The 56,876-nt window shown below is 70.8% G+C and carries 44 protein-coding genes and 1 pseudogene (1 of these 45 running past the window's edge); 19 read left to right on the forward strand and 26 right to left on the reverse strand.

What is annotated here, in order from left to right; translation table 11 throughout:
• The first annotated feature begins 296 nt into the window (after positions 1 to 296).
• Together ACIBNA_RS19990 and ACIBNA_RS19995 are read left to right on the forward strand one after the other, a co-directional pair.
• On the forward strand, positions 297 to 1,685 hold the full coding sequence (locus tag ACIBNA_RS19990; protein WP_399166497.1) for an OFA family MFS transporter: 1,389 nt from the start codon (positions 297 to 299) through the stop codon (positions 1,683 to 1,685).
• Position 1,686: 1 nt separating this feature from the next.
• A complete protein-coding gene (locus ACIBNA_RS19995; RefSeq protein WP_399166498.1) occupies positions 1,687 to 3,102 on the forward strand; it encodes an OFA family MFS transporter in 1,416 nt (471 codons plus the stop codon).
• A 130-nt stretch (positions 3,103 to 3,232) separates the two neighbouring features.
• Here the strand turns inward: ACIBNA_RS19995 and ACIBNA_RS20000 are convergent, their stop codons facing one another.
• Positions 3,233 to 3,910, reverse strand: coding sequence for a GntR family transcriptional regulator (locus tag ACIBNA_RS20000; protein WP_399166499.1), 678 nt, complete (start codon positions 3,908 to 3,910; stop codon positions 3,233 to 3,235).
• 263 nt (positions 3,911 to 4,173) lie between these two features.
• Between ACIBNA_RS20000 and ACIBNA_RS20005 the strand changes: the two genes are divergently transcribed.
• The 3 genes and pseudogenes from ACIBNA_RS20005 (at position 4,174) to fdhD (ACIBNA_RS20015) (ending at position 6,799) form a co-directional block, all read left to right on the forward strand.
• On the forward strand, positions 4,174 to 5,145 hold the full coding sequence (locus ACIBNA_RS20005; RefSeq protein ID WP_059419750.1) for a 2-dehydropantoate 2-reductase: 972 nt from the start codon (positions 4,174 to 4,176) through the stop codon (positions 5,143 to 5,145).
• Positions 5,085 to 5,942, forward strand: a pseudogene (locus ACIBNA_RS20010) (molybdopterin dinucleotide binding domain-containing protein); the annotation flags it as partial. The gene ACIBNA_RS20005 and the pseudogene ACIBNA_RS20010, both read left to right, overlap by 61 nt.
• A gap of 8 nt (positions 5,943 to 5,950) precedes the next feature.
• The gene (gene fdhD, locus ACIBNA_RS20015; RefSeq protein WP_399166500.1) at positions 5,951 to 6,799 is read left to right on the forward strand and encodes a formate dehydrogenase accessory sulfurtransferase FdhD; all 849 of its coding nucleotides are present in this window, start codon (positions 5,951 to 5,953) and stop codon (positions 6,797 to 6,799) included.
• 92 nt (positions 6,800 to 6,891) lie between these two features.
• Here the strand turns inward: fdhD (ACIBNA_RS20015) and ACIBNA_RS20020 are convergent, their stop codons facing one another.
• From ACIBNA_RS20020 to ACIBNA_RS20095, 16 genes are all read right to left on the reverse strand, one after another.
• Complete coding sequence (locus tag ACIBNA_RS20020) at positions 6,892 to 7,950, reverse strand: sugar phosphate isomerase/epimerase family protein (RefSeq protein ID WP_399166501.1); 1,059 nt, start codon at positions 7,948 to 7,950, stop codon at positions 6,892 to 6,894.
• An 80-nt stretch (positions 7,951 to 8,030) separates the two neighbouring features.
• On the reverse strand, positions 8,031 to 9,449 hold the full coding sequence (locus ACIBNA_RS20025) for a nucleotide pyrophosphatase/phosphodiesterase family protein (protein ID WP_399166502.1): 1,419 nt from the start codon (positions 9,447 to 9,449) through the stop codon (positions 8,031 to 8,033).
• Entirely contained in the window at positions 9,446 to 10,615 is a 1,170-nt protein-coding gene (gene eboE / locus ACIBNA_RS20030) for a metabolite traffic protein EboE (RefSeq protein ID WP_399166503.1), read from the reverse strand. The genes ACIBNA_RS20025 and eboE overlap by 4 nt, the downstream gene beginning before the upstream one ends.
• Before the next feature lie 3 nt (positions 10,616 to 10,618).
• A complete protein-coding gene (locus tag ACIBNA_RS20035; protein WP_399166504.1) occupies positions 10,619 to 11,539 on the reverse strand; it encodes a TatD family hydrolase in 921 nt (306 codons plus the stop codon).
• Positions 11,539 to 12,429: an EboA domain-containing protein gene (locus ACIBNA_RS20040; protein WP_399166505.1), complete on the reverse strand. Its 891-nt coding sequence runs from the start codon at positions 12,427 to 12,429 to the stop codon at positions 11,539 to 11,541. Before ACIBNA_RS20040 ends, ACIBNA_RS20035 begins: the two co-directional genes overlap by 1 nt.
• The gene (locus ACIBNA_RS20045) at positions 12,426 to 13,418 is read right to left on the reverse strand and encodes a sugar phosphate isomerase/epimerase family protein (protein ID WP_399166506.1); all 993 of its coding nucleotides are present in this window, start codon (positions 13,416 to 13,418) and stop codon (positions 12,426 to 12,428) included. The genes ACIBNA_RS20040 and ACIBNA_RS20045 overlap by 4 nt, the downstream gene beginning before the upstream one ends.
• Positions 13,415 to 14,473 carry an SCO3242 family prenyltransferase gene (locus tag ACIBNA_RS20050; RefSeq protein WP_399166507.1) on the reverse strand — a complete coding sequence of 353 codons (1,059 nt, stop codon included), beginning with the start codon at positions 14,471 to 14,473 and terminating at the stop codon, positions 13,415 to 13,417. The genes ACIBNA_RS20045 and ACIBNA_RS20050 overlap by 4 nt, the downstream gene beginning before the upstream one ends.
• Positions 14,470 to 15,681 carry an inositol-3-phosphate synthase gene (locus tag ACIBNA_RS20055; protein ID WP_399166508.1) on the reverse strand — a complete coding sequence of 404 codons (1,212 nt, stop codon included), beginning with the start codon at positions 15,679 to 15,681 and terminating at the stop codon, positions 14,470 to 14,472. Before ACIBNA_RS20055 ends, ACIBNA_RS20050 begins: the two co-directional genes overlap by 4 nt.
• Before the next feature lie 105 nt (positions 15,682 to 15,786).
• On the reverse strand, positions 15,787 to 17,133 hold the full coding sequence (locus ACIBNA_RS20060; protein ID WP_399166509.1) for a ThuA domain-containing protein: 1,347 nt from the start codon (positions 17,131 to 17,133) through the stop codon (positions 15,787 to 15,789).
• Positions 17,134 to 17,148: 15 nt separating this feature from the next.
• Positions 17,149 to 19,695: a PQQ-dependent sugar dehydrogenase gene (locus ACIBNA_RS20065; protein WP_399166510.1), complete on the reverse strand. Its 2,547-nt coding sequence runs from the start codon at positions 19,693 to 19,695 to the stop codon at positions 17,149 to 17,151.
• A gap of 82 nt (positions 19,696 to 19,777) precedes the next feature.
• The gene (locus ACIBNA_RS20070; protein WP_399166511.1) at positions 19,778 to 20,776 is read right to left on the reverse strand and encodes a sugar phosphate isomerase/epimerase family protein; all 999 of its coding nucleotides are present in this window, start codon (positions 20,774 to 20,776) and stop codon (positions 19,778 to 19,780) included.
• Positions 20,777 to 20,790: 14 nt separating this feature from the next.
• Entirely contained in the window at positions 20,791 to 22,002 is a 1,212-nt protein-coding gene (locus ACIBNA_RS20075) for a Gfo/Idh/MocA family protein (RefSeq protein ID WP_399166633.1), read from the reverse strand.
• A 59-nt stretch (positions 22,003 to 22,061) separates the two neighbouring features.
• Complete coding sequence (locus ACIBNA_RS20080; protein WP_399166512.1) at positions 22,062 to 23,108, reverse strand: substrate-binding domain-containing protein; 1,047 nt, start codon at positions 23,106 to 23,108, stop codon at positions 22,062 to 22,064.
• A 17-nt stretch (positions 23,109 to 23,125) separates the two neighbouring features.
• Positions 23,126 to 24,145, reverse strand: coding sequence for an ABC transporter permease (locus ACIBNA_RS20085; RefSeq protein WP_399166513.1), 1,020 nt, complete (start codon positions 24,143 to 24,145; stop codon positions 23,126 to 23,128).
• Complete coding sequence (locus tag ACIBNA_RS20090; protein ID WP_399166514.1) at positions 24,142 to 25,659, reverse strand: sugar ABC transporter ATP-binding protein; 1,518 nt, start codon at positions 25,657 to 25,659, stop codon at positions 24,142 to 24,144. The genes ACIBNA_RS20085 and ACIBNA_RS20090 overlap by 4 nt, the downstream gene beginning before the upstream one ends.
• A 113-nt stretch (positions 25,660 to 25,772) precedes the next feature.
• Positions 25,773 to 26,954, reverse strand: coding sequence for an ROK family transcriptional regulator (locus tag ACIBNA_RS20095; RefSeq protein ID WP_399166515.1), 1,182 nt, complete (start codon positions 26,952 to 26,954; stop codon positions 25,773 to 25,775).
• A 253-nt stretch (positions 26,955 to 27,207) separates the two neighbouring features.
• Here ACIBNA_RS20095 and ACIBNA_RS20100 point away from each other — a divergent pair, with 253 nt between their 5' ends.
• Complete coding sequence (locus ACIBNA_RS20100; protein WP_399166516.1) at positions 27,208 to 27,594, forward strand: PaaI family thioesterase; 387 nt, start codon at positions 27,208 to 27,210, stop codon at positions 27,592 to 27,594.
• Positions 27,595 to 27,597: 3 nt separating this feature from the next.
• On the opposite strand, the gene ACIBNA_RS20105 is transcribed toward ACIBNA_RS20100, so the two are convergent.
• From ACIBNA_RS20105 to ACIBNA_RS20120, 4 genes are all read right to left on the reverse strand, one after another.
• Positions 27,598 to 28,275, reverse strand: coding sequence for a GntR family transcriptional regulator (locus ACIBNA_RS20105; RefSeq protein WP_399166517.1), 678 nt, complete (start codon positions 28,273 to 28,275; stop codon positions 27,598 to 27,600).
• Positions 28,276 to 28,422: 147 nt separating this feature from the next.
• Positions 28,423 to 29,361, reverse strand: coding sequence for a beta-ketoacyl-ACP synthase III (locus ACIBNA_RS20110; protein ID WP_399166518.1), 939 nt, complete (start codon positions 29,359 to 29,361; stop codon positions 28,423 to 28,425).
• Positions 29,362 to 29,551: 190 nt separating this feature from the next.
• Entirely contained in the window at positions 29,552 to 29,692 is a 141-nt protein-coding gene (locus ACIBNA_RS20115; protein WP_274820947.1) for a hypothetical protein, read from the reverse strand.
• Entirely contained in the window at positions 29,661 to 30,995 is a 1,335-nt protein-coding gene (locus ACIBNA_RS20120) for an OFA family MFS transporter (RefSeq protein ID WP_399166519.1), read from the reverse strand. The genes ACIBNA_RS20115 and ACIBNA_RS20120 overlap by 32 nt, the downstream gene beginning before the upstream one ends.
• Before the next feature lie 238 nt (positions 30,996 to 31,233).
• On the opposite strand from ACIBNA_RS20120, the gene ACIBNA_RS20125 reads away from it, so the two are divergent.
• From ACIBNA_RS20125 to fdhD (ACIBNA_RS20145), 5 genes are read left to right on the forward strand one after another with little or no spacing between them, the layout of a single operon-like run.
• Positions 31,234 to 32,205, forward strand: a complete 972-nt coding sequence (locus ACIBNA_RS20125; protein ID WP_399166520.1) for a 2-dehydropantoate 2-reductase — start codon at positions 31,234 to 31,236, stop codon at positions 32,203 to 32,205.
• Positions 32,202 to 34,121 (forward strand): molybdopterin oxidoreductase family protein, encoded by a 1,920-nt coding sequence (locus ACIBNA_RS20130; protein ID WP_399166521.1) that lies wholly within the window; start codon positions 32,202 to 32,204, stop codon positions 34,119 to 34,121. The genes ACIBNA_RS20125 and ACIBNA_RS20130 overlap by 4 nt, the downstream gene beginning before the upstream one ends.
• Positions 34,122 to 34,126: 5 nt before the next feature.
• Positions 34,127 to 35,950 (forward strand): NAD(P)H-dependent oxidoreductase subunit E, encoded by a 1,824-nt coding sequence (locus ACIBNA_RS20135; RefSeq protein WP_399166522.1) that lies wholly within the window; start codon positions 34,127 to 34,129, stop codon positions 35,948 to 35,950.
• Positions 35,947 to 36,807, forward strand: a complete 861-nt coding sequence (locus ACIBNA_RS20140) for a 2Fe-2S iron-sulfur cluster-binding protein (RefSeq protein ID WP_399166523.1) — start codon at positions 35,947 to 35,949, stop codon at positions 36,805 to 36,807. Before ACIBNA_RS20135 ends, ACIBNA_RS20140 begins: the two co-directional genes overlap by 4 nt.
• 7 nt (positions 36,808 to 36,814) lie before the next feature.
• Entirely contained in the window at positions 36,815 to 37,663 is an 849-nt protein-coding gene (gene fdhD / locus ACIBNA_RS20145) for a formate dehydrogenase accessory sulfurtransferase FdhD (RefSeq protein WP_399166524.1), read from the forward strand.
• Between the two features lie 92 nt (positions 37,664 to 37,755).
• On the opposite strand, the gene ACIBNA_RS20150 is transcribed toward fdhD (ACIBNA_RS20145), so the two are convergent.
• Positions 37,756 to 38,193, reverse strand: a complete 438-nt coding sequence (locus ACIBNA_RS20150; protein WP_399166525.1) for a MarR family winged helix-turn-helix transcriptional regulator — start codon at positions 38,191 to 38,193, stop codon at positions 37,756 to 37,758.
• A gap of 104 nt (positions 38,194 to 38,297) precedes the next feature.
• On the opposite strand from ACIBNA_RS20150, the gene ACIBNA_RS20155 reads away from it, so the two are divergent.
• The 3 genes from ACIBNA_RS20155 to ACIBNA_RS20165 all read left to right on the forward strand — a co-directional run bounded on the left by ACIBNA_RS20155 (position 38,298) and on the right by ACIBNA_RS20165 (position 42,492).
• A complete protein-coding gene (locus ACIBNA_RS20155; protein WP_399166526.1) occupies positions 38,298 to 39,215 on the forward strand; it encodes a zinc-binding alcohol dehydrogenase family protein in 918 nt (305 codons plus the stop codon).
• Positions 39,216 to 39,370: 155 nt separating this feature from the next.
• A complete protein-coding gene (locus tag ACIBNA_RS20160; protein WP_399166527.1) occupies positions 39,371 to 41,242 on the forward strand; it encodes an exo-alpha-sialidase in 1,872 nt (623 codons plus the stop codon).
• Positions 41,243 to 41,253: 11 nt separating this feature from the next.
• Positions 41,254 to 42,492 carry a DUF4185 domain-containing protein gene (locus ACIBNA_RS20165; protein WP_399166528.1) on the forward strand — a complete coding sequence of 413 codons (1,239 nt, stop codon included), beginning with the start codon at positions 41,254 to 41,256 and terminating at the stop codon, positions 42,490 to 42,492.
• Here ACIBNA_RS20165 and ACIBNA_RS20170 read toward each other — a convergent pair.
• Positions 42,428 to 43,441, reverse strand: coding sequence for a bile acid:sodium symporter family protein (locus ACIBNA_RS20170; RefSeq protein WP_399166634.1), 1,014 nt, complete (start codon positions 43,439 to 43,441; stop codon positions 42,428 to 42,430). The two genes, ACIBNA_RS20165 and ACIBNA_RS20170, sit on opposite strands and share 65 nt — an antisense overlap.
• Before the next feature lie 161 nt (positions 43,442 to 43,602).
• On the opposite strand from ACIBNA_RS20170, the gene ACIBNA_RS20175 reads away from it, so the two are divergent.
• The 3 genes from ACIBNA_RS20175 to ACIBNA_RS20185 all read left to right on the forward strand — a co-directional run bounded on the left by ACIBNA_RS20175 (position 43,603) and on the right by ACIBNA_RS20185 (position 47,537).
• Positions 43,603 to 44,535 carry a LysR substrate-binding domain-containing protein gene (locus ACIBNA_RS20175; RefSeq protein WP_399166529.1) on the forward strand — a complete coding sequence of 311 codons (933 nt, stop codon included), beginning with the start codon at positions 43,603 to 43,605 and terminating at the stop codon, positions 44,533 to 44,535.
• A 225-nt stretch (positions 44,536 to 44,760) separates the two neighbouring features.
• Complete coding sequence (locus ACIBNA_RS20180) at positions 44,761 to 46,587, forward strand: AMP-dependent synthetase/ligase (RefSeq protein ID WP_399166530.1); 1,827 nt, start codon at positions 44,761 to 44,763, stop codon at positions 46,585 to 46,587.
• Positions 46,588 to 46,745: 158 nt separating this feature from the next.
• Complete coding sequence (locus ACIBNA_RS20185; RefSeq protein ID WP_399166635.1) at positions 46,746 to 47,537, forward strand: aldo/keto reductase; 792 nt, start codon at positions 46,746 to 46,748, stop codon at positions 47,535 to 47,537.
• Between the two features lie 85 nt (positions 47,538 to 47,622).
• Here ACIBNA_RS20185 and ACIBNA_RS20190 read toward each other — a convergent pair whose 3' ends face one another.
• The 3 genes from ACIBNA_RS20190 to ACIBNA_RS20200 form a co-directional block, all read right to left on the reverse strand.
• Positions 47,623 to 48,324 carry an SDR family oxidoreductase gene (locus ACIBNA_RS20190; protein WP_399166531.1) on the reverse strand — a complete coding sequence of 234 codons (702 nt, stop codon included), beginning with the start codon at positions 48,322 to 48,324 and terminating at the stop codon, positions 47,623 to 47,625.
• Between the two features lie 92 nt (positions 48,325 to 48,416).
• Positions 48,417 to 49,334 (reverse strand): class I SAM-dependent methyltransferase, encoded by a 918-nt coding sequence (locus ACIBNA_RS20195; RefSeq protein WP_399166532.1) that lies wholly within the window; start codon positions 49,332 to 49,334, stop codon positions 48,417 to 48,419.
• A 137-nt stretch (positions 49,335 to 49,471) separates the two neighbouring features.
• Positions 49,472 to 51,175 (reverse strand): glycoside hydrolase family 6 protein, encoded by a 1,704-nt coding sequence (locus ACIBNA_RS20200; protein ID WP_399166533.1) that lies wholly within the window; start codon positions 51,173 to 51,175, stop codon positions 49,472 to 49,474.
• 401 nt (positions 51,176 to 51,576) lie between these two features.
• On the opposite strand from ACIBNA_RS20200, the gene ACIBNA_RS20205 reads away from it, so the two are divergent.
• A complete protein-coding gene (locus ACIBNA_RS20205) occupies positions 51,577 to 54,495 on the forward strand; it encodes a glycoside hydrolase family 48 protein (protein ID WP_399166534.1) in 2,919 nt (972 codons plus the stop codon).
• Positions 54,496 to 54,706: 211 nt separating this feature from the next.
• Positions 54,707 to 56,876: the 5' portion of a cellulose binding domain-containing protein gene (locus ACIBNA_RS20210; RefSeq protein ID WP_399166535.1), read on the forward strand. 479 nt of this gene lie beyond the right edge of the window; 2,170 of the gene's 2,649 nt are visible here — the first part of the coding sequence; it begins with the start codon at positions 54,707 to 54,709; the stop codon falls past the right edge of the window.

Raw genomic sequence — 56,876 nt, forward strand, 5'->3', positions numbered from 1 at the left:
CGACTCCCCCGTCGACATCACCACCCCACCCCTCCTCGGCCAGCACACCGAAGAAATCCTCATCGGCGAACTCGGCCTCGGCCACGAAGAACTGCGCCTGCTCAAGTCGAGCGGGGTGATCTGACGTGGTGATCCGGGCCCACGCGTCGGGACTCCTGGGCGGTGGTCCATGAGGTGAATGTGCACGGGGTCGTCCGACGGTGCGCGTCGGCCGGCCCCAGGGACTCGCGCGCGCACGGAAGGCATGGGGCAGGGGGCGCTGGCCAGATCTTTCGACGCAAGGAGTGTTTGACCAGATGACAACCATCGACTACTCGACATCCGTCCCGTACAGGGAGGTGACGGACCAGAACGGCCGCGTGTACCGCATCGGAGAGTCCGATGTCGACATCATGGGCCGCAAACGCAAGTGGATGGTCATCCTGCCGTGGGTCGGCATGATGGGCATCAGCTCGGCCGAGTACGCCTTCGCGTCCGCCGAGGACACACTGCACACGGCACACCACTGGAACAGCGGGCACATCTTCTGGATGCTGGGCGTCTGGGTCTTCTTCCAGGCGGCGGTGGCCTTCCCCGCGGGGAAGCTGCGTGAGAGCGGCAAACTCCCGGCCCGCTGGGCGATGATGCTCGGCGCGCTTGGCACCCTGCTGGGGTATGTATCGCTCGCCTTCGCCCCGCATGTCATCGTCGCCTACATCGGCTTCGGCATGTTCAGCGGCATGGGCGCCGGCATGGTCTACGCGACGTGCGTGAACATGGTCGCCAAGTGGTATCCGGAGCGCAAGGGCGGCAAGACGGGCTTCGTGAACGGCGGTTTCGCCTACGGCTCGGTGCCGTTCGTCTTCCTCTTCACCGGCTACATGGACCTCACCAACTTCCGCTGGGTACTGGTCGGCGTGGGCCTGTTCCTGGCGGCGGTCGTGGCGGGGGCGGGCTACTTCTTCAAGGATCCGCCGAAGAACTGGTGGCCGGCCGAAGTCGACCCGCTCAAGAAGCCGGACGACGCACGCGCCCGGCGCGCGATGGAGAAGAACCCGCCGGCCGTGCACCAGTACACCCCCAAGGAGGCCTGGCAGACCGGCCGCGTGGGCCTCATGTGGTTCTGTCTGCTGTGCACCTCGGGCGTGAACATCTTCGGTATCGCCTTCCAGGTGCCCTTCGGTGACGAGGCGGGCTTCGCGGGCGGCATCGTGGCGACCGCCATGTCCCTGAAGGCGATCGTCAACGGCACCGGCCGCGGCGTCATCGGCTGGCTCTCCGACCGCTACGGCCGCAAGCAGTGCCTGATCTTCGTCTGCGTCGTCCTGGGACTCTCCCAGTACGGCATCCTCCTCTCCGGGAACATCGGCAACCTGCCGCTGTTCCTGCTGTTCTCGTCCATCTCCGGCTTCGGTGGCGGCGCCATCTTCCCGATGTTCGCGGCGATGACCGCCGACTACTTCGGTGAGAACAACAACGCCTCCAACTACGGCCTGGTCTACTCCTCCAAGCTCGTCTCCGGCCTCCTCGGCTCCGGTATGGGCGCCGTGGTCGTGAGCGCCTGGGACTACTCCGGCGCGTTCGTCCTGGCCGGTTCGATCTCCCTCTTCGCAGGCTTCATGGCCATGTTCCTGCACCCCCCGGGACGGCCCAAAGCCAAGGGCATCAGCTCCAACCCGCAACCGCTCGGCGAGGAAACGGCGTGACATGACGGCAGATCCGTACGCAGCAAACAGCTCCGCAGCAAGCAGCTCCTCCCCACCCTCCGACGCCGCACATCGTCCCTACCGAGAAGTCACCGACGCAGGCGGCCGCGTCTACCGCATCGGCGAGAGCGACCGGGACATCCTCGGCCACTCGCGCAAGCTCATGGTGTACCTCCCGTGGCTCACCATGATGGCCATCAGCGTCTTCGAGTACGCGTACGGCTCGGCGGAGGACACCCTGTCCCACGCCCACGGCTGGACGCAGAGCAACACCTTCTGGATCCTCAGCGTCTGGGTCTTCTTCCAGGCCGGCATCGCCTTCCCGGCGGGCTGGCTGCGGGAGAAGGGCATCCTGACCGCCCGCGGGGCCATGTACATCGGCTCGGGCATGTGTCTGGTCGGGTTCCTCGCCCTGTCGCACCTGAGCAACGTATGGCTGGCCATCCTTGGCTTCGGCGTCGTCGGAGGGGTCGGCGCCGGCCTGGTCTACGCGACCTGCATCAACATGGTCGGCAAATGGTTCCCCGAACGCCGGGGCGCCAGGACCGGGTTCGTCAACGGCGGCTTCGCGTACGGATCACTGCCGTTCATCTTCATCTTCAACTACGGCTTCGACACGGCGAACTACCACCGCGTCCTGGACCTCATCGGCTGCTACATCCTGATCGTGGTCGTGGGATGCGCGTTCTTCTTCAAGGACCCGCCGAAGAACTGGTGGCCCGCGGACATCGACCCGCTGACCTACGGCGACACCGGGAAGGGGGCCGACGCCCTCGCCAAGAACCCTCCGGCGGTGAAGCAGTACACACCCAAGGAGGCCATCAGGACCGGCATGCTTCCCCTCATGTGGATCGCCCTCGTCATGACGGCGGGCGTGTCCATCTTCGGGATCTCCTTCCAGGTCGACTACGCCAAGGAGGTCGGCTTCGGCCCGCTGGTGGCGGCCTCCTCGATGGGCGTCATGGCGGTCATCAACGGCATCGGCCGCGGGGTCGTGGGCTGGATGTCCGACAAGTGGGGGCGCAAGTCCACCCTGGTGATGGTCATCGTCGTCCTGGGTCTCGCCCAGTTCGGCGTGATCTGGGCCGGTGACGTCAAGAGCGAAGGGCTGTTCCTGTTCTTCGCGTTCCTCTCCGGCTTCGGCGGCGGCGCGTTCTATCCCCTGTTCGCGGCACTCACCCCGGACTACTTCGGGGAGAACTACAACGCCTCCAACTACGGGCTGGTGTACAGCGGCAAGCTGATCAGCGGCCTGTTCGGCGGTGGCCTCGGCTCCATGGTGGTCGCGGCCTGGGGTTACGACGGCGCGTACGCGCTGGCCGGCGTCACCTCGATGATCGCGGCGGCGATCGCCCTGCTGCTACGGCAGCCAGGACGGACGCGCGGCGGCGCATCAACACCGCAGCCGGTGGCCTGAGCAGCTCGGTTCGGCGCACAGGCGGCCCTTCCCCACGGCACTCGTCGTGGGGAGGGCCGCCTGAGCCGTTGCCTGGTGGCTGGGAGTCGTTCGGTCGGGTGACGGCGTACCGGTTGCTCTCGCCGCGCGGCTACTTCTCGCGCTCGCGGTACATCTTGCGCGTGTGTTCCGTGTGGGCACGCATGACCGCCGTGGCGCGCTCCTCGTCCCGGTCCGCGATCGCCGCGATCAGCTCGCGGTGCTCGATCCAGGACCGGTGGCCGCGCTGACGGGCGACCGGCGTGTAGTACCAGCGCACCCTGCGGTCGACCTGCGCGGCCAGCGCGGCGAGGACCGTGTTGCCCGCGAGTTCCATCACCTTCGCGTGGAGCCGGGCGTTCATCGCGACCGCGCCGTCGACGTCGTCGGCGTCGACGGCCTTCTCGCCCTCGTCGCACAGCTTCTCGAGCGCGGCGACGGCGTCGGCACCCGCGTTGGCGGCGGCGAGGCGGGCGGCCTCGGCCTCCAACAGCGTGCGTACGGAGAGAAGTTGGTCCGCCTCCTCGTCCGTCGGCTCGTGCACGAAGGCACCTTGGGCGGGCCGCAGATCGACCCACCCTTCGGTGCTGAGGCGCTGCAGGGCCTCGCGCACAGGCTGCCGGGAGACACCGAGATGCCCGGCGAGCTCGCTCTCGACGAGATGCTGGCCCGGCTGGAGGGCGCGGGTGGTGATGAGTTCGAGCAGCGCCTCGTAGACACGGTCGCGCAACGGGCCGGGCCGTTCGAGCTTGGGCACCGCGCCCTGTGGCAGTCCCGTCGTCGGCAACATCGCGCTCCCTCCTGGGCAGCGTCGTCGCTGCAGCTGGCAGGCCAATTATGAATTGGTTTTCGCCTACAGTCTACGGCGCACAGGCACGCGCGGACCCAGGACGTGGGCTCACCTTGGACGGGCATACCAGCAGCTCACGGGCCGCGGACGACGACGAGTGCCGTCACGGCTCTTGCTCACTGTCGGTTTCATCCTGTAGACAATATTCAGTCGACAAAGTCGACAGTTCCTCGGTCACCCTCAACCGAACGGAGCTCCCCATCATGAAAGTCGCAGTCCTCGGCGCCGGAGCCATCGGCGCCTACGTCGGCGCCGCGCTCCACCGCGCCGGCGCCGACGTCCACCTGATCGCCCGCGGACCCCACCTCACGGCCATGCGCCACCACGGCGTCCAAGTACTCAGCCCGCGCGGCGACTTCACCGCACACGCCCACGCCACCGACGACCCCACCGACATCGGCCCGGTCGACTACGTCTTCCTGGGCCTCAAAGCCAACTCGTACGCGGCGTGCGGGCCGCTCATCGAGCCTCTGCTGCACGACACCACCGCGGTCATCGCCGCCCAGAACGGCATCCCCTGGTGGTACTTCCACCAACACGGCGGCCCCCACGACGGCCACCCCATCGAAAGCGTGGACCCCGCGGGCGCGGTCAGTGCGGTACTCGCGCCCCAGCGTGCCATCGGGTGTGTGGTCTACGCGGCGACGGAGCTCGAAGGGCCGGGCGTGGTCCGGCACCTGGAAGGCACCCGGTTCTCCATCGGCGAGCCCGATCGAAGCATTTCGGCGCGCTGTCTCGCCTTCAGTGAGGCCATGCAGGCCGGCGGCCTCAAATGCCCGGTCGAACCCGACCTGCGCAACGACATCTGGCTCAAGCTCCTGGGCAACATCTCCTTCAACCCCATCAGCGCCCTCGCCCGCGCCACCATGCGGCAGATGTGCCTGCACGGCGGCACGCGCAAGGTCATCGAAACCATGATGACCGAAACCCTCGCCGTCGCCGAGGCCCTGGGCTGTCAGGTCGGCGTCTCCATCGAACGCCGCCTCGCCGGCGCCGAACGCGTCGGCGACCACCGCACTTCCACCCTCCAGGACCTGGAACGCGGCAAGCCGCTGGAACTCGACGTCCTCCTCGCCGCCGTCATCGAACTCGCCGAGATCACCGGCGTCCAGGTGCCCACCCTGCGCACCGTCCACGCCCTCTCCGACCTCCTCGCCCACCAGGCCGCCGCATGAGCGTACGAGGACCCGACCGTGCGGGATCCGGCGACCGCCGGATCCGGCCGAAGGCCGGTACCGAGGTTCCGCTGGCCCATGCGATCGGCCGGGAGATCATCAGGGCGGGCCTCGCCGACCACGCCTTCATCGAGCGCGCGACGACCGGTTTCGAGGAGTACCAACAGCTCGTCGAGCCCTGGACGCTGTCGCTCGCCGAGAAGGTGACGGGCGTATCGGCCGTCGTCATCAGGGAGTTGGCGCACGGCCACGCACCCGGCGATCAGGGCCGGCCGCGGACGCCGTTCGTCGTGGAGCACCATCACGGCACCGACACCGGACGTGCCTTGTCCAACCTGGCCCTCCTCACCGGAACGACGACCGAGCGGGACCTGCGGACGGCCTTCCGACTCGTCTCGTACGACCCACCCGTGGACCTGACGGACGAGCGGTACCCGATCCGCCTCACCACGGGGCGTCGGCTCGACTCGTACAAGACCGTTGTACAGAAAAATGGTTCCGCGTCACCGCTGCGGCGCGGCACGTGCATCGAGCTGAGCCCGGAGGACGCCGAGCGCTACGGCGTGGTGGTCGGTGAGGAGGTACGGGTCTCCACTCGGCGCGGTTCGGTGACGGCCCCGGTGTGGGTGGACCCGACGTTACGAGCCGGTCTGGCGTTCACGACCATGCGCCTGTCCGACGCGGCGGACCTCAACGCGCCGCCGGTCAAGGCCAGTTGTCCGATCCCGGGGACAGTGGAGTTCGAGGCCGCCGCGGTCCGCATCGAGAAGCTGCCGGTGGCAGCGGTACGGAGCTGAGGCCGGTCATGGGACGAGTCACGGCACGACGCAAGGTGATCCAGATCAGGGACGGGGTGGTCTCCAGCCGCCCGGACACACTCGTCGCCGAGGAACCACTGGAGATCAGGCTCAACGGCAAACCGCTCGCGATCACCATGCGCACTCCCGGCGACGACTTCCCCCTCGCCGCCGGGTTCCTGGTCAGCGAGGGCGTCCTGGCCCACGCGTCCGACCTGCAGAGCATCGTCTACTGTGCGGGGGCGACGGCCGACGGGTCGAACACGTACAACGTGGTGGACGTGCGCACGACACCCGGCGTGGTCATCCCCGACATCACCCTCGAACGCAACGTCTACACCACCTCATCGTGCGGCCTGTGCGGCAAGGCGAGCCTCGACGCCGTCCGCACCACCACCCGCTGGCCCATCTCCGACGCTCCCCCGGTCCGGGTCGAACCCGACCTGCTCGCGCGCCTCCCCGACCGGCTGCGCGCGGCTCAACGGGTCTTCGACCGGACCGGGGGCCTGCACGCCGCCGCCCTGTTCGCCGAGGAGGGCGACCTGCTCGACATACGAGAGGACGTCGGCCGCCACAACGCGGTCGACAAACTGGTCGGCCGCGCCCTGCAGAACGGCGGCCTGCCCCTCTCGCGCACGGTCCTGCTGGTCTCGGGCAGGGCCTCCTTCGAACTGGCGCAGAAGGCCGTGATGGCCGGCATCCCCATCCTGGCGGCAGTCTCGGCACCCTCCTCCCTGGCCGTCGACCTGGCCGCGGAAACCGGCCTGACCCTGATCGGCTTCCTGCGCGGCACCTCCATGAACGTGTACGCGGGCGAGCACCGTCTCACCCTGCGGGCTGCGGCCACCCAGGGCTGACAGCACTCCCCGCGACACGACGGCGGGGGCCCCGACGGCGGGGAGCGCCCCCTGCGCCGTCGGGGTCCTGCCTCAGTCGCGTCCGTGCCCTGTCAGCACTTCTCGCGCAACGAGTGCAGATGCGCGCTCGAACGGCGCGCGAACGTGAAGGACTCGGCCGGGTTGTCGTGCTCGGCCTGCCAGTGGTGGGCCATGCGGTGGCCGCGCAGCCGGGTCACGGCGGAGATGAACCGCTGGTAGTCGATGTCGCCGTCGCCGACGTCGGTCATGCGGTAGCCGTACGGGTTCGACGGGTCGCTCTCCCCGTCCTTCACGTGGAACAGCGGGTAGCGGTCGGGCCGCTTGAGGACGTAGTTCAGCGGCTCGAACGGCGCGGGCGTGCCGTCGGGCCGCTTGGAGAAGCGGAACTGGCCGACGTACGCCCAGTAGATGTCCATCTCCAGGTACACGAGGTCCGGGTCGGTCTGCTCGAGCAGGACGTCGTAGAGGCGGACCTTGGGGTTGTCGGTGGCGAAGGAGAACTCCTCGGAGTGGTTGTGCTGGTAGAACTTCATGCCCCGGGCCTTCGCCGCCGCGCCGTAGGTGTTGAAGTCCTCGGCGGCGCGCTTCCAGGCGTCGACGGTCGAGCCGTAGCGGAACGGGCCGGCGGCCGTGCCGATGTGCTTCAGGCCGAGGGCCTGGGCGTCGTCGAGGACCTTGGTGAGGTTCTGGGCGAAGGTGTAGGCGTTCGGGTCGCTGGAGTAGTAGCCGACGTGGCTGCCGATCGGGTTCAGGCCGTGGTTGCGGGCCAGCCGCTTGAGCTGGGCGAGCGTGATGGGACCGGCCGAGCCCTGGGTGTAGCCGGCGAACTCGACCTCGTCGTAGCCGTACTTCTCCAGTTCGGCGAAGACGGGGCCGAAGCCGAGGGTGGAGACCTTGTCGCGGAGGCTGTAGAGCTGGATGCCGAGGCGGCCGGGCGGCAGGACGGGGCGGCCGCGGCCCTTGGCTCCGGAGGCCGTGCCGGTGGCGGCGGTCGCGTTGCCGGTGGCGGCGGTCGCGGGGGCGGCGGCACCGAGCAGAGCGGCGGCGGTGGCGCCTGCGGCCACGCCGAGCATGCCTCGTCTGCTGAGGCGGTGGGTGAGCTCGGGGTCGGGCTGGGAGAAGCGGCTCATGCGTGGGACTCCTCGTGATCGCGGGGCGTTGTCAGTGGTGAGTGCTTCACTTGTGACCAGTCGGGACTGAGGGTCCGTCCTCAGGTGAGACCGGCGAGCCGGAGCAGCAGTGACTTCACGTCGGTGGCCGCGACGCGGTCGCCGACAGCGCGGGGGGTGGAGCAGATGAGGAGCGGACCGTCGTCGTCGCTCACCGGAAGGCGGCCGTGGCTGCCGCGAATAGGTGAGGGGTCCAGGGGCACGACCGCCATGCGGTAGCGCATGCCGAGTTTCTTGCGCGCCAGCGCGGTGGCCGCCTTGACCTTGACGTAAGGGTCGAGAGGATCCATGAAGAGCTCGACCGGGTCGTAGCCGGGTTTGCGGTGGATCTCGACGAGCTGCGCGAAGTCGGGCGCGCGGGCGTCGTCGAGCCAGTAGTAATACGTGAACCAGGCGTCGGGTTCCGCCACGGCGACGAGTTCGCCCGCGCGCGGGTGGTCGAGGTGGTGGGTCTTCTTGCCCTCGTCGTCGAGGAGTTGCTCGATGCCGGGCAGGCCGTCGAGCGCGGCCCGGGTGGCGTCGAGGTCCTCGGGGCGGCGCACGTAGACGTGGGCGATCTGGTGGTCGGCGACCGCGAAGGCACGGGAGGCCATCGGGTCGAGGTACTCCATGCCGTCCTGGGTGTGCACCTCCAGCAGGCCGGCGCGGCGCAGGGCGCGGTTGATGTCGACGGGCCGGTTCACGCGGGTGATGCCGTACTCGGACAGCGCGACGACGGTGCGGCCCTCGGCGCGGGCGTCGTCCAGGAGCGGTGCCATAGCGGCGTCCAGGTCGGCGGCCGCCTTCAGGGAGCGCGGGTCGTCGGGGCCGAAGCGCTGCAGGTCGTAGTCGAGGTGAGGGAGGTAGCAGAGCGTCAGGTCGGGGTGCCGGGTGCGGATGACGTGGCGGGTCGCGTCGATGATCCACCGGCTGGAGACGAGGTCCGCTCCGGGGCCCCAGAAGTGGAAGAGGGGGAACGTGCCGAGTTTTTCCGTGAGTTCGTCGTGCAGTGCGGCCGGCCGGGTGTAGCAGTCGGGTTCCTTGCGGCCGTCGGCGTAGTAGACCGGACGGGGGGTGACGGTGATGTCGGTGTCGGCGCCCATGGCGTACCACCAGCAGATGTTGGCGACGGTGTAGCCGGGGTGGGCGCGGCGGGCGGCGTCCCAGAGTTTGTCACCGGCGACGAGGCCGTTGTGCTGGCGCCACAGGAGGACGTCGCCGAGTTCGCGGAAGTACCAGCCGTTGCCGACGATGCCGTGCTCGGAGGGCATGGTGCCGGTGAGGAACGTGGACTGGGCGGCGCAGGTGACGGCGGGCAGCACGGCGCCCAGCGGGGCGCGGGAGCCGGACCGGCCGAGCGCCTTGAGATGGGGCATGTGGTCGAGGAGACGGGGGGTGAGGCCGACGACGTCGAGGACGAGGAGGGGGGTGGGACCTGTCGGGGCCGGGTGTGCGCCCGGGGCGGACGGGTGGGTGCTCACGGCAGCTCCTTCAGTCCGAGGTCCGTCAACAGGTCGCGGGCGAGGGTGAGTTCGGCGGCGATGCCCTCGGCGAGCTGACTGCGGCCGCGGGGGCGCAGCTCGGGCGGGAGGGCCTGCCAGGTGTAGGTCTCGACCTCCAGGTGGCGGGTCAGCGGGGCCGGGCCGCCGACGAGCCGGGTCAGTGCGGTCTTCAGGACCGGGAGTGTGGAGGTGAGGGGTGCGGCGGGGGCCGCGTGCAGGGGGACGTGGAAGTGGGCGCGCCAGGGTGCGCCGTCGGGCAGGGCGTGGCCCGCGATGGCCTCGTCGAGGTCGTCGGTGGCACGCAGGCCGGCGGCGGTGGCCGTACGGGTCTGGTGCAGGAAGCGGGGTTCGGCGAAGGCGGCGAGGGCCTCGCGGACCTCGGGCAGATGGGGGTGTTCGGCGTGCAGGGCGGCGGAGAGCTGGGATTTGACGACGGGGACGCGGGCCTCGGTGAGGGCGTCCAGGGCGGTGTGCGGATCTTCGAAGGAGGTGGCGAGGTGGCAGGTGTCGACACAGATGCCGATGCGGTCGTGGGCGATCGCGGTGAGCGGGGCGATGGCGTCGCGGGTGGTCTCGACGACACAGCCGGGTTCCGGTTCCAGCCCGACGCGGATGGAGCGGCCGGTCAGCTCCTTGATGGCGTCGAGGCGTTCGGCGAGGGTGCGCAGGGCGGTGCGGGCGGTCTGCGCGCGGTCGTCGTCGTACGCGGTTCGCCAGGCGAGGGGCAAGGTGGAGATGGTGCCGTCGCCGACGTCGTCGGGGAGGAGTCCGGCGAGGACGCGGGCGAGGGCGGTGGTGTGGTCGAGGCGTTCCGGGTCGGCCCAATCCGGCTTGTAGACACGGTATTTGACCTCTTCGGTGCCGAAGCCCTCGTACGGGAAGCCGTTGAGGGTGACGACCTCGAGGCCGCGCCGGTCGAGCTCGGTGCGCAGGCCGCGCAGTGCGGACGGGTCGCTGTCGAGGGCGTGGGCGGCGTCCTTGGCGAGCCACAGCCCGATGCCGAGCCGGTCGCGGCCCAGACGGCGGCGGACGGGTTCGCAGTGGTCGCGGAGCTGCGCGAGGACGCCGTCGAGGGTTTCGGCGGGGTGGACGTTGGTGCAGTAGGCGAGGTGGACGGTGGAGCCGTCGGGGTGGCGGAAGCGCATGGTTCACGCCCCCGCGGCGCGGACGCGGGCCGGCTCGTCGCCGTCTCCCGGGCCGAGGTCCGGCTGGTGCGGGTCCTTCGGGACGCCGCGGAGGATGGAATTGCCCTCGTGGGTGGCCTCCGTGCCGGTGACGTCGAGGTCCAGGCGGCCGCTGAGCCCGTAGAAGGCGACGGGATTGCGCCACAGCACCTGGTCGACGTCGTCCTCGCCGAAGCCCTCGGCCAGCATCAGGTCGCCGACCTTGCGGGTCTTGAGGGGGTCGCTCTTCCCCCAGTCGGCGGCGGAGTTGACCAGGACCTGCTCGGTGCCGTAGGCGCGCAGGATCGCGATCATCCGCTCCTCGTCCATCTTGGTGTCCGGATAGACGGAGAAGCCCAGCCAGCAGCCGCTGTCCTTGGCCTCCTTGACGGTGGTCTCGTTGAGGTGGTCGACCAGGACGCGCTCCGGGGGCAGTGCGGACTCCCGGACGACGTCGAGGGTGCGGCGCAGACCGGCGAGCTTGTCGCGGTGCGGGGTGTGCACGAGGGCGGGCAGGCCGTGGGCGGCGGCGAGCTGGAGCTGGGCGGCGAGGGCGGTGTCCTCGGCGGGGGTCACGGAGTCATAGCCGATCTCGCCGACGGCCACGACGTTGTCCTTGACGAGATACCGGGGCAGCGCGTCGAGGACGGGCACACAGCGCGGGTCGTTCGCCTCCTTGGGGTTGAGCGCCAGCGTGCAGTGGTGGGCGATGCCGTACTGGGCGGCGCGGAACGGCTCCCAGCCGAGGAGGGAGTCGAAGTAGTCGAGGAAGGAGGCGGGCGAGGTGCGGGGCTGGCCGAGCCAGAAGGAGGGCTCGACGACGGCGCGGACTCCGGCGGCGTACATGGCCTCGTAGTCGTCCGTGGTCCGGGACGTCATGTGGATGTGGGGGTCGAAGATGCGCATCAGGACTCCTTGCCGTGGGGGTGGTCCGTGCCGGGGGCCGGGGTCACGGACTCGGTCAGGTCCAGGACGCGGTACAGGTCCTCGGGGACGGTGCGGCCGGCTGCGGTGCGCTCGGCGGCGTAGTCGCCCAGCATGCGGGCGAGTTCGCCGTCGCCGTGGGCACGCCGGGGCAGGTCCGCCACGTGGTCGACGGGGACGCCGGTGAACAGGCACTTCAGTACGGCGTGGCGCCAGTCGTGGGGGGCCAGGTGCCGGGCGGCGTACGGGCCGACGGCGGCGGTGAGGAGCCGGGTGTCGTTGGTGCGCAGGGCGTCCTCGACGAGCGGGAGGGCGCCGGGGCCGGACACGAGATGGGGCAGGGCGTGCAGGACGGCACGGCGCTCGTCGGCGGTGCCCTGGAAGTACACCCGGGTCAGGGCGTCGGTCCCGGCACGGGCCGCGTCGAGGATGAGGACGCGTGCGGCGTCGGCGTACGCGGCACCGCAGCGACGGCCGGCCTCGGCGAGGCGCAGTTCCCACGCGGAGATGGGCCCGTGGATGCCGGGGTGGGCGGCTGCCTCGTCGAGGGCGTGCTCCAGCCAGGCGCGGGCGGCGGGATCGAGGTGGGTGGTGAGGTGGCGGCGGAGGTCGGCAAGCGAGGAGGCCAGGACGGTGTCGAGGGGGCGCTGGGTTGGCTGGGTGGTGTGGGTGCTGTGGGTGTCCGCGGTGGCCAGGGGGTTGGCGTCCTCGGGAGCTTGGGCGTCCCGTGCGGCGGCTGACTTGGGGTTCTGGGCGTTCCGTGCGGCGGCAGGCTCAGGAGCCTGGGCTTCCCGTGCGGCGGTGTTCCCTTGGGCTTGGGCGTCCTGGGGACCGCCGGTTCTCGCCTCTGGTGTGGTGCCGGGGTGGGTCATGGGGTGCTGCTCCCTTCAGGGGCGGTGGAGGGAGCGCCGTGGGGTGGCGCGGCCTGCTGGAGGGCCGGAGCAGGGGGCGGCGAGACGGTGGCCGCGGTCTGCTCGGCGTGGCGGAGGAACGGGAGGGAGTGTGCGGCGTGGTGGGGGCCGGCGTGGGAGTGGCGAGGCAGTTCGACGACGGTCAGGCCCTGGTAGCCGGTGGCGGCGAGGGCCGCCAGGACCGGCGGGAAGTCGATCTCCCCGTCCCCGAAGGGGAGGTGCTCGTGGACACCGCGCCGCATGTCCTCGATCTGGACGTGACGCAGCCAGGGAGCGGCGGCGCGCACGCAGTCGGCGGGAGAGAGGGGTTCGAGGCACTGACAGTGGCCGATGTCGAGGGTGAGGCCGAGAGGTTCGGGGTCGCCGAGGATGCGGCGCAGGTGATGGAAGTCGGCCAGGGTGGCGAGGAGGTGACCCGGTTCGGGCTCGACGGCGAGCGGAACACCGGCGGACGCGGCGGCGTCCAGGACGGGCACGAGGGTCTCGGCGAGGCGCTTCCACGCGGTGTCCGTGTCGGTGCCGTCCGGGACGATCCCGCTGAAGCAGTGGACGGCGTGGGCGCCGAGGTCGGCCGCGACCTGTACGGCCCGGAGGAGGAGGTCGACACGGCGGGCCCGGTCACCGGGGTCCGGGTCCAGCAGTGACGGGCCGTGTTTGCGGCGCGGGTCGAGCACATAGCGGGCGCCCGTCTCCACGGTGACACCCAGTCCGAGCGTGTCCAGCCGGTGCGCGACGCGGCGGGTGCGGGCGGCCAGGTCGGGGGCGAGCGGGTCGAGGTGCATGTGGTCGAGGGTCAGTCCGACGCGGTCGTATCCGAGGTCGGCGAGAAGGGAGAGCGCGTCGTCGAGTCGGAGGTCGGCGAGACCGTTGGTGCCGTAGCCGAAGCGGAGGGAGGGGACCGACTCTGCCGGCGTGGCTCGGTTGCCGCAGGCTCGGGCATCGGAGCTCATGTGACGCTCACCTTCTTCCCGAACCTCGCTCCGAGTGGGGCGAGGGCCGCGATGAGAAGGGCGGTGCCGGTGCCCCGGGAGCGGGCGGTCAGGGTGGCCTGGAGGGGGATCGTGGCGCGGATGCCGGCGCCGACTGCTCGTTGGGTGAGGGGAGGTGAGGGGTTGAGGGCGGCGTGGAAGTAGGGGCGGGCGGTGGTCGCGGCGTAGGCGGCCGCGAGGGCGGTGGTGAGGTGTGCCGTGGGCTGTCGACCCGGCTCAGGTGGTCGGCGCCGGGCGGATCGCGTGTCCGGCGGGAGGTGGGCGGCTGCTTCCCGGCGGTCTTCCGGGAGACGCCCGAGGCGGTGCGTCACCAGGCGGGTCAGCAGGGCCGTCGTCGCAAGTGCCGCCACAGGAGCCAGGGGTGAGCCGCCCCGGGCCTCCTGGCGGGAGACCGTCGTGACCGCCAGGGTGTGGATGCCGAGGAGGGCGGCGGAGGGCAGTGCCCGGCGGGTACGGCCGGTGGTGGCCGCGGCTCCCAGGAGCAGGTCCAGTCCGCGGGCCGTGCCCATGGCCACGGGCCCGGCCGGTGTGTGCTTCAGGGCGAGGTCGTACGCCCAGACGGTCGCCGCCAGGGGCGCGGCGACGGCCAGGGCCGGGCGGCCGGCGCGGGCGGCCAGGGCCAGTCCGGCTCCGGTGAGGGCACAGGCCGCCGTGAGCGCGGCGGCGGGCCGGATGCGGCCGGAGGGCAGGGGGCGGTGGGGGCGTTCGACGGCGTCCACCTCGCGGTCCGCCCAGTCGTTGAGTGCCATGCCGGCCTCGTACAGGCAGAGGGAGGAGCCGATGGCGAGCAGGGTGCGGGCGTTGGGCGGTGCGCCGGCCGCGGTCGTGCCGGCGAGTGCGTCGCCGGGCACGCTGAACAGGGCGGGCAGGCGCAGGAGTTCGGCCCAGGCGCGTCCTCGTGCCGGGCGGCCGGCGCGGCCGCAGGGCGGGGTGGGTGCCGTGCCGCCGACATCCCCCTCATAGGAGGTGTCACCCGTGCTGCCTGTGCCTCCACAAGGACGCTCGCGCCGCCTCATCGGTGGCCCTCCATCCCCTTGGTCTGTTCCTCCGGACCTGGCTCGCTGCTCGCTCCGGCGCCCTGCCGGAGACGCGCGTCCTCCCCCGGCCCCGCCCCCCGAAGGCTCCGGGCGAAGCCGATGAGTGCCTCGTACTGCTCGGCCAGGCCCGACGGCGTGTCCCCCACCGGGTCCTTGAAGTAGAAGGCCAGGGCATCCAGCGGGCCGGACAGGCCCGACTCGTGGGCTCGGGCGGTCAGGCGGGCGAGGTCGAGGACGAGGGGTGCGGCCAGGGCGGAGTCGCAGCCCTGCCAGGTGGTCTGGAGGATCATGCGGGTACCGAGGAAGCCGTCGAAGGCGATGTGGTCCCAGGCGGTCTTCCAGTCGCCGAGGGCGGGGACGTCGTCGATGTGGGTCTCGCCCTGCGGGGTGGTGCCCAGGGTGTCGGCGAGGACCCGTCCCTTGCCGGCGTTCTTGGCCGCCGCGGCGGCCGGGTCGGCCAGGGCGGCGCCGTCGCCGCCGCCGAGCAGGTTCGTACCGGACCAGGCGCGGACGGTCAGGGCCCGCTGGGCGAACATCGGGCCCAGCACCGAGCGCAGCAGGGTCTGGCCGGTCTTGCCGTCGCGTCCCGCGTAGGGGAGACCGGATGACCGTGCCTGCGAGGCCAGCGCGGGGTGGTGCAGGCCGGTCGACGGGGTGAAGTTCACGTAGGGGCAGCCGGCGCGCAGGGCTGCCGCCGCGTACAGGGAACTCGGCGGGAGGGCGTCGCCGGTGACGGCGGGCTCCGTGGAGGCCACGTTCACGACCACCGCGCGGGACAGGCCATGTCGCCGTGCGAAGTCCTGGATGTCGGCGGCGAAGGCGGTGATCAGTTGCTCCGCGTCCCGGGTGTCGCCGGCGAGGGGGCCGCCGGACCTGATCTCGCGGTCGGCGGCGGCCAGTTCGGCGGTGACGGCGGATGTGAGGCCCGGTGGCAGCACTCCCCCGGCCGCCAGCGCCTCGGCGCGTTTCGGCAGGGGGCAGTCCAGTGTGTCGTGTCCGCCGAAGACGAGGGACGACAGGGCCGGCAGGCCGCTGCCGGCGAAGGGGGGCGTCTCGGTCATCATGCCCGTCGGCGGATGCAGACCCGCGGTCACGGCGGCGCAGCCCGCCACGACGGTGGTGGCGACGGAGCCGCGCGCTCCGATCAGCCACACCCCCACACGGGACTCGGAACGGGACACTGACATCGGCAGCCTCCTTGTCGTACCAGGACAGGACCCCAGCGGGGAGGTGAAGACGCCGGAGTGGTGAAGGCGGCGGGCGGGAGTCCGGCGTCCCCCGCCCGCCGCCGCTCAGTCGCCCTGCGAGACCTTCGCGGGCAGTTCCTTGATCCGGATGTCACGGATGGACACCTGGTCCTCGGCTCCGTGGTTCTGGATGCCGATGTGTCCGTCGACGAGGCTCCGGGCCGGGTCGGTGTTGGTGAAATCGTTGATCTGCACGCCGTTGAGCCAGACGCGGAGGCGTTCGCCCTCCACGCGGATCTCGTACGTGTTCCACTCCCCCGGCGGGTTCAGCGCACGGTCGCGCTTGTCGAGATCGGCGGACTTGAAGCCGTACACCGCGCCGGTGGTGCGGTCGGCGGCGTCGGTCGCGTCGATCTGGATCTCGTAGCCGTTGTTCACCGCCGACCACGGGTCGTCCGAGGGCGGGAAGCCCACGAACACACCGGAGTTGTCGTCACCGGCCATCTTCCAGTCGAGCTTCAGGGAGTACGAGGAGAAGCCCGACGTGGCGTACCAGAGCATGCCCATGCCGCCCGAGGACGTCAGTGTGCCGTCGTCGGAGAGGGTGAAGGAGCCCGGGCCCGCCTGCCGCCAGTCGTCCAGCGAGGCGGGGGTGCCGTCGAAGAGCGACCGGTAGCCGGTCTCCGGGCGGCAGTCGGCCTCGGCGTCGCCGATGGCCCAGCGGATTCCGCCCAGCAGGTGCGTGCGGAAGGCGGGTTCGGCGAAGGACTCCTTGGTGTGGCCGCCGCCGGTGTAGAAGGAGCGGCCGCCCTGGTAGTTCTGGCACCAGGCGATCGGGTGGTCGCCCTGCATGGTGCCGCCGGTGTAGGACGACTCGTCGAGGGCGGCGAGGACGTGGGCCCTCTCCCGCGGGTTGGAGCGGTAGTTGTACCACTCGTCGGTGCGGTTCCACGCCCGTTCCAGTCCGGAGGTCGCCGGGTGGGCGTGGTCCTCGACGTGCACCGTCGCGGGCTGGATCGCCGGGTGCGACTGGAAGTAGGCGCCGGCCAGGCCGCCGTAGAACGCCCAGTCGTACTCGGTGTCCGCGGCGGCGTGGACGCCGACGTAGGCGCCGCCGCCGCGGATGTAGCCCTCGAAGGCGCGCTGCTGCCTGGCGTCCAGGACGTCTCCCGTAGTCGACAGGAACACGACCGCGTCGTAGCGCCGCAGGTTGGACGAGGTGAAGGAGCCCGCGTTCTCGGTCGCGTCGACCGTGAAGCCGCCCTGCTCGCCGAGCTGCCGCACCGCCGTGACGCCCTCGGGGATGGAGTCGTGCCGGAAGCCGGCGGTCTTGGAGAAGACCAGGACCCGCTTGGCCTCGGCGTCGTCCTGGGACGAGGCCGGGCCCGAGACGCACCCCAGGAGCAGGGCCGCGCCCACGACACCCGTCGCGTATCTGCTGGTCGATCGCATGCCGGTCGCCTCCCCTCAGCCCGTCGTGAACGTGAAGTCGTCGACGTCGTACAGGGCGCCGGTGCCGCTCCCCTTGAAGACCAGGAAGAGCGTGGTCGTGCCCCTGGGCGCGCGGGACAGGTTCGCCTGGACGTCCTGGAAGGTCTCCCAGCCGCCGGTCACCGGCACGGTCGCCTTGCCGAGCAGGGTGCCCTTGGCGGAGCCCGCGCGGATCTCCAGGGTGCCGCCGGCGCCGCCGGAGGAGACGCGTGCGGTGATCTCCTTGGCGTTGTGCAGGACGTACGGCGTGAAGGAGATCCAGTCGCCGTTGTCGATGTCGCCGACGGTCCGGCCGCCGTGCGCGGTGTCCTTGGTGACGACCGTGACGCCGGAGGCGTTGCCGTAGTGCTCGGCCTGGCGGTGGCGGGGCTGGGCCACGTTCTGGTCGTGCGTGGTCAGCGCGGCCTGGCCGCCGCCCCCGTTGTCGGTGTACTCGGCGTCGAAGACCCCGAAGATGTCGGCGTTCTCGTCATGGCCGCCGTCGGCGCTGGTCTGGATGGTGCCGGTGCAGCCGTTGGCCGAGGTCAGGGGGTGGCCGTGGGTGTCGTGGCCGAGAATGAAGGTGACCTTGACCTTGGAGCAGTCGATACGGCGGTCCTCCGGGTCGGTGACCTTCACCTTGAACGGGACGGCGTCACCGAAGCTGAACAGCTGCCCGTCTTTCGGCATCTCCAGGACCACGGCCGGCGCGGTGTTGCCGACGACGATCTGCACGCTCGCGTTGCCGGTGCGGCCGGTCGGGTCCTTGACGGTCAGCGTCGCGGTGTAGGTGCCGTTCTTCTTGTAGCGGTGGGTGGGGTTGGCCGCGGTGGACGTGCCGCCGTCGCCGAAGTCCCAGCTGTAGGTGAGGGCGTCGCCGTCCTGGTCGCTGGTGCCCTTGGAGGAGAAGGTGACCCGCAGGGGCGCCTGCCCGGAGGTGCGGCTCGCGGCGGCCTGGGCGACGGGCGAGTGGCCGTCGGTGGCGTTCTCGATGCGGTACAGGGCGGAGTGCTCGTCGCCGCCGAACCAGGACAGGCCGTAGTCGAGGACGTACAGCGCCCCGTCGGGCCCGAAGGCCGAGTCCATCACCTGGGTGCCGGTCCAGGGCACGTCGTTGATCGACTGGACGGTGCCGTCGGCGTCGCTGGTGATGCGCTTGATCCAGCGGCGACCGAACTCTGTGGCGAAGAAGTCGCCGTCGTACGCCTCGGGGAACTTCACCGGCGAGTCGAGCTCCGGGTCGTAGTGGTAGACCGGGCCGCCCATCGGGGACTCGGAGCCGGTGCCGAACTCGGGCAGGGATCCGTCGTCGTACGGGATCCAGGCGGACTGGGCCGGGGGCAGGTCGGTCAGGCCGGTGTTGTTCGGGGAGGTGTTCTTCGGGGCGGAGCAGTCGAAGGCCGCTCCCGACGTGCCCGTCGCGAAGTCGTAGTCCACATAGGCGTCGTTGTCACCGGTGCAGTAGGGCCAGCCGAAGTTGCCGGGGCCGGTGACGCGGGCGAACTCGACCTGGCCGGCCGGGCCGCGCGCGTGGTCGGCGGCGCCGGCGTCGGGGCCGTAGTCACCGACGTAGAGGATGCCGGTCTTCTTGTCGACGCTGAAGCGGAACGGGTTGCGCAAGCCCATCGCGTAGATCTCGGGGCGGGTCTTGTCCGTGCCCGGGGCGAACAGGTTGCCCTCGGGGACGGTGTACGAGCCGTCGGCGTTCACCTTGATGCGCAGGATCTTGCCGCGCAGGTCGTTGGTGTTGCCGGCGGAGCGCTGGGCGTCGAAGGCCGGGTTGCGGTTCGCGCGCTCGTCGATCGGGGTGAAGCCGTCCGACTGGAAGGGGTTGGTGTCGTCACCCGTCGACAGGTACAGGTTGCCCTGCGCGTCGAAGTCGATGTCACCGCCGACGTGGCAGCACAGGCCGCGGGAGGCGGGGACGTCGAGGATCTTCGTCTCACTGGCGGTGTCGAGGGTGCCGTCGGTCTTCAGGACGAACCGGGAGAGCCGGTTGACGCCGTCGAAGGGCGCGAAGTCGGCGGCGGTGCCGGTCTCGGGTGCGTCGCCCTCGGGGGTGTTCAGCGGGGGCGCGTAGTACAGGTAGATGAAACGGTTCTCTATGAAGCCGGGGTCGACGCCGATGCCCTGGAGGCCCTCCTCGTCGTGGGAGTAGACGTCGAGCTTGCCGGCGAGTTTGGTGTTGCCGGCCGCGTCGGTGAGGCGGAGCTCGCCGTCGCGCGAGGTGTGCAGGACCGAGCGGTCCGGGAGGACGGCGAGCGACATGGGCTCGCCGACCTCCGCCTCGCCCTTGGCGAGGGTGACCTGCTGGAAGTCCTCAGCCGTGACGGCCGGCTCGTCCGCGGCGGCCGCGCCGGCCTGCGGTGCGGTCAGGGTGAGGGAGGCGCCCGCCAGCAGCGCGCCACTGAACAGCGCGACCGCTCGGCGCAGGCCTCGTCTGTGAGTCTCGGTTCCGAGAGTTCCGAGAGTTCTCAGAATTCTGCGGGTTCTGCGGGTACTGCGGGTTCTGGCGGTGCTGGCGGTGCGGTGGTTCCCGTGCACGAATGCCTCCAGAAATGGGGCCGGTTGTACGGGCGGGTGCGTACGCCGGGATGCGCCGTCATCCCGGAGAGCTCACGGTGCCTCAGTTGCCGAACGCCGCGTCGAAGGAGGCCGACGGCGGCTCGAAGTCGTAGGCTTTGAGGCGGGTCAGCGCCTCGGGCGCGCCCTCGAGCCGGTCCATGCCGGCGTCCTCCCACTCGACGGAGATCGGGCCCTGGTAGTCGATGGAGCGCAGCATCCGGAAGACGTCCTCCCAGGGGACGTCGCCGTGCCCGGCGGAGACGAAGTCCCAGCCGCGCCGGGGGTCGCCCCAGGGCAGGTGGGAGCCGAGCCGGCCGTTGCGTCCGTCGAGGCGCTTGCGGGCCTCCTTGCAGTCCACGTGGTAGATCCGGTCGCGGAAGTCCCAGAGGAAGCCGACCGGGTCGAGGTCCTGCCACACGAAGTGGCTCGGGTCGAAGTTGAGGCCGAAGGCGGGACGCCGGTCGACGGCGTCGAGAGCCCTCTGAGTGGTCCAGTAGTCGTAGGCGATCTCGCTCGGGTGGACCTCGTGCGCGAACCGCACGCCCTCCGCGTCGAAGACGTCCAGGATCGGGTTCCAGCGGTCGGCGAAGTCCTGGTATCCGCGCTCGATCATCGCGTCGGGGGCGGGCGGGAACATGGCGACCAGGTGCCAGATGGCGGAGCCGGTGAAGCCGATGACGGTGTCGACGCCGAAGGCGGCCGCGGCGCGCGCGGTGTCCTTCATGCGGTCCGCGGCCCGCTGCCGGACCCCCTCCGGTTCTCCGTCGCCCCACACCTCACCCGGCACGATCGCCTGGTGGCGTTCGTCGATGATGGCGTCGCAGACGGCCTGGCCGACCAGGTGGTTGGAGATGGCCCGGCACTTGAGGCCGTACCTGTCGAGCAGCGCCCGGCGGCCGTCGAGATACCCGGGGTCGGAGAGTGCCCTGCCGACTTCGAAGTGGTCGCCCCAGCAGGCGAGTTCGAGCCCGTCGTAGCCGAAGTCGCGGGCGAGCCGGCAGACCTCCTCCAGCGGCAGATCGGCCCACTGACCGGTGAACAGCGTGAACGTACGCGGCATGCGCGTCAGCCTCCTCAGACCGCGATCGGTGTGTAGACGGAGTTCTTCTCGGCGCTCTCCTCCACGGCCGCGAGCACGCGCTGCACCTGGAGCCCGTCGGCGAAGGAGGGTTCGGGGCGGCGGCCCTCGGCGATGGCGTGGACGAGGTCGCGGGCCTGGTGGACGAAGGTGTGCTCGTAGCCGAGGCCGTGGCCCGGCGGCCACCAGGCGTCCAGGTAGGGGTGGTCGGGTTCGGTGACGAGGATGCGGCGGAAGCCCGCCTGAGTCCCGGGTTCGGTGCCGTCGTGGAAGGACAGCTCGTTGAGCCGCTCCAGGTCGAAGGCGAGCGACCCGCGCTCCCCGTTGAGTTCGATGCGCAGGGCGTTCTTGCGGCCGGTGGCGTAGCGGGTGGCCTCGAAGGAGGCGAGGGCGCCGGAGGGGAAGCGGGCGGTGAACAGGGCGGCGTCGTCCACGGTGACCTCCCCCGTGCCGGCGGCCGAGACGGCGGACAGGCCGCTGGTGGCGCCGGTGGGCAGGGGCCGCTGACGTACGAAGGTCTCCGTCAGCGCGGAGACGCCCGCCAGTGGCTCCCCCACGAGGTACTGCGCGAGGTCGATGATGTGCGCGCCCAGGTCGCCGAGGGAGCCCGAGCCGGCCTGCTCCTTGCGCAGCCGCCAGGTCAGCGGGAACTGCGGGTCGACCAGCCAGTCCTGGAGGTACGTCACGCGCACGTGCCGCAGTGCGCCCAGGCGGCCCTCGGCGACCATCCGGCGGGCCAGGGCGGTGGCCGGCACCCGGCGGTAGTTGAAGCCGACCATCGCCAACCGGCCGCGTTGGTAGGCCTCTTCGGCGGCCCGTGCCATCGAGGTGGCTTCCTCGACGGTGTTGGCGAGGGGCTTCTCGCACAGGACGTGCTTGCCGGCCGCGAGGGCGGCGAGGGCGATCTCGGCGTGGCTGTCGCCCGGGGTGCAGATGTCGACGAGGTCGACGTCGTCGCGTTCGACGAGGGCGCGCCAGTCGGTCTCGGTGGACGCCCAGCCGTGGCGGTCGGCCGCCGCCCGTACGGCGGCGGCGTCCCGGCCGCAGATCACGGCCTGCACGGGGTTCAGCGGCAGGTCGAAGACACGGCCCGCGGTGCGCCAGCCCTGGGAGTGGGCGGCGCCCATGAAGGCGTAGCCCACCATCCCCACGCGCAGTGGTGGTTTGCCTGCCTCGGTCCCATCTGACTGCTGCTGCGGCTGTCCCATACGGGTGTCCTCCTCGTCCTGGTCGGGGTGGCGCACGTGGGGGGTGCGGGCGGAACCGGTCACCGGAAGCCGGTGGGCATGTACTGGTCGACGTTGCTCTTGTCGACGACGGCCGAGTAGAGCGTGAGGGACGCCGGGATCTCGAACTCGGCCATGCCGCCGATGCCCTTGCCCTGGCCGAGGGCGCGGGCGAGGTCGATCGCCGAGGCGGCCATGGTCGGCGGGTAGAGGACGGTCGCCTTCAGCACGCCGTCGTCCTGCTTGATGGCCTGGAAGGCGGAGAGCGCGCCGGCGCCGCCGACCATCAGGAAGTCGTCGCGCCCGGCCTGCTCGATGGCGCGCAGCGCGCCCACGCCCTGGTCGTCGTCGTGGTTCCACAGGGCGTCGAACTTGGGCTGCGCCTGGAGCAGTTGGGCCATCTTGGCCTGTCCGGACTCGACCGTGAACTCGGCGGCCTGCCGGGCGACCTTCCTGATGTCGGGGTAGTTCTTCAGGGCGTCGTCGAAGCCCTGGGTGCGCTGCTTGGTCAGCTCCAGGTTGTCCAGGCCGGCCAGTTCGATGACGCGGGCGTTCGCCTTGCCCTTGAGCTTCTCGCCGATGTAGTGCCCGGCGTTGAGGCCCATGCCGTAGTTGTCGCCGCCGATCCAGCAGCGGTAGGCCTGAGGGGTGTTGAAGATCCGGTCGAGGTTCACGACCGGGATGCCCGCGCGCATCGCCTTCAGCCCGACCTGGGTGAGGGCCTTGCCGTCGGCGGGCAGCACCACCAGCACGTCGACCTTCTTGTTGATGAGGGTCTCGATCTGGCCGATCTGCTGGGCGGTGTCGTTGGAGCCCTCGGTGATCTCCAGGGTGACGTCGGAGTACTTCTCGGCCCGCTTCTTGGCGTTGTCGTTGATGGCGTTGAGCCAGCCGTGGTCGGCCTGCGGTCCGGCGAAGCCGATGGTGACCTGCTTGCCGGGCTTGTCGTCGGCGGCCGGCTGGTCGTTCGCGGCCGGCTCGTCCTTGGCGTCGGAGGGCTCGTTGCTCGTGCAGCCCGTGAGGAGGGCACCGGCGGAGACGGCGGCGGCCCCGAAGAGCAGTCCTCTGCGGCTCGTGATCTCGGTCATGGCGGTGAACCCTTTCCTCAGGTCGTGCTCGCGGTACGGCGCTGGACCAGCACGGCGGCGACGATGATCGCGCCCTTGGCGATCTGCTGGACGTCGCTCTGCAGGTTGTTCAGGGCGAAGATGTTGGTGATCGTGGTGAAGATCAGGACGCCGAGCACGGAGCCGGTGATGGTGCCGCGGCCGCCGGTGAGGAGGGTGCCGCCGATGATCGCGGCGGCGATGGCGTCGAGTTCGTAGAGGTTGCCGTTGGTGTTCTGTCCGGAGCCGGACAGGACGATCAGCAGGAAGGCGGCGATGCCGCAGCACAGCCCGGACAGCAGGTAGAGGTAGAGCCGCTGGCGGCGGACGTCGATGCCGGCGAGCCGGGCGGCCTCCGGGTTGCCGCCGACGGCGACCGTGCGGCGGCCGAAGGTCGTGCGGTTGAGCACCAGCCAGCCGATGACGGTCACGACCGCGAAGACGAGGACCAAGGGCGGGATGCCGAGGACGTAGGCGTCGCGTTCGCCCAGGTCGAGGACGGACGGCACCGTGACGATCTGTGTCTTGCCGTCGGTGATCTGCAGGGCGAGGCCGCGGGCGGAGGCCAGCATGGCGAGGGTGGCGATGAACGGCACCATCGCTCCGTAGGCGATGAGCACCCCGTTGACCAGGCCGCAGCCGACGCCGACGACGACCGCCGCGAAGAGGATGCCGGCGAAGCCGTACTCCTGGGTGGCCACGGTGGTCGCCCACACCGAGGCGAGGGCGACGATCGCGCCGACCGACAGGTCGATGCCGCCGGAGACGATGACGAAGGTCATGCCGACGGTGACGACGCCGATCACGGACGCCTGGGTGAGGACGAGTTGCAGGTTGCGGGTGTCGAGGAACTCGTCGGGCTTGGTGATGCCGCCTATGAGGACCAGCACGGCGAGCACGCCGAGCAGGGAGAGGGTGCGGACGTCGGCGCGGGCCATCAGGCCGCGCCAGGCGGGGGGCTGGGCCTGGGGCACCTTGTCGGTGGTGCTGTCCCGCGGCGGGGAGACGGGCTGCGTCATGACGCCGGGCTTCCTTCCATGACCAGGTCGAGTACGCGGTGTTCGTCGAGTTCGCGCGCGGGTGCCGTGTGGACGACACGTCCCTCGCGCAGCACCAGGACGCGGTCGGCGAGGCCGAGCACCTCGGGCACCTCGCTGGAGACCAGCAGCACGGCGAGGCCTTCGTCGGCCAGCCGGCGCACGACCGCGTACAGTTCGGCGCGGGCGCCGACGTCGACGCCGCGGGTGGGTTCGTCGAGCAGCAGCACCTTGCAGCCGCGCAGCAGCCAGCGGGCGAGGACGGCCTTCTGCTGATTGCCGCCGGACAGGGTGCGCACGGGCGCCGACGGGTTGTCGGGCCTGAGCGACAGTTCGCGGGTCGCGGCCCGGGCGGCCCCGAGTTCGGCGCCCCGGTCGATCCAGCCGCCGCGCGAGAAGCGGGACATGGAGGAGACCGACACGTTGCGGGTGACGGACTCCAGCATCAGCAGGGCCTGCGCCTTGCGTTCCTCGGGGGCGAGGCCGAGCCCGGCCCGGACGGCGGACCGGACGCTGCCCGGCTTCAACGGCCGTCCCCCCACCAGCACCTGACCGGACGTCGGTTTCCTGGCGCCGTAGACGGTCTCCAGGATCTCGGAGCGGCCCGAGCCGACGAGTCCGGCGAGGCCGACGATCTCGCCCGGCCGTATCCCCAGGTCGAGAGGCTCGAACTCCCCGGCGCGGGACAGGCCTCGCACGGTGAGCACCGGTTCGCCGGGCGGCGGGGAGACGGGCCGGTCGGGAAAGACGTACTCGACGTTGCGGCCCGTCATCAGGGCGACGACCTCGCGGGTCGGTGTCGTCTTCGCGGGCAGTCCGTTCGCCACGGCCCGCCCGTCCTTGAGCACCGTCACCCGGTCGCCGATGCGCCGGATCTCCTCCAGGCGGTGCGAGATGTAGACGACGGCGACACCGGCGGCGGTGAGGTCGCCGACGATGCGGAAGAGGTTGTCGACCTCGTCCGGGTCGAGGGCGGCGGACGGCTCGTCCATCACGATGAGCCGCACGTCGTGGGAGAGCGCCCGGGCCATGGACACGATCTGCTGCTGCGCCGCGGACAGCTCCCCGACGAGCCGGGCCGGGTCGATCTCCGCATGCCCAAGTCGCTTGAGCAGAGCGGCCGTTGACTCCTTCGCGGCCTTGTGGCGGACGACGAACCCGGAGGTGGTCGGCTCGTGGCCCAGGTGGACGTTCTCGGCGACCGACAGGTGCTCCACCAGGTCGAGTTCCTGGTAGATGGTCGCGATACCGAGGCGCATGGCGGCGATGGGCGAGCGGAGGGTGACCTCCTCGCCGCGCCAGCGGAGGCGGCCGGTGTCGGGCTGGTGGGCACCGGCCAGGACCTTGATGAGGGTCGACTTCCCGGCACCGTTCTGGCCGAGCAGGCAGTGCACCTCACCGGCCAGGACGTCGAGGTCGACGCCGTCGAGGGCCCGGACTCCGGGGAACGACTTGGTGATGCCGGACATGCTGAGCAGCGGTGGTTCTGGTGCCATGCGAATTCCCCTTGGCGGGCGTGCGGGCCGGTTGCAGGGCGCTTGTCGGGCAGGCGTGTTCGAGGCAGGGCAGAGCAGGGAGCTGTGCTGGTGAGCCGTGCGGTCGAAAAGCGTTACGCGGGTGAGAACAGGTGGTCGCTGATGAGCCGGGCCGCGCCGATGACTCCGGCGGCGGGTCCCAATTCGCCCAGGACGATGGGCAGATTGCCGGTCGCGAGAGGCAGCGACTGGCGGTAGACCTGGGTGCGGATCGCGGCGAGCAGGGTGTGGCCGAGGCCGGTCACCCCGCCGCCGATCACCACCAGGCCCGGGTTGAAGAAGCTGACCAGGCCGGCGATGACCTGGCCGGTGCGGTTGCCGCCCTCGCGGATCAGGTCGAGTGCGGTGGCGTCGCCGGCGACGGCCGCGGCGGCGACATCGACGGCGGTGAGGCTGCCGCCTGTCTCCAACCGCGAGGCCAGTTCGGCGGAGAGCCCCTGCTGGGCGGCCTCCGTGGCGTCACGGGCGAGGGCCGCCCCGCTGAAGTGGGCCTCCAGGCAGCCCCGGTTGCCGCAGGCGCAGGGACGGCCGTCGGGCACGGCCTGGATGTGCCCGATGTCGCCGGCGCTGCCCGTCGTACCGCGGTAGACCTCACCGCCGACGACGATGCCGCAGCCGATGCCCGTGCCGATCTTGACGCAGAGGAAGTCGGCGACGGTGCGGGCGACGCCCGCGTGCTGCTCCCCCATCGCCATGAGGTTCACGTCGTTGTCGACCATGACCGGGCAGCCGAGTTCCTGGCTGAGCGCCTCCCGCACGGGGAAGCCGTCCCAGCCCGGCATGATCGGCGGGGCCACCGGGATGCCCTCGGGGAAGCGGACCGGGCCCGGGACGCCGATGCCGGCGCCGTCGAACCCCTCCGCGAGCCCCGAGGCCTTCAACTTGGCGGCCATGGCCAGGACTTGTTCGAAGACCGCGACCGGGCCCTCGCGCACGTCCATGGGGTGGTTGATGTGCCCGAGCGTCTCCAGTTCGGCGTTGGTGACGGCGACGTCGACCGAGGTCGCGCCGATGTCGACGCCGAGGAAGCGCAGCCCGGGGTTGAGCCGGACGTTGTGGGAGCGGCGGCCACCGCGCGAGGCGGCGAGCCCGTCGGCCACGACCAGCCCCGTCTCCAGCAGCCGGTCCACCTCCACGGCGAGCTTGGACCGCGAGAGGTCGACCTGGTCGCCCAGCTGGGCCCGGGAGTTGGGGCCATCGTCGCGCAGCAGCTTGAGCAGTCGGGCCTGGTGGGCGTTGCCGGGTCGTGCGGTCATACGTCTCACGAGCCCCTCCCCGCCTCAATCGGCCTGTGCGCGCCGGTTTTCCGCCACATCGGTGGCTTGCTTTCGGAGGGAACGTAGCAGCGGCTGCCGAAGGTGGGAAGAAGTGGCGCAGTAATTGCCCCCCACTTTTTCCACTCACAGGACAAAGACGCGTGACGTCTGCCTTACCCCGCAGGTAATCGACCGTCAGCGCGGCCTGAGTCAGGCTGGCTTCTGTCCTGGTCGCCCCATCGGGAGGTCCCGCATGACCGACAGCTCTGCCCCCGAAGCACTGCTGAGGGCGGTGCCGTTCGCCGACGAGTTGGGCATCGCCCTGGAGGAGGCCGCTCCCGCCTGGGCCCCGGTGTTGTGCACGGCGGGCGGCGTCCTGCACGGCGGTGCCCTGATGACGCTCGCCGACACGGCCGGCGCGGTCTGCGCGTTCCTCAACCTGCCGCCGGTCGCGAGCACCTCGACGGTCGAGTCGAAGACGAACTTCTTCCGCGCGGTGCGGTCGGGCACCGTCCACGCCGAGGCACGGCCCGTGCACGTGGGACGCTCCTTCATCGCCGTGCGGACGGACCTGCACGACGAGGACGGCACCCTGGTGGGCCAGACCGCGCAGACTCAGGCGGTGCTGACCGACGGCTGAGGCCTACGAACGCGCCCGCGCGTGGTACGAGCGCCTCGTGTGCTCCGTGTGTTCGCGCATCAGGCGCGTGGCCCGCTGTTCGTCGCGGTTGGTGATCGCCGCGATGAGTGCGCGGTGTTCGATCCAGGACTGGTGGCCGCGCTGGCGGGCGACCGGCGTGTAGTACCAGCGGACTCGGCGGTCGACCTGGGCGGCCAGTTCGGCGAGGACGGCGTTGCCGGCGAGCTCCATGATCTTAGCGTGGAAGCGGGCGTTCATGGCGACGGCCCCGTCCACGTCGTCCGCCTCGACGGCCTTCTCGCCCTCCGCGCACAGCGCTTCCAGGGCGGCGATGCCGGCACTGTCCGCGCCCGCCGCGGCGAGCCGGGCCGCCTCGGCCTCCAGGAGCGTACGGACCGTGAGGAGCTGGTCGGCCTCCTCCTCCGTCGGCTCGTGCACGAACGCGCCCTGGGCGGGCCGCAGATCGACCCATCCCTCGGTGTTGAGCCGTTGCAACGCCTCGCGCACCGGCTGCCGGGAGACCCCCAGATGCCCGGCGAGTTCGCTCTCCACGAGGTGCTGGCCGGGCTGGAGGGCACGGGTGGTGATGAGTTCGAGCAGTGCCTCGTAGACGCGATCGCGCAGCGGACCCGGGCGTTCCAGCTTGGGTACCGCCCCCTGGGGCAGGCCTGTCGACAGCATCGCTGTCCCCCTCCTCGGCAGGGCCGTGCACAGCGCGGCGGAAGCCGGTGTCGCCGCAGAGTCAGTATTGATTGTCTTTCGTCTACAGTCTACGGCGCACAAGAGCCAGGACTTCGGGGAGTTGGCCGCGTCACACCACGACGGGGCTCACGGGCAGCGGACGACCTGCCCCGCGTACGACAGGTTCCCGCCGAAGCCGAACAGCAGGACCGGGTCGCCCGTGGCGACCGCACCCCGCTCGACCAGCTTCGACAGGGCGAGCGGGATGCTCGCGGCCGACGTGTTGCCGGACTCCGTGACATCGCGCGCGACGACCGCGTTCACGGCGCCGATCTTCTCCGCGAGGGGTTCGATGATGCGCAGGTTGGCCTGATGCAGTACGACCGCCGCGAGATCCGCCGGCTCCAGCCCGGCCCGCTCGCACGCCCGCCGCGCGATGGGCGGCAGCTGCGTCGTCGCCCAGCGGTAGACGCTCTGCCCCTCCTGCGCGAAACGCGGCGGCGTGCCCTCGATCCGCACAGCGTTCCCCATCTCGGGCACCGAGCCCCACAGCACCGGCCCGATGCCGGGCTCGTCGGCGGCCTCCACGACGGCGGCCCCGGCCCCGTCGCCGACGAGCACGCACGTCGTGCGGTCGCTCCAGTCCGTCACGTCGGACATCTTGTCGGCCCCGATGACCAGGGCCCGGCTCGCGCCCCCCGCGCGGACGGCGTGGTCGGCGGTGGCCAGGGCGTGGGTGAAGCCGGCGCACACCACGTTGAGGTCCATCGTGGCGGCCCGCGGAACGCCGAGGCGGGAGGCGACCCGGGCGGCCGTGTTGGGCGAGCGGTCGACGGCCGTGGACGTGGCGACCAGCACCAGGTCGATGTCGGCGGGGGTCAGCCCGGCCGCCGCGAGGGCCTTGGCGGCGGCGTGGGCGGCCAGCTCGTCGACGGGTTCGTCGGGGCCGGCGATGTGGCGCGTAGTGATGCCCACCCGGCTCCTGATCCACTCGTCACTGGTGTCGACCATGCCCGCCAGGTCCTCGTTGGTGAGCACCTTGGCGGGCTGGTAATGACCGACGGCGGCGATGCGCGAGCCGTTCATGTGGGCGGTCCCCCTCGTTGGAACTTGGGTAGCGGGACCCACCAGTGTGATCAGTGACTCGCGGGTACGACGGCAGGCAAGACGACAGGAAACAGGTGCCCGCGTTGTCAGCTTCGGTCAGGACCCCGACAACCGGGCACCTGTCGAACGCCTGGGCCCCGCGTCTGCTCTGTGATCCACACCACAGTCTCTAGCCGGTGAACAGCTGCGTCGCCTTCCGGACCAGCTCGTACAGCCCGTAGGCGAGCGGTACGCCCACCCACACCCAGGCGAAGGTGATCAGCCACCGCCGGTCCGGGCTAGGCGGACTCTGACTGCTGTCGCCGGACATGGGCGGCCTCCCTCGGTGCCGGGATGTGATGACGCGGGTGGACGGGCCGGACGAGTTCGTTGGCGACGAAGCCGACGACGAGCAGCCCGATCATGATGGCGAACGACAGCCCGTACAGGGACGCGCCGTGCCGGCCCGCCTCCTCCTGCCGGTCGGCGATCCAGTTCACGATGAGCGGCCCGAGCACGCCGGCCAGCGACCAGGCGGTGAGCAGCCGCCCGTGGATGGCGCCGACCTGGTAGGTGCCGAACAGGTCCTTCAGATACGCCGGAATCGTCGCGAAGCCGCCGCCGTAGAAGGACAGGATGACCAGCGCGCCCAGGACGAACAGCGGCTTGGAGGAGTCGCCGAACAGGGCGATGAGCGCGTACATCAGCGCGCCGACGCCCAGGTAGACGCGGTAGATGTTCTTGCGGCCGATCAGGTCGGACGTCGACGACCAGCCGATGCGGCCCGCCATGTTCGCCGCCGACAGCAGCGCGACGAAGCCGGCGGCGGCCGTCACCGACACGGGCGTGGAAGTGTCCGCGAAGAAGTCCTTGATCATCGGGGCGGCCTTCTCCAGGATGCCGATGCCCGCGGTGACGTTCATGCAGAGCACGATCCACAGGCACCAGAACTGCGGGGTGCGGATGGCCTGGTTCGCGGAGACCTGCGGGCCGGTGGGGGCCGGCCGCTCAGTTCCCGGCGCCTGTGGGGCACTGCTCGGAACCCGGACCAAGAGCACACCCAGCAGCATGAAGACGGCGTACGACAGGCCGTGCACCAGGAAGGCGAGTGCGATGCCGGAGCTGTCACTGCCGAAGGACTCCAGCATCTGCGCGGACCACGGCGAGGCGATGAGCGCGCCCCCGCCGAAGCCCATGATGGCGATGCCGGTGGCCATGCCGGGCCGGTCCGGGAACCACTTGATGAGGGTGGAGACGGGTGAGATGTAGCCGATGCCGAGGCCGATGCCACCCACGAAGCCGTAGCCGAGGACGATCAGCCAGTACTGCTCCACGGCCGCGCCCAGCGCGGAGAGCAGGAAGCCGGACGAGAAGCAGACCAGGGCGACGGTCATCGCCCAGCGCGGGCCGTTGCGCTCCACGAGCGTGCCGCCGAACGCGGCGGACAGGCCCAGCATGACGATGCCCAGCTGGAAGGGCAGCGCGCTCTGCGTGCCGCTGAGACCGAGCGCGGACTCCAGGGGCGGCTTGAACACGCTCCAGGCGTAGGCCTGGCCGATGGAGAGATGTACGGAGAGAGCGGCGGGCGGGACGAGCCAGCGGCTCCAGCCCGGGGGCGCGACTGGGGGACTCATGAACCCGGAACGGTAGGCAGTCGCAGGGGAGTTGAGAAGGCGGCGCGTCGACCGCATGCGGTGAGCGGTATCCAGCATGCGCCGAACGGTCATCGCACGGACCCTTGCTGACCCAACGTCCATACTGTAGACAATATTTCATCGACACAAGTCGGACGGCCCTCACTCGACTGATGGCACTCACTCACCCGACGGCAGTCACCTCCGCGGTATCCCTCAAACCGAACGGAGTGTTCCCGTGAAAGTCGCAGTTCTCGGCGCCGGTGCCATCGGCGCCTACGTCGGCGCCGCGCTCCACCGCGCGGGCGCCGATGTACATCTCATCGCCCGTGGACCGCATCTGGCGGCCATGAGGCAGCACGGAGTCCGGGTGCGCAGCCCGCGCGGCGACTTCACCGCGCACCCCCACGCGACCGACGACCCGGCCGAGGTCGGCCCGGTCGAATTCGTCTTCCTGGGCCTGAAGGCCAACGCGTACGCGGCGTGCGGGCCGCTGATCGCGCCGTTGCTGAGCGACACCACGGCGGTCGTGGCCGCCCAGAACGGCATCCCCTGGTGGTACTTCCACCGGCACGGCGGCCCCTACGACGGCCACCGCGTCGAGAGCGTGGACCCGGACGGCGCGGTCAGTGCGGTGCTCGCGCCCGAACGGGCCGTCGGGTGTGTCGTCTACGCGGCGACCGAGCTCGAAGGGCCGGGCGTGATACGGCACTTGGAAGGAACCCGGTTCTCCATCGGCGAGCCCGACCGCAGTGTCTCGGCGCGCTGTCTGGCCTTCAGCGAGGCGATGCAGGCGGGCGGCCTGAAATGCCCGGTCGAACCGGACCTCCGGGGCGACATCTGGCTCAAGCTGCTCGGCAACATCTCCTTCAACCCGATCAGCGCGCTGGCCCGCGCGACCATGCGGCAGATGTGCCTGCACGGCGGCACCCGCAGGGTCATCGAAATCATGATGACCGAGACGCACGCGGTCGCGAACGCCCTCGGCTGCGACGTCGGCGTCTCCATCGAGCGCCGGCTCGCGGGCGCCGAGCGGGTCGGCGACCACCGGACCTCCACGCTCCAGGACCTGGAGCGCGGCAAGCCGCTCGAACTCGACGTACTCCTCGCGGCGGTCGTCGAGTTGGCGGACATCACCGGCGTGGAGGTGCCCACCCTGCGCACCGTGCACGCCATCTCGGACCTGCTCGCGCTGAGGAGCGCCGCATGAGGAAACGCGAACCGAAGACCTACACCAGGCTGACGCACCCCCTCGTGCGGGACTCCCGCGACGAGCCCTTCCGGCAGGCGAGCTGGGAGGAGGCCCTGGACCGGGCGGCCCGGGGTCTGGCACGCAACCGCGGCGCGTTCGGCATGTTCTCCTGCGCCCGGGCGACGAACGAGATGAACTACGTCGCCCAGAAGTTCGCCCGGGTCGTCATGGGCACCAACAACGTCGACTCCTGCAACCGCACGTGCCACGCCCCCAGCGTGGCGGGCCTGTCGGCGGCGTTCGGCTCGGGCGGCGGGACGTCGTCGTACGAGGAGATCGAGCACACCGACGTCATCGTGATGTGGGGCTCCAACGCCCGTTTCGCGCACCCGATCTTCTTCCAGCACGTGCTGAGGGGGATCAGGAACGGCACCCGGATGTACGCGGTCGATCCGCGCCGGACGTCGACCGCCGAGTGGGCGGAGAGCTGGCTCGGCCTGAACGTCGGCACGGACATCCCGATGGCGCACGCGATCGGCCGCGAGATCATCCACGCGGGCCTCGCCAATGAGGCGTTCATCGAGCGGGCGACCACCGGCTTCGAGGAGTACAGGGCACTGGTCGAGCCGTGGACGCTGTCGCTCGCCGAGAAGGTGACGGGCGTACCGGCCGCCGCCATCCGCGAGTTGGCGCACGCCTACGCCCGTGCCGAGCGCGCCCAGCTGTGCTGGACCCTCGGCATCACCGAGCACCACAACGGCACCGACAACGTCCGCGCCCTGATCAACCTGTCCCTGCTCACCGGGCACGTCGGCCGCTACGGCGCCGGCCTGCAACCGTTGCGCGGGCAGAACAACGTGCAGGGCGGCGGCGACATGGGCGCGATCCCCAACCGCCTGCCCGGCTTCCAGGACCTCCTCGACCCGGACGTACGGCTGAAGTTCGAGTCGGCCTGGGACACCGTCATCCAGCCGCACTACGGCCTGAACCTCACGGAGATGTTCGAGGCGATGGAGGACGGCACGCTCAAGGCCGTCTACTGCGTGGGCGAGAACCCGGCCCAGTCGGAGGCGGACAGCGAGCAGGCCGTACGGCGTCTGAAAGCCCTCGACTTCCTCGTCGTGCAGGACATCCTCCTCACGAAGACGGCCGAGCTCGCGGACGTCGTCCTGCCGGCCACGGCCGGCTGGGCGGAGACCGACGGCACGACCACCAACAGCGAGCGGCGCGTGCAGCGCGTCCGCAAGGCCGTCACCCCGCCCGGCGAGGCCCGCGAGGACATCGACATCATCTGCGACCTCGCGGCCCGCCTCGGCCACGACTGGAAGTACGCCGACGCCGAGACCGTGTGGAACGAGCTCAGGTCGGTCTCGCCCGACCACTACGGCATGACGTACGAGCGCCTGGAGGAGCACCAGGGCATCCAGTGGCCGTGCCCCAGTACCGAGAGTCTCGAACCGACCTATCTGCACGGCCGGTTGTGGGAGCCGGACCGCGCCGAACGCGGCCGGCTCGCGCCCTTCGGGATCGTGCAGCACGACCCGCCCGTGGACCTCACCGACGAGGAGTACCCGGTCCGGCTCACCACCGGGCGGCGGCTCGACTCGTACAACACCGGTGTGCAGAGCGGCAGTTACGCCTCGCCGCTGCGGCGCGGCGAGTACATCGAGCTGAGCCCGGAGGACGCCGAGCGCTACGGGGTCGTGGTCGGCGAGCAGGTCCAGGTCACCTCGCGGCGCGGGTCGGTGACCGCGCCCGTGTGGGTGGACACCGCGCTGCGGCCCGGGCTCGCCTTCATGACCATGCACTTCCCGGACGAGGTGGACACCAACGCGCTGACGATCGAGGCGAACTGCCCGATCGCGGGGACGGCGGAGTTCAAGGCGTCGGCGATCCGGATCGAGAAGCTGCCCGTCGCGACCATCGTGAGGTGACCTAAGTGGACCTGCACTTCGGCGACAGCAAGCCGACGGACGACGAACGGGCGGCCGTCGACGCCCTGCTCGGGCCCCCGGAATCCTCCTGGGAGGGAGCCGACCGCTCCGATGCCGATCTGAGGTGGGCCCGTGGCGGGCGGGAGGCCCGGGATCGCCGCGACCTGCTGTTGCCGGGGCTGCACGCGATCAACGACCGGGTCGGCTGGATCAGCGAGGGCGCCCTCGACTACCTGTGCCGGCGGCTGACGGTGCCGCCGGCGGAGGCGTACGGGGTGGCCACCTTCTACGCCATGTTCTCGGTCAAGCCACGTCCGGCGACCGTGCTCCACGTGTGCACGGACCTGGCGTGCGCGGCGGCCGGGGCGCCGGAGCTGTGCGCGGGGATCGAGGCCCGGCTCGGTCTCGGCAGCGGTGTCGCGGTGGAGCGCAGCCCTTGTCTGGGCCTGTGCGAGCGGGCCCCGGCCGCGCTCGCGATCAGGGCCGGGGATCCCGTGCGGACCGCGGTGTCGGCACCGGCGACCGTCGAGAAAGCCGTCCTCGCCGCGAGCGCCCCCGATTCGGCGCCGGAAGAGCCCCCGGCCGCGCTCGCGGTGCCCCAGGCCGGGCAGGGCGGCCTGATGCTGCTGCACCGCGTCGGCGTGGTCGACCCGGCGTCCCTCGACGACTACCGCGCCCACGGCGGCTACACGGCCCTGCGCCGGGCCTTCGAGCTGGGCCCCGCCGGGGTCATCCGCGAGGTCACCGACTCGGGACTGGTCGGGCGCGGCGGCGCCGCGTTCCCGACCGGCCGCAAGTGGCAGGCCACGGCGTCCCAGCCGGACCATCCGCACTACCTCGTCTGCAACGCCGACGAGTCGGAGCCGGGCACGTTCAAGGACCGCGTGCTCATGGAGGGTGACCCGTACGCGCTGGTCGAGGCGATGACGATCGCCGGGTACGCGACGGGCGCCCACAAGGGCTACCTCTATCTGCGCGGCGAGTACCCGCGCGCGCTGCACCTCCTCGAGCACGCGATCGCGCAGGCACGCGCGCGCGGACTGCTCGGTGACGACGTCCTCGGTCAAGGCTACGCCTTCGACATCGAGATCCGGCGCGGCGCGGGCGCCTACATCTGCGGTGAGGAGACGGCCCTGTTCAACTCCATCGAGGGCTACCGGGGCGAGCCCCGCTCGAAGCCGCCGTTCCCGGTGGAGAAGGGCCTGTTCGGCAAACCGACGGTCGAGAACAACGTGGAGACGCTGGTCAACGTCCTGCCGATCCTCACCATGGGCGCCCCGGCCTACGCGACGATCGGCACGCAGCGGTCCACCGGGCCGAAGCTGTTCTGCGTGTCCGGGACCGTGGAGCGGCCGGGTGTCTACGAGGTGCCGTTCGGCGCGACGCTGGGCGACCTGCTCGCGCTCGCCGGGGTGCGTGACGGGCTGCGGGCGGTGCTGCTCGGGGGCGCGGCCGGCGGTTTCGTGCGGGCCGACGAGCTCGACATCCCCCTCACCTTCGAAGGGACACGGGAGGCGGGCACGACGCTCGGCTCGGGGGTCGTCATGGCCTTCGACGACAGCGTGCCCCTCCCCCGGCTGCTGCTGCGCATCGCGGAGTTCTTCCGCGACGAGTCGTGCGGGCAGTGCGTGCCGTGCCGGGTCGGGACCGTCCGGCAGGAGGAGGCGCTGCACCGGATCGCGGAGCGCACCGGCGCCGACGCCGCCGGAGACATCGCTCTGCTGAGGGAGGTCGGACGCGCGATGCGCGACGCCTCGATCTGCGGTCTGGGGCAGACCGCGTGGAACGCCGTGGAATCCGCCATCGACCGTCTGGGGGCGTACGAATGACCGTCACACCGCTGGGGATCCCGCGCCGCCTGCTGGAGTTCACGATCGACGGGGAGGAGGCCCGGGTCCCCGAGGGCTCGACGATCCTCGATGCCTGCCGGGCGGCCGGGAAGGACATCCCGATCCTGTGCGAGGGCGACACCCTCCGGCCGAAGAACGCCTGCCGGGTCTGTGTCGTCGAGGTCGAGGGGGCCCGCACCCTCGTCCCGGCCTGCTCCCGCAAGGCCGAGCCGGGCATGAAGGTGCGCACCGACACCGAGCGGGCCCGGCACAGCCGGAAGATCGTCCTCGAACTGCTCGCGTCCTCGGTCGACCTGTCGACGACACCGCGGGTCGCCGAGTGGCTCAAGGAGTACGAGGCGAAGCCCGACCGCTTCGGCCCGGACGCGGCCCGGCTCAACGAGGAACCGAAGGTCGACAACGATCTGTACGTGCGCGATTACGACAAGTGCATCCTCTGCTACAAGTGCGTGGACGCCTGCGGCGACCAGTGGCAGAACACCTTCGCGATCTCGGTCGCCGGGCGCGGTTTCGACGCCCGGATCGCCGTGGAGCACGACGCCCCGCTGACCGACTCGGCGTGCGTGTACTGCGGGAACTGCATCGAGGTGTGCCCGACGGGCGCGCTGTCCTTCAAGTCCGAGTTCGACATGCGCGCGGCGGGTGCGTGGGACGAGTCGCAGCAGACGGAGACGACCACGGTGTGCGCGTACTGCGGAGTGGGCTGCAACCTGACGCTGCACGTGCAGGACAATGAGATCGTGAAGGTCACCTCGCCGCACGACAACCCGGTGACCCACGGCAATCTCTGCATCAAGGGCCGCTTCGGCTACCAGCACGTACAGAACCGGGGCTGATCAGGACATGGGACGAGTCACGGAACGACGCAAGGTGCTCCGCATCCGGGACGGGGCGGTCTCCAGCCGTCCGGACACGCTCGTCGCCGAGGAGCCCCTGGAGATCCGGCTGAACGGCAAGCCCCTGGCGATCACCATGCGCACCCCGGGCGACGACTTCGCGCTGGCGGCGGGCTTCCTGGTGAGCGAGGGGGTGCTGGGCGGGCAGCAGGACCTCCGGAACATCGTCTACTGCGCCGGGGCGACCGCCGACGGCTCGAACACGTACAACGTGGTCGACGTGCAGACGGCCCCGGGCGTGGTGATCCCCGACATCACGCTGGAGCGGAACGTCTACACGACGTCGTCCTGCGGCCTGTGCGGCAAAGCGTCGCTGGACGCGGTGCGCACCACGGCCCGCTGGCCCATCGCCGACACGCCCCCGGTCCGGGTCACTCCCGAGCTGCTCGCGAGCCTGCCCGACCGGCTGCGCGCCGCCCAGCGGGTCTTCGACCGGACCGGCGGCCTGCACGCGGCGGCCCTCTTCTCGGAGGACGGCGAGCTGCTGGACGTCCGGGAGGACGTGGGCCGGCACAACGCGGTCGACAAGCTGGTCGGCCGTGCCCTGCAGAACGGGGACCTGCCGCTGTCACGGACGATCCTGCTCGTCTCGGGCCGGGCCTCCTTCGAGCTGGCGCAGAAGGCCGTGATGGCCGGCATCCCGGTCCTGGCTGCGGTGTCGGCGCCGTCCTCGCTGGCGGTGGACCTGGCCGCCGAGACGGGTCTGACGCTGGTGGGCTTCCTGCGGGGCAGCTCCATGAACGTGTACGCGGGTGAGGACCGTATCGCCCTGCGGGCCGCGGCCGCCCAGGGCTGAGCAGGTTCCCCCGCGGCACGGCGGCGGGGCCCCGACCGGCGGGGAGCGCCCCCTGCGCCGCAGGGGCCCCGTCTCGGCCCTCGGGGCAGCCGTCAGTCGCCCGTGCCGGATATGCGCCGCAGCATGCCCGTGAACTGCTCGCGTTCGGCGTCCGACAGCGGGGCGAGCAGCTCGTCGTTGGCCGCGCGGGCCGCCTCCTCGCAGCGCGTCAGCACCCGGGCTCCCCGGGTGGTGAGGGACACCGCGTTCTTCCGCCGGTCCTTCGGGTCCGGCTCGCGCACCACCAGGCCCGCCGCCTGCAGGTCGTTCAGGATGCCGACCAGGTCCTTGGGGTCCAGCCGGACCGCGCGCCCGAGGTCGGCCTGGGCTACGGGGGCCAGGTCGCGGACGGCGGACAGCACCACGTGGTGCCACATCCGCATGTCCTGCTCGGCCAGCGCTTCGGCCACCAGGGCCCGGCCGCGTGCGGCGGCACGGCCCAGCAGCCAGCTCGGCAGGGAGCGGATCGCGGGGAGGGGAGCTTCCGACATGGGCGCAGCCTAACCAAGAAATCGTTGGTTCTCCCTATGATCGTCCTATATCGTTGGACACTCCGACAAATTCGTTGGGATCACCAACGACACCCGGAGGTGCGATGCGCCGCATCCGCTACGAATCCCGAGGCGGCCCCCTGTTCACGCAGGAGGCACCGGTCCCCGAACCCGGCCCCGGAGAACTGCTCGTGCGCGCGGAGGCGATCGGCGTCACACTCCCGGTCGTACGCAAGGTCACCGAGGCTGCCGAGCCGGTGCCGCTCGGCGGCGAGGTCGCCGGGGAGGTCACGGCCGTCGGCGAGGGCGTCACCCGCTTCGGCACGGGCGACCGCGTGACGGGGCTCTGCTTCGGCCACGGCTACGCCGACTTCGCGCTCCTGCACGAGGCCATGGCCTCCCCGGTCCCGGCGGACACCGACGCCGTCACGGCGGTCGCCCTGGTCCGCAGCGGCCTGGTCGCCCTCGGCGCCCTGGAGGCCGCACGGCCCGAGCCGGGCGAGTCGGCCCTGGTCACGGCCGCGGCGAGCGGTGTCGGGCACCTGGCCCTGCAACTGGCCGGGACGCGGGGCGCCGGACGGGTCGTGGGGGCCGTCTCCGACCCGGCGAAGGCCGACTTCGTGCGCGGCCTCGGCGCCGACCACGTCGTCACCTACGGCGATGACACCTGGGGCGCCCCCGTCGACTACGTCCTGGACGGCGTCGGCGGCGAGCTGCTCACCCCGGCCCTCGCCGCGCTCGCCCCGGAGGGACGGCTGGTGGCGTACAGCTCGGGTGGCGGCACCGTCCAGGCGTACGACCTGCTCGTGGGCGCCAAGTCGGTGATCGGGTTCCAGATGGCCCGTATCGCCCGCGGGAAGCCGGAGTTGTACGAGCAGTGGCGCGAGGAGCTGTGGCGGCTGTTCGCCGCCGGAGAGGTCCAGCCCGTCATCCACGGGGAGTTCGCCTTGGAGGACGCGGCGAAGGCGCACGGGGAGATCGAGGCGAGGGCCAACCTCGGCAAGGTCGTCCTGATCCCCTGACGCACGCTTCTTGTGGGGGGTCTGTGAAGCCAAGTACCGTCTGTGGCCCACACATGGGACGTGGGATGTCCTGTTGTCCGAATGTTCGATCTCCGGATTTCTGTTCCCACGCCTCGGTGGTCCAGCCGACAGACGCATGAAGGGCAGGTCGAACCATGCCGTCAAGTCTTCGCGCACGTCTGAGATCCACCCTGACAGCCGTTCTCACCGCCGCGGCGCTGCTCGCGCCCGCCGGCCCGGCCCATGCCCAACCCGACAGGGCCTTACGGGAGTTCGAACAACAGGTCCTCTTCAAGGCCTCCCAGGACCCCGGTTACGCATGCTTCCGGATCCCGGCGATCGTGCGCACCACGGCCGGCACGCTGCTCGCCTTCGCCGAGGGCCGGGTCCTCAACTGCGGTGACGCGGCCGACATCGACATCGTCCTCAAACGCTCCACCGACGGCGGCCGCACCTGGGGCCCGCTCCAGGTCGTCAACGAGGGCGCGGGCGACACGCACGGCAACCCCGCGCCCCTCGTGGACCGCAGGACCGGCCGGATCCTGCTGGCCGAGACGTACAACACCGGCCGTACGGACGCCGGCAACTGCACCGTTCCCTGCGACCGCACCCCGCACCTCCAGTACAGCGACGACGACGGCCGGACCTGGTCCGAGCCGCGCGACCTGAGCGACGAGATCCTGCCCGAGCACTGGAACTCCTGGTACGCCACCGGACCGGTGCACGGCATCCAGCTCACCCGCGGCAAGCACGCCGGACGGCTGGTGTTCGGCGTCAACACCGAGACCTGGGACGGCAGCAGGGTCACCGCGAACCACGCCGCGCTCATCGTCAGCGACGACGGGGGCGACGACTGGCGGGTCGGTGCCACGGACTCCTGGCCCATAGCTCAGGACGGCACGTTCCGGCAGAAGCCGTCGGAGGTGACGCTCACCGAACGCGCCGACGGCGCCCTCCTCGTCAGCGGCCGGGAACAGGACGGCACCGACCTGGGTCACCGCTCCCAGACCCTCAGCCTGGACGGCGGCGACAGCTTCGCCACGCCCTTCCGCGGCCTCCCCGACCTCTACACGCCACAGGTCCAGGGCGCGACCCTGCGCCTCGGCGACCGGCTCCTGCTGTCCGCCCCCGCCGATCCCGACCGCCGCCGGACGATGATGGTCCGCTCCTCCTACGACGGTGGGCGCACCTGGGACAGCGTGGACCGGGGCACGGTCGTCACCACGGACTGGTCCGGCTACTCCGACATGGCGGCGGTCAACTCCTCGACGGTGGGCCTGCTGTACGAGGGAGGGGCGGTCGACGCGCGCGACGAGATCCGCTTCGCCCGCTTCACCGAGGACTGGCTGAAACCGCGCCGTGGCGCCGATCCGACCACCCGCGACGCGGCGTGGGGCGCGCGGCCCGCGGCCGTGCTCGGCGGTGCCGGGCGGACGGCCGGTGCCCGCGGCGGCGCGCTGTCCTTCGACGGCACAGACGACGCCGTACGCCTGCCCTACCGGTCCCGACTGCCGCTCGGCGAGGGGGACTTCACGGCGTCGCTGTTCTTCCGCTACACGGCCACGACCGGCGAACAGCCCTTCCTGTGGATGGGCGGCATCGGCAGCACCCAGCCGCAGGTCTGGCTGCGCGGGGAGCCGGCGAGCGACCGGGTCCGGGCGCTCGTCACCACCCGGTCGGGCGCGGCGACCGTCAGGACGGCCTCGGTGTGGACTGCCGGCGCCCACAACGACGGCCGCTGGCACCACCTGGTCCTGCGCCGGGGCGGCGGACAACTGACCCTCTTCCTCGACGGCACGCCGATCAGCACCTCGGACGTGCCGGGCTCGGTCAGCCGTAACTCCCCGTTCGGCGTGCACATCGGCCAGCGCATGGACAGCCGGGCGTTCCTCACCGGGGCGATCGACGACGTCCGCGTCTGGAACCGGGCCCTCACCGACAAGGAGGTGGCCGCCGGCACCAAGGGCGCGGCCGCCAGGGGCACGATGCTGTGGCTCCCCATGGACCAGGTGAGCGGCAGCAACTAACGTCACGGCACGTGCCCGACGACGCAAAAGCAGCACGAGCACGACAGCGCACGGGAACCGGGATCGGCCTGCTGCTGGTCCTGGTTCTCGGGGCAGCGCTGCTCATCGCCCTCCCTGAGGACGACAGTCCAGACGACGAGGCCGCCTGCCGGGCGCGCACGGTCCGCTCCTGGCAGGCGGACGACGGCCTCACCGCGGAGTTCGCCCGCTACGGCGACGACGCCACCCGCACCGACGACTGGACCGGCGGCGACGGCACCCACTCGGTGCGGCTGCCGGACGGCCGGGTGCTGTGGCTGTTCTCGGACACCTACCTGGGCCGGGTGTACGGCCCGCCCAACCCGGCCGGCGAGTCCCACGCCTGGCGGGACACCACCGCCCCGCTGGTGCGCAACTCGGCCGTGCTGATGCGCGACGGCCGGCTGGAGACGACCCTGCCCGCCCCGCTCTTCGCCGACCCGGCGCCGGGCCAGTGGCGCTGGCCGGTCGCCGCCCGCGTCGAACCCCGCTCCCCCGGCTCCTCGGAGCAGGTCGTCCGGGTGCTGCTGTGGGTGCGCACGGCCGGCCAGGCCCCGTGGATCTACGGTGTGCCCACCGCGACCGAGGTGGCCACGCTGTCGCTGCCCGGTCTGCGCCTGGAGTCGATCGTCAAGGTGCTCGACCAGCAACTGGTCCCCGACCCCTCCCGGCGGGTGCTGTTCGGCACGACGCTGGTCGAGGAGGACGGCTGGACGTACGTCTTCGGCGGCGACGACGGCCAGGCCGCCTCCCGCCCGGCCTCGCACGCGCACCTCGCGCGGGTGCCGGAGGGCAGGCTCGGGGATCCGGCGGCCTGGCGGTACTGGACCGGCTCGGCGTGGGCGGCCGGCGCCCGTCCCCGGCCGGTGCTCGGGGACGGGCAGCGCAAGGGGGTGGGCAGCGCGTTCTCGGTCGTCCGGGACGACGGGACGTACGTGCTGTTCACCATGGCCGCGGGCACGAAGGGCCTGACCACCGTGGCCTCGTACTGGGCGTGCTCCCCGGCCGGGCCGTGGCACGGGCCCGCGAAGGAGTTCAGCCCGTCGCTGCCGCAGGGCCAGGTGGCCGCCTACAACCCGCAGACGCACCCGGTGCTGAGCGGCGACGGGCGTCTCGTGCTGAGCTACGACGTGAACTGGCTGGATACGACGGGCGCCGCCGCCCAGCTCAGCCGGAACGTGTCCCTGTACCGACCACGATTCGTGACGCTGCGGCTGGCTCCGGCGCGGTGACCTCCGGGCGGGGATCGTGCGAGCGGCGCTTGGCGATCACCGCGCAGACCATCAGCTGCATCTGGTGGAAGAGCATCAGCGGCAGCACGGCCAGCGAGGCCTGCGGGCCGAACAGCACGCTCGCCATGGGCAGTCCGGCGGCCAGGGATTTCTTCGAACCGGCGAACTGGAGGGTGATCCGGTCCTCCCGGCTAAAGCCCAGCGCCTTGCCGCCGTACCAGGTCAGCAGCAGCATCACGGCGAGGATCACGGCCTCGACGCCGAGCAGCCCGGCCAGCCGGAGGGGGCTGACCTGGTGCCAGATGCCCTGGACCATGCCCTGGCTGAACGCGGTGTAGACGACGAGCAGGATCGAGCAGCGGTCGACGAGTCCGAGGACCTTCCTGTGGCGGGTGATGAAACCGCCGATCCAGCGGCGCAGCAGCTGTCCGGCGAGGAACGGCACGAGCAGTTGCAGCACGATCTTCAGCAGCGAGTCGGCGGAGAACCCGCCCCCGCTGCCGCCGAGGAGGGAGGCCGCGAGCAGCGGGGTGGCGATGATGCCGACGAGGGAGGAGAAGGAGCCCGCGCAGATCGCGGCGGGCACGTTGCCGCGGGCCATCGAGGTGAAGGCGATCGAGGACTGCACGGTCGACGGGACGAGCGTGAGGAAGAGCAGACCCTGGTACAGCGGGTGCGTCAGGATCACCGGCACCAGCCCGCGGGCCGCCAGGCCGAGCAGCGGGAAGACGGCGAAGGTGCAGGCCAGGACGGTGACGTGGAGCCGCCAGTGGCGCAGGCCGTCCAGTGCCTCACGGGTGGACAGCCGGGCGCCGTAGAGGAAGAACAGCAGGGCGATCGCCGCCGTGGAGGCACCGGACGCGACATCGGCGACCGTCCCGCGGGCCGGGAACAGCGCGGCGACACCCACCGTCGCGAGCAGGAGAAGGATGTACGGGTCGATCGGCATCCGACGCGGCAGGCGCAGGCGTTTCACGGTGCTCCACTTGCTTGGTGCTTACGGGCGGTACAGGGCCGGTACGGCCCCCTTTCATCTTGCTCCCCGATCCGGCGATCGGGAATCCGGCATACCGCTCTCACTGTCATCACGTTCCGCGATAGCCTGGCGCCATGTACGACCCGTCCCATCTGCGCACCTTCCTGTCGGTGGCGCAGACGCTGAGCTTCACGCAGGCCGCCCGTCGGCTCGGGCTGCGGCAGTCCACCGTCAGCCAGCACGTGCGGCGACTGGAGGACGCCACCGGGCGGACGCTGTTCACCCGGGACACGCACTCGGTGGAGCTCACCGAGGACGGCGAGGCCATGCTCGGGTTCGCGCGCCGGATCCTGGAGGTGCACGAGCAGGCGACGGCGTTCTTCACGGGCACCCGGCTGCGCGGCCGGCTGCGCTTCGGCGCGTCGGAGGACTTCGTGCTGACCCGGCTGCCGGAGATCCTCGAGGGCTTCCGGCACGACCATCCGGAGGTCGATCTGGAGCTGACGGTCGAGCTGTCGGGCACGCTGCACGAGCAGCTCGTCGCCGGGAAGCTGGACCTCGTCCTGGCCAAGCGGCGGCCCGAGGACCCGCGCGGGGAGCTGGTCCGGCACGACAGGCTGGTGTGGATCGGCGCGGAGCGCCTCCGGCTCGACCCGGAGCGTCCCGTGCCGCTCATCGTCTATCCGCCGCCGGGCATCACCCGCGCCCTCGCCCTGGAGGCGCTGGAGCGGCAGGGCCGCGAGTGGCGTGTGGTGTGCACGAGCGGCTCTCTCAACGGCCTCGTCGCGGCGGCCCGGGCGGGGCTCGGCGTGATGGCCCACTCCCGCGGCCTCATCCCGCCGGGCCTGGTCCGGGTCCCGGACCGGGCGGGGCTGCCGGAGCTGGGGCAGGTCGACTTCGTCGTGGTCCACGGCCGGCGCCGCCCCTCCGCCCAGGGCGCGGCGGACGCCTTGGCGGCGGCGATCCTGTCGGGCGGTGACCGGCTGAACCGGAGTGACGAAATCCGCCTCCGGGGCGCTGACAGAAGAGACGGCCGGGCACCGCGCGCGAGGAGCCTCGGGCCGTGACCCGGTCGTACAGATTCGGTGGAGATTACGGCTCCGAAACTTACTCAACCGTCAGGATTCTGTCCGACCCTTCCCCATGTGAGCGCATTTTCCCTCCCTGACCAGCGCGGACAAGAGCCCTGCTCGCCTTCGCAACCCCTCCCGCCTTCTGCCCGGTTGGGGTAGCTTTCACGGCGCTGTGCGGAGCGTCACTCAACGAAAGCGCTGAGGAGCGGGGAGCGGGGTTTGCGCGAGTTCACCAACCCTCCGTTGGCGTTGGCACCTCCGGTGGGCGGTCTGGCCGACGTGGTCTTCGAGCATGCCCAGGACGACCCGCTGCACATCGCACTGGGCCGCAAGGACGAGTCCGGGCAGTGGCGGGACGTCACCAGCGCCGAGTTCCGCGACGAGGTGCTCGCCCTGGCCAAGGGCCTGCTGGCCAGCGGCATCCGGTTCGGCGACCGGGTCGCGATCATGTCCCGTACGCGCTACGAGTGGACGCTGTTCGACTACGCGCTGTGGACGATCGGCGCCCAGGTCGTGCCGGTCTATCCGACGTCCTCGGCCGAGCAGTGCTTCTGGATGCTGTACGACGCCGAGGTGACGGCCGCGGTCGTGGAGCACGAGGACCACGCGATGACGATCGCCACCGTCATCGACCGGCTGCCGCAGCTGCGCCGCCTGTGGCAGCTGGACACCGGCGCGCTGCACGAGCTGTACGACGCCGGCGCGAGCATCGACGACGAGGTGGTGCACCGCCACCGCCAGGCCGTCACCCCCGACTCGGTCGCCACGATCATCTACACGTCGGGCACCACCGGCCGCCCCAAGGGCTGTGTCATCACGCACGGCAACTTCATGTACGAGGCGGACACCGTCATCGAGCGCTGGGAGCCGGTGTTCCACTCCAAGCGGGGCGACGAGGCCGCCACCCTGCTGTTCCTGCCGCTCGCCCATGTCTTCGGGCGGATGGTCCAGGTCGCCGGGATCCGCGGCAAGGTGAAGTTCGGCCATCAGCCGCAGCTGAACGCGGCGGCCCTGCTGCCCGACCTGGCCGCGTTCAAGCCGACGTTCTTCCTGGCCGTGCCGTACATCTTCGAGAAGGTGTTCAACGCGGCCCGCCGCAAGGCCGAGAAGGAGGGGCGCTCCGGCCCGTTCGAGAAGGCCGTCGACATCGCCATCAAGTACGCGGACGCGATCGAGGCGAAGGCCTGGGGCATCGGCCCCGGCCCCTCCGCCGGCCTGCGCATGCAGCACCAGCTGTTCGACAAGCTCGTCTACTCCAAGATCCGCGCCGCGATGGGCGGCCGTATCAAGCACGCCATGTCGGGCGGCTCGGCGATGGACCGGCGGCTCGGCCTGTTCTTCGCCGGGGCGGGCGTGCACATCTACGAGGGCTACGGCCTGACCGAGTCCACGGCCGCCGCGACCGCCAACCCGCCCGGACGCACCCGGTTCGGCACGGTCGGGCAGCCCATCCCGGGCATGACCGTGCACATCGCGGACGACGGGGAGATCTGGCTGCACGGCCAGAACCTCTTCCAGGGTTACCTCAACAACCCCAAGGCCACTGACGAGACCCTGCACGACGGCTGGCTGGCCACCGGCGACCTCGGCGCGCTCGACGAGGACGGCTACCTCACCATCACCGGCCGCAAGAAGGAGATCCTGGTCACATCGGGCGGCAAGAGTGTTTCGCCCGGTGTGCTGGAGGAACGCGTCCGTGACCATCCACTGGTCAACCAGTGCATCATCGTCGGCAACGACCGCCCGTACATCGCCGCCCTCGTGACCCTCGACCAGGAGGCCGTGGAGCACTGGCTGACGATGCGGGGCAAGATGCGGATGTCCGCGGCGGAGCTGGTGCGTGACGCGGATCTGGAGACGGAGGTGCGGCGTGCGGTGGTCGCGGCCAACACCCTTGTCTCGCAGGCCGAGTCGATCCGCACCTTCCGCATCCTGGCCCAGCCGTTCACCGAGGAGCACGGGTTGCTGACCCCGTCCCTGAAACTGAAGCGCAAGGCGATCGAGAAGGCGTACGAGAAAGAGGTCGAGGCGCTGTACCGGGCGTGACTTGCCAGGTACCGGCCGAATCGCACGCCTGAATTCTCCCGTCAGGAATGCATCACGGCTCGTGATCGTTGACGATGGGAGGCACACCCGACCACAAACCGAAGGATCGAGAGCTCGTGAGCAAGGTCCCCCCGATCATCCTGAACAACGGCGTCGAGATGCCCCAGCTGGGCTTCGGCGTCTGGCAGGTGCCGGACGACGAGGCCGAGTCGGCCGTCGCGACGGCGCTGGAGGCCGGGTACCGCAGCATCGACACCGCGGCGATCTACGGCAACGAGGAGGGCACCGGCAAGGCCATCGCCGCGTCCGGCCTCCCCCGCGAGGAGCTGTTCGTCACGACGAAGCTCTGGAACGCCGACCAGGGGTACGACTCCACGCTGCGCGCCTTCGACACCTCGCTGGAGAAGCTCGGCCTCGACTTCGTCGACCTGTACCTGATCCACTGGCCGCTGCCGGCCCGGGGTACCTACGTCGACACGTACAAGGCGTTCGAGAAGCTGCACGCCGACGGCCGGATCCGGGCCATCGGTGTCTCCAACTTCCTTCCCGAGCACCTGGAGCGGCTGATCGGCGAGACGTCGGTCATCCCGGCCGTGAACCAGATCGAGCTGCACCCGCACCTCCAGCAGAACGCCGCCCGTGAGTACCACGCGGAGCAGGGCATCGCCACGGAGGCCTGGTCGCCGCTCGGCCAGGGCAAGGGCCTGCTGGAGGTCCCGGCGATCGTGGCCATCGCCCAGAAGCACAACCGCACGCCGGCCCAGGTCGTCCTGCGCTGGCACATCCAGCTGGGCAACGTGGTCATCCCGAAGTCCGTGACGCCGGCGCGGATCAAGGAGAACATCGAGGTCTTCGACTTCACCCTGGACACGGAGGACCTGGCGGCCATCAGCGCCCTCAACGAAGACCGCCGCCTGGGCCCGGACCCGGCGACGTTCGACGGGGTCTGAGGACCCCGGCCCTTGGCCGTGTGACTGACGCGCCCTGGTTCCGACCCCGTGGGGAGTTTCGGAACCAGGGCGCGCTTCTGCCTTCTCAGACCGGCTGCCCCACCGGTCGTACGACCATGGTGTTGATGTCGACGCCACTCGGCTGGTGGGTCGCCCAGACGACTGAGTCGGCGATCTGGTCGGGCGTGAGGAGGTGGCCGGGCGGGAGGCTGCCGTAGGAGTCCCAGAAGGGGGTTTCCACCCGGCCTGGGGCGACCAGCGTCACCCCCACCCCCCACTCCGTGACCTGCCGCCGCGTGTTCTCCGCGAGCCCCGTCACCGCCCACTTGGTCGCCCCGTACAGGTTGCCCGGCCCGTGCACGAACCCGGCGACGCTCCCGACGAGCACGATCCGCCCCCGCGTCTCCTTCAACGCGTCGATGGACGCCCGTATCAGCAGAGCCGGCCCCAGGACGTTCGTCAGCACCATGTCGGTCCAGCCGGCCGGATCCCCCTCGGCGACCGTGTCGTGCGTGGCGGAACCGGCGTTGGCCACGACCGTGTCCAGCCGCCCGAACGCCTTGACGGTGGCGTCGACCGCCGCCCGGACGTCGTCGTACACGGCGGTGTCACCGACGAGCGTCAACAGCCCGTCGGGCTCCCCGAGTTCCTCGGCGAACCCGCGCAGCCGTTCCTCCCCGCGCCCGGTGACGGCGACCCGCTGCCCCGCGGCCAGCAACCGCCGCGCCACGGCGGCGCCGATCCCACTGCCACCGCCGGTGATGAGCGCAACCCGAGAGTCGGACATGGATTCCCCCTGAGATTCTTGCCCGGCCTGAGATCCGGCCGGGTGGTCGATGCCGGGGAGTCCATCACTTGGAGCGCTCTCGAAGTCAAGGCCTAGCCAGCCCGCACCGCCGTGTGCACCGTGTGGGCCTCCAGGACGAACACGTCCGGGCGACGGTGCAGGCTCGCCTCGTCGTCGGGGTCGAGGAGCCGGTCGAGGGTCGCGAGGTCCTCCGCGTCGAGGCCCTCCGGGAGCCTCTCGCGCAGGTGCGACAGGGACGCCACGACGTAGGCACGGGCCCGGTCCGAGGCGGGTGCGGGCAGGTCGAGCAGGAAGGTGTGCGTCCGGGTGTGCTTCAGGCCCGCGGCGGCCAGCAGGGCGGGCCAGTCCTCCGTCTCCGCGACATGGCCCGGCAGCTCCGCACGCATCCGCGCGAACCACTCCGCCTCAACCACGTCGATCCGCGCCTGGAGTCCGGGCCGGCCGATGCCGATGTCGCGCGGCAGGTACCGCGGGGGCAGACCGCCCTCCATGAGGGCGAGAGTGCCGCCGGGCGCCAGCCGCGCCGCGAAGGCGGTGAGCGCGGCCCGCTGGTCGCCGAGGTGGTGCAGGCTGCGGCTCGCCCAGAGCAGGTCGGCGGGGTAGTCCAGCTCGTCGAGCACGTCCGGGAGTTCACCGGCGATCGTGCCGAAGCGGTCGGCGACCCCCAGCCGCTCGGCCCGTGCCCGCGCCCGCTCCAGCAGCGGCTCGGAGCCGTCCACGGCGACGATCCGCGCACCCGGGAACGTCTCGGCGAACAGACACGACACGACGCCCGGCCCGCTGCCCGCGTCGACGATCAGGCCCGGCTCGGTCACCTCCTTCGCCAGCCAGGCCATGGCCCGCTCGTACAGGGACGCGAACAGCTCCGCCTGGGATTCCAGTCTCGGGCCCATCTCGGCCCAGTCGATGTCCGTGTGGCCGTGGTGGTGGCCGTGGCCGTGCTCGTGGTTGTGGCCGTGCTCGTGGTCGTGGTCGTGGTCGTGCGCCATGGTGGTCAGCCTCTCCCTCGGATGCCGCCAGCCTGCGCCGACGCACCGGGAGAAGGCCACTGCTCTTGCCGCTCCCGCAAAAAAGATCCGCCGGGGCCGGAGCCCCGGCGGATCCGTGGGGACGGTGTGTCAGCCGGTCAGGACAGCGGCGGGTAGGCGTTCCGCATCAGCTGCTGGAACTGGGCGGAGAACCAGTGCCCGGATATCGGCGCGTCCGGCAGGGCACCCGACATGTTGTAACCGTTGCGGGCGTTGCCCTCGTACGTCGGGTCGCACATCCGGTCGAAGCCCTTGCCGTCGGGGTTCGGGATCTCCTTGCTCGCCCCGTCGGACTCGCCCGGCGGCTTCATCCACACGTACGCGTCGATCCCGGCGGCCGGGCTGGCCTGCGGGCGCTCACCGAGGCCGGCTCCGGACTGGTTGCACCAGTTGCCGAGGTGGATGCGGCGGTCGTAGCGGCCGCCGTCGACGTAGGTGTCGACGGAGGTCTGTGCACCCGGGCCGGTGGGCCGGGCGGTGCCACCCCAGCCGTTGCGGGAGGTGTCGATCAGCATGCCGATGCCGGAGGGGAAGCCGACCGAGACGAGCTGGTTGCGGAAGGCCTGGGCGAAGGACAGCTCGTCGGTGTAGCGGTTCCAGTCGACCCACTTCGACTCGCGGACGGACTTGCCGGCCACGTTGTCGTTGATGGAGAAGTTGTTCTCCTTCAAGGCGCTGTAGTTCGCCGTGTTGGTGATGAAGCCGTGGACGTCGCCCACGGTCGCGCCCTCGGCGGACGCCGCCTCCTTGAACAGGGTCGCGGAGGCACCGAAGTTGTCGTCCCAGCCGATCCAGCCGTGGTGGCCGGCGTCGACGTAGTTGTAGACGTTCGGCACGTCGCCGAGCTTGTTCAGCGCGTAGCCGACGCCCTTGACGTAGTTACCGTTGGCCTTCATCACGTCGCACTGCGGGGTGGCCGTCGGGCGGCTGCCGGTGTTGGTGACGAGGTTCGGCAGCGAGTCGATCTCGACGGTGGTGACGATCCGCAGCGAGGAGTACTTCGAGTCGGCGAGGATCGCCTTGATCGGGTCGATGTACTCTGTCTTGTAGCGGCCGATCTCGTCGGGCTTCAGCTCGCCGTTGGAGGCGAGGGCGGCGCAGTCACGGCCGGGCAGGTTGTAGATGACGACCTGGATGACGAGCTCGCCGGAGCCCTTCTGGCGCAGCGCCTCGTCGAGGTGGTCGCGCAGGCCCATACCGCCGTTGACGCCGTTGATCGCGGCGATCCGGTCCAGCCAGACACCGGTCGGCTGGTTGGAGATCCGGTTGCCGCCCGGCTCGGCGTTGGCCTTCTCGCGCCACTCCGGGTTCACGTACACCTTGGCGCCGTCATAGGGGTTGTTCACCCGGTTGGCAGGGCCGCCCGGCGCCGGGTTGCCGCCGTCGTCGACGTTGCACGTCACGCCGTCGAGGGTGAAGGTGGCCGGGATCGCGTTGCTGCCGCTGTAGGAGCCCTGGAAGCCGAAGCTGACCGAACCGCCCGTCGCGAGCTGGGCGTTGTAGCTCTCGTTGGACACGGTGACGTCGGCACCGCTCTGGCTGATCTTGGCGTTCCAGCCGCTGGTGACCTTCTGGTTGCCGGCGTACGCCCACTTCAGCGACCACGACGACTTCGCGGCGCTGTTGTTGGTGATGGTCACGGCGGCGGTGAAGCCGGTGCTCCACTGGTTCTGCACCTTGTAGTCGACCGTGCAGGGGACGGCGGCGGTGCCGGCGCCGCCCGGGTCGACGGCGAACGCCGTGCCCGTGGCGCCGGCGACCAGGGCCATGGCGGCCAGTAACGCTGTTCTCGTACGGCTCATGAGTGCGGACTTCCCTTTCGGTGGTGGGGGTGTCAGCCGTTCAGGGTGCGCTCCGACAAGGACATGAGGAACCCGGCACCGGCACTCGCGCAGCCGGGGACGACCGCGATGGCGGCGGCTAAAAGTACTGAACGCGAGGGGTGTCGCATGAGCGACTCCGTGCAGGCCGGGCCCGTCGTGGCGGACGCGTCGACTGATGGAATCGCTCCCACTGGTGTCAAGGAAGGTAGCGCCAAGTGTCGGCAAAGAACAGGGGAGTCGCTGACTTTCGCTCAACTCTAGGCGTCGAATCTTTTCGACTCTTCAAGGACCTTGACCGGTACCACACCCGTCCTCACTATGGGAGCGCTCCCACTGGTTCAAGCCTTGACTTCTCCGAGCCGCAAGGAGGAACCAGCACCATGCATCCCCCACCCCGGAAGCGGAGAGCCGTGCGGCGTCTGTGGACCGCCGCGCTCGCAGCTCTCGCGCTTCCGTTGACGATGCTCTCCTCAGGGTCGACTTCCGCGCAGGCGGCCGCACTTCAGTGCAGTGTCGATTACAAGACGAACGACTGGGGCTCCGGCTTCACCGCGGACCTGACCCTCACCAACCGCGGCACGGACGCCATCGACGGCTGGACGCTGACCTACGCCTACTCCGGCAACCAGAAGCTGGGGAACGGCTGGAACGGCACGTGGTCGCAGTCCGGCCAGAACATCACCGTCAAGAGCGCTTCCCACAACGCGCGGGTCGCCGCGGGCGCCGCCGTCTCCACCGGCGCCCAGTTCAGCTACAGCGGCAGCAACACCGCGCCCACGTCCTTCGCGGTCAACGGCACTCCCTGCACCGGCGCGCACCAGCCGCCGATCGCCGTGCTGACCAGCCCGGCCGCCGGTGCCGTCTACACCCAGGGCGAGGCGGTCCCGCTCGCGGCCACCGCGGCCGCCGCGGACAACGCCACGATCAGCAAGGTGGAGTTCTACGACGACACCAAGCTGCTGGGCACGGACACGAGTGCGCCCTACGCGCTGTCCGTCTCGGATTTGACCGTGGGCAGCCATTCCCTGGTGGCGAAGGCCTACGACAGCATGGGCGCCTCCGCCGACTCCACTCCGGTCGGCATCACGGTTGCCTCCGGCCCGACCGTCGTCGCCTCGCCGCTCCAACTGGGCGTGCAGTCCGGCAAGTCGGGCACGTACGAGGTGAAGCTGTCCAAGCAGCCGACGTCCAATGTGACGGTCACGTCGGCCCGCGCGAGCGGCAACGCGGGCCTGTCGGTCACGGGCGGCGCCTCGCTCACCTTCACGCCGCAGAACTGGAACACCGCGCAGAAGGTGACCGTCACGGCCGCGGGCTCCGGTACGGGTTCCGCCGTGTTCGAGTCGACGGCCGCGGGCCACGCCAAGGCCTCGGTCACCGTCACCCAGCTGGCGGCGACCAAGGCGTACGACGCCCGCTTCCTGGAGCTCTACGGGAAGATCACCAACCCGGCGAACGGCTACTTCTCCCCCGAGGGCATTCCCTACCACTCGGTCGAGACGCTGATCGTCGAGGCGCCGGACCACGGTCACGAGACCACCTCGGAGGCGTACAGCTACCTCCTGTGGCTGCAGGCCATGTACGGCAAGGTGACGGGTGACTGGTCCAAGTTCAACGGCGCCTGGGATCTCATGGAGAAGTACATGATCCCCACCAAGGCCGACCAGCCGACCAACTCCTTCTACAACGCCTCCAAGCCGGCGACCTACGCGCCCGAGCTGGACACGCCGAACGAGTACCCGGCCAAGCTCGACACCGGTGTCTCGGTGGGCTCTGACCCGATCGCGGCCGAGCTGAAGAGCGCGTACGGCACGGACGACGTCTACGGCATGCACTGGCTCCAGGACGTCGACAACGTCTACGGCTACGGCAACTCGCCCGGCAAGTGCGAGGCGGGCCCCTCGGACACAGGCCCGTCGTACATCAACACCTTCCAGCGCGGCTCGCAGGAGTCGGTGTGGGAGACGGTGCCGCAGCCGACCTGTGACGCCTTCAAGTACGGCGGCAAGAACGGCTATCTGGACCTGTTCACCGCTGACGCCTCCTACGCCAAGCAGTGGAAGTTCACCAACGCGCCGGACGCCGACGCGCGCGCCGTGCAGGCCGCCTACTGGGCGGACCTGTGGGCGAAGGAGCAGGGCAAGGGCGGGCAGGTCTCCGCGACGGTCGCCAAGGCGGCCAAGATGGGCGACTACCTGCGCTACTCCATGTTCGACAAGTACTTCAAGAAGATCGGCAACTGCGTCGGACCGTCGGCCTGCCCGGCGGGCACCGGCAAGGACGCCTCGATGTACCTGATGTCCTGGTACTACGCCTGGGGCGGCGCCACGGACACCAGCGCCGGCTGGGCCTGGCGCATCGGCTCCAGCCACGCCCACGGTGGCTACCAGAACCCGCTGGCCGCCTACGCGCTCGGCAACTACGCCCCGCTGAAGCCCAAGTCGGCGACGGGCGCGGCCGACTGGGCCAAGTCCATGGACCGGCAGTTGGAGTTCTACCGCTGGCTCCAGTCGAACGAGGGCGCCATCGCCGGCGGCGCGACCAACAGCTGGGCGGGCCGGTACGCGACCCCGCCCGCCGGGAAGTCGACGTTCTACGGCATGTACTACGACGAGAAGCCCGTGTACCACGACCCGCCGTCCAACCAGTGGTTCGGCTTCCAGGCGTGGTCCATGGAGCGGGTCGCCGAGCTGTACCAGCAGACGGGGAACGCGCAGGCCAAGGCGGTCCTCGACAAGTGGGTCGACTGGGCGCTGTCCAAGACCACGTTCAACCCGGACGGCACGTTCCGTGTCCCGTCGACGCTCCAGTGGTCGGGCCAGCCCGACACCTGGAACGCCTCCAGCCCCGGCTCCAACAGCGGGCTGCACGTCACCGTCGCCGACTACACCAACGACGTCGGTGTGGCGGCCGCGTACGCCAAGACCCTGACGTACTACGCCGACCGCTCCGGTGACACGGAGGCCGCGACGGCGGCGAAGAAGCTGCTGGACGGGATGTGGGCGAACCACCAGGACGACCTCGGGATCGCCGTCCCGGAGACCCGCGCGGACTACAACCGGTTCGACGACCCGGTGTACGTCCCGAGCGGCTGGACGGGCACGATGCCGAACGGTGACGCGATCAACTCGTCGTCGACGTTCGACTCGATCCGGTCCTTCTACGAGGACGATCCTGCCTGGTCGAAGATCGAGAGTTATCTCGCCGGCGGTGCGGTGCCGTCGTTCACGTATCACCGGTTCTGGGCTCAGGCGGATATCGCGTTGGCCATGGGCTCGTACGCGGAGCTTCTCGAATAGTCCCCGCCGGGCGCTCCGCGGGTGGGGCGTTGTGATCTGCGGGCCGTATGTGGCTGGTCGCGCAGTTCCCCGCGCCCCCAAGACAAAGGTGCGTCCGAAACTCCGCGTTCGTGGTCTCGTCACCTGACGACGAGGCCGGCCGGGCGGTTCCCACCCGCACTGGGAGCCGCCCGGCCCTCGCACGTTCCCCCTCACCGGAAGGAACCCCACCGTGCGAAGAACCCGTATCCTCACGGCCGTGCTGGCGCTGGCGGCCGGGCTGCTGTCGGGCGCCCCCACCGCCCTGGCCGCCGATCCCCCGTCGGTGAGGCTGGCGGCCGACACCTACACGTGGAAGAACGCCCGGATCGACGGGGGCGGCTTCGTCCCCGGAATCGTCTTCAACCGCTCCGAGAAGAACCTTGCCTTCGCCCGCACCGACATCGGCGGTGCCTATCGGTGGCAGGAGGCCTCGAAGACCTGGACGCCACTGCTGGACTCCGTCGGCTGGGACGACTGGGGGCACACGGGGGTCGTCAGCATCGCGTCCGACTCCGTCGATCCCAACCGGGTGTACGCGGCGGTCGGTACGTACACCAACAGCTGGGATCCGAAGAACGGTGCGGTCATGCGCTCCGCCAACCGGGGTGCGAGCTGGCAGAAGGCGAACCTGCCGTTCAAGCTGGGCGGCAACATGCCGGGGCGGGGCATGGGCGAGCGGCTGGCCGTCGACCCGAACCGGAACAGCGTGCTGTATCTGGGCGCGCCCAGCGGCAAGGGACTGTGGCGGTCGACGGACTCGGGCGTGACCTGGTCCCAGGTGTCGAACTTCCCCAACGTCGGCAACTACGTGGCGGATCCGAGCGACACCTCCGGGTACTCAAGCGACAACCAGGGCATCGTCTGGGTCACCTTCGACGAGTCCACGGGCACGTCGGGCAGCGCCACGAAGACGATCTACGTGGGGGTCGCCGACAAGGACAACGCGGTGTACCGCTCGACGGACGCGGGCGCGACCTGGCAGCGGCTGGCCGGGCAGCCCACCGGCTATCTCGCCCACAAGGGCGTACTGGACGCGAAGAACGGATACCTCTACCTCGCCTACAGCGACAAGGGCGGCCCGTACGACGGCGGCAAGGGTCAGCTGTGGCGGTACGCGACCGGGACCGGGGCCTGGACGAACATCAGCCCGGTGGCGGAGGCCGACACGTTCTACGGCTTCAGCGGGCTGACGGTGGACCGGCAGAAGCCGGGCACGGTGATGGCGACCGCGTACAGCGCCTGGTGGCCGGACACGCAGATCTTCCGCTCCACGGACAGCGGTGCGACCTGGACCAAAGCGTGGGACTACACGTCGTACCCCAACCGCGAGAACCGCTACACGATGGACGTCTCGTCCTCGCCGTGGCTGACCTGGGGCGCGAACCCGCAGCCGCCCGAGCAGACCCCGAAGCTCGGGTGGATGACGGAAGCGCTGGAGATCGACCCGTTCAACTCGAACCGCATGATGTACGGGACGGGCGCGACGATCTACGGCACCGAGAACCTCACGAACTGGGACAACGGGGGTAAGTTCGCCGTCAAGCCGATGGTGCAGGGGCTGGAGGAGACGGCGGTCAACGACCTCGCCTCTCCCCCGTCCGGTGCCCCGCTGCTCAGCGCGCTCGGTGACATCGGCGGCTTCCGGCACACGGATCTGACGAAGGTCCCGTCGATGATGTTCACCCAGCCGAACTTCACGACGACCACCAGTCTGGACTTCGCCGAGTCGAACCCGAACACGGTCGTCCGGGTCGGCAACCTCGACTCGGGTCCGCACATCTCGTTCTCGACGGACAACGGCGCCAACTGGTTCGCGGGGACCGACCCCTCGGGCGTGAGCGGCGGCGGCACGGTCGCGGCGGCGGCCGACGGCAGCCGGTTCGTGTGGAGCCCGCAGGGCGCCGGCGTGCACTACGCGACGGGCTTCGGCACTTCGTGGCAGGCCTCCGGCGGGATCCCCTCCGGGGCGATCGTCGAGTCGGACCGCGTCGACCCGAAGACCTTCTACGGCTTCAAGTCCGGGAAGTTCTACATCAGCACGGACGGCGGGGCGACGTTCAAGGAGTCACCGGCGACGGGGCTGCCCGGCGGCGACAGTGTCCGCTTCAAGGCGCTGCCCGGTGGGAAGGGCGATATCTGGCTGGCGGGCGGCGCGAGCGACGGGGCGTACGGCCTGTGGCACTCGACGGACGGCGGCGCGAGCTTCACGAAGCTGTCGAACGTCGAGCAGGCCGACACCATCGGCTTCGGCAAGGCGGCACCCGGCGCCTCCTACCAGACGCTCTACACCAGCGCGAAGATCGGCGGCGTACGCGGCATCTTCCGCTCCACGGACAAGGGCGCGAGCTGGACGCGCGTCA

The organism is Streptomyces sp. NPDC050164 (assembly GCF_044459945.1).
Taxonomy (GTDB): domain Bacteria; phylum Actinomycetota; class Actinomycetes; order Streptomycetales; family Streptomycetaceae; genus Streptomyces; species Streptomyces coeruleorubidus_A.

What these genes read in the sequence shown, in the direction of transcription:
- ACIBNA_RS19990 (WP_399166497.1), top strand. Translation starts at nt 297, where the DNA reads ATGACAACCATCGACTACTCGACATCCGTCCCGTACAGGGAGGTGACG.
- ACIBNA_RS19995 (WP_399166498.1), top strand. Translation starts at nt 1,687, where the DNA reads ATGACGGCAGATCCGTACGCAGCAAACAGCTCCGCAGCAAGCAGCTCC.
- ACIBNA_RS20000 (WP_399166499.1), bottom strand. Translation starts at nt 3,910, where the DNA reads ATGTTGCCGACGACGGGACTGCCACAGGGCGCGGTGCCCAAGCTCGAA.
- ACIBNA_RS20005 (WP_059419750.1), top strand. Translation starts at nt 4,174, where the DNA reads ATGAAAGTCGCAGTCCTCGGCGCCGGAGCCATCGGCGCCTACGTCGGC.
- fdhD (WP_399166500.1), top strand. Translation starts at nt 5,951, where the DNA reads ATGGGACGAGTCACGGCACGACGCAAGGTGATCCAGATCAGGGACGGG.
- ACIBNA_RS20020 (WP_399166501.1), bottom strand. Translation starts at nt 7,950, where the DNA reads ATGAGCCGCTTCTCCCAGCCCGACCCCGAGCTCACCCACCGCCTCAGC.
- eboE (WP_399166503.1), bottom strand. Translation starts at nt 10,615, where the DNA reads ATGCGCTTCCGCCACCCCGACGGCTCCACCGTCCACCTCGCCTACTGC.
- ACIBNA_RS20035 (WP_399166504.1), bottom strand. Translation starts at nt 11,539, where the DNA reads ATGCGCATCTTCGACCCCCACATCCACATGACGTCCCGGACCACGGAC.
- ACIBNA_RS20040 (WP_399166505.1), bottom strand. Translation starts at nt 12,429, where the DNA reads ATGACCCACCCCGGCACCACACCAGAGGCGAGAACCGGCGGTCCCCAG.
- ACIBNA_RS20045 (WP_399166506.1), bottom strand. Translation starts at nt 13,418, where the DNA reads ATGAGCTCCGATGCCCGAGCCTGCGGCAACCGAGCCACGCCGGCAGAG.
- ACIBNA_RS20050 (WP_399166507.1), bottom strand. Translation starts at nt 14,473, where the DNA reads ATGAGGCGGCGCGAGCGTCCTTGTGGAGGCACAGGCAGCACGGGTGAC.
- ACIBNA_RS20055 (WP_399166508.1), bottom strand. Translation starts at nt 15,681, where the DNA reads ATGTCAGTGTCCCGTTCCGAGTCCCGTGTGGGGGTGTGGCTGATCGGA.
- ACIBNA_RS20060 (WP_399166509.1), bottom strand. Translation starts at nt 17,133, where the DNA reads ATGCGATCGACCAGCAGATACGCGACGGGTGTCGTGGGCGCGGCCCTG.
- ACIBNA_RS20070 (WP_399166511.1), bottom strand. Translation starts at nt 20,776, where the DNA reads ATGCCGCGTACGTTCACGCTGTTCACCGGTCAGTGGGCCGATCTGCCG.
- ACIBNA_RS20075 (WP_399166633.1), bottom strand. Translation starts at nt 22,002, where the DNA reads ATGGGACAGCCGCAGCAGCAGTCAGATGGGACCGAGGCAGGCAAACCA.
- ACIBNA_RS20080 (WP_399166512.1), bottom strand. Translation starts at nt 23,108, where the DNA reads ATGACCGAGATCACGAGCCGCAGAGGACTGCTCTTCGGGGCCGCCGCC.
- ACIBNA_RS20085 (WP_399166513.1), bottom strand. Translation starts at nt 24,145, where the DNA reads ATGACGCAGCCCGTCTCCCCGCCGCGGGACAGCACCACCGACAAGGTG.
- ACIBNA_RS20090 (WP_399166514.1), bottom strand. Translation starts at nt 25,659, where the DNA reads ATGGCACCAGAACCACCGCTGCTCAGCATGTCCGGCATCACCAAGTCG.
- ACIBNA_RS20095 (WP_399166515.1), bottom strand. Translation starts at nt 26,954, where the DNA reads ATGACCGCACGACCCGGCAACGCCCACCAGGCCCGACTGCTCAAGCTG.
- ACIBNA_RS20100 (WP_399166516.1), top strand. Translation starts at nt 27,208, where the DNA reads ATGACCGACAGCTCTGCCCCCGAAGCACTGCTGAGGGCGGTGCCGTTC.
- ACIBNA_RS20105 (WP_399166517.1), bottom strand. Translation starts at nt 28,275, where the DNA reads ATGCTGTCGACAGGCCTGCCCCAGGGGGCGGTACCCAAGCTGGAACGC.
- ACIBNA_RS20110 (WP_399166518.1), bottom strand. Translation starts at nt 29,361, where the DNA reads ATGAACGGCTCGCGCATCGCCGCCGTCGGTCATTACCAGCCCGCCAAG.
- ACIBNA_RS20115 (WP_274820947.1), bottom strand. Translation starts at nt 29,692, where the DNA reads ATGTCCGGCGACAGCAGTCAGAGTCCGCCTAGCCCGGACCGGCGGTGG.
- ACIBNA_RS20120 (WP_399166519.1), bottom strand. Translation starts at nt 30,995, where the DNA reads ATGAGTCCCCCAGTCGCGCCCCCGGGCTGGAGCCGCTGGCTCGTCCCG.
- ACIBNA_RS20130 (WP_399166521.1), top strand. Translation starts at nt 32,202, where the DNA reads ATGAGGAAACGCGAACCGAAGACCTACACCAGGCTGACGCACCCCCTC.
- ACIBNA_RS20140 (WP_399166523.1), top strand. Translation starts at nt 35,947, where the DNA reads ATGACCGTCACACCGCTGGGGATCCCGCGCCGCCTGCTGGAGTTCACG.
- fdhD (WP_399166524.1), top strand. Translation starts at nt 36,815, where the DNA reads ATGGGACGAGTCACGGAACGACGCAAGGTGCTCCGCATCCGGGACGGG.
- ACIBNA_RS20150 (WP_399166525.1), bottom strand. Translation starts at nt 38,193, where the DNA reads ATGTCGGAAGCTCCCCTCCCCGCGATCCGCTCCCTGCCGAGCTGGCTG.
- ACIBNA_RS20155 (WP_399166526.1), top strand. Translation starts at nt 38,298, where the DNA reads ATGCGCCGCATCCGCTACGAATCCCGAGGCGGCCCCCTGTTCACGCAG.
- ACIBNA_RS20160 (WP_399166527.1), top strand. Translation starts at nt 39,371, where the DNA reads ATGCCGTCAAGTCTTCGCGCACGTCTGAGATCCACCCTGACAGCCGTT.
- ACIBNA_RS20170 (WP_399166634.1), bottom strand. Translation starts at nt 43,441, where the DNA reads ATGCCGATCGACCCGTACATCCTTCTCCTGCTCGCGACGGTGGGTGTC.
- ACIBNA_RS20175 (WP_399166529.1), top strand. Translation starts at nt 43,603, where the DNA reads ATGTACGACCCGTCCCATCTGCGCACCTTCCTGTCGGTGGCGCAGACG.
- ACIBNA_RS20185 (WP_399166635.1), top strand. Translation starts at nt 46,746, where the DNA reads ATGCCCCAGCTGGGCTTCGGCGTCTGGCAGGTGCCGGACGACGAGGCC.
- ACIBNA_RS20190 (WP_399166531.1), bottom strand. Translation starts at nt 48,324, where the DNA reads ATGTCCGACTCTCGGGTTGCGCTCATCACCGGCGGTGGCAGTGGGATC.
- ACIBNA_RS20195 (WP_399166532.1), bottom strand. Translation starts at nt 49,334, where the DNA reads ATGGCGCACGACCACGACCACGACCACGAGCACGGCCACAACCACGAG.
- ACIBNA_RS20200 (WP_399166533.1), bottom strand. Translation starts at nt 51,175, where the DNA reads ATGAGCCGTACGAGAACAGCGTTACTGGCCGCCATGGCCCTGGTCGCC.
- ACIBNA_RS20205 (WP_399166534.1), top strand. Translation starts at nt 51,577, where the DNA reads ATGCATCCCCCACCCCGGAAGCGGAGAGCCGTGCGGCGTCTGTGGACC.